Genomic DNA, 57,671 nt, shown 5'->3' with positions numbered 1-57,671 from the left:
CTGGGTCTCGTGCTGACGGTGCGGTGAGATGCCCTGCCCGGGGTCGGCGCGGAGCCAGGCGACGTTGTGCCCGTGCGGATTGAAGACGCGGGGCTCCTGGTGCGGGTCCTCGGTCATGCCGTAGCCGATGACGCAGCTCAGACGGGCGCCGCCGCCGGGGAGGGTGCTGTCGAGGAAGGGGTGCTCGGAGAACACCAGTTCGTCGGCGGCGGCGATGCGGCGCCTCATCTCCTCGGGGGTGTAGCGGCGCAGTCGGTCGATGTGCTCCTGGGCGAGGGGGCTGACGAGCTCGGTCTCCGGCGGCAGGGTGTCGCCGGCGACGGTGTCGACGAGCTCGTTGCCGGCGGTGAGGTACAGGCCGTGCTTCCGCGCCTCCCGCAGGACCGACGGGCCCCAGATGATGCCGCCGGTGTCGTCCATGCCCAGCACGGTGAACAGCCAGCCGTCGTCCGGGCCCGTGTTGGTGAATCCGCGGAAGATCCAGGTCGGGACGGAGGCGATGTCACCGGCCCTGAGCGTGAGCTCGCCCTCGGTGCCGTCGACACCCCAGCGCAGCAGGTACTCGCCCTCGGTGCAGATGAACACCTCGGCCGTGTAGTGGAGGTGCAGGTTGTTGGTGATGCCGTGCGGCATGGCGGCGGCGCCGATGTTGTAGCCGTGCGGCAGCCGGAGATTGACGTGCTGGCCGGCGGCCTGCGAGACGCCCGGCCCGATCATCGCGTAGTTCTCCTTGCGGTCCGAACCGGGCGTACGGCAGTCGATGAAGGCCTGGTTGCAGGAGACGAAGTCGCTGCGCCGCACCGTACGGCGGGCCAGCTCGCTGGGGGTGACGACGGCATCGGACATGACAGCTCCTTGCTCATGAATACGTATGTATTCCATGACAGGCTCCGGACGGCGGGATGTCAAGGGGGGCGGCCAAGCTCGTTATGGGCGAATCGGCTGCCGCAGTGGTGGAGCGGGCAGTGTGCGCGCGGTCGACGGCCCGCAATTCGGCATACGTATACTGCTGTGGGGTGCACCATCGGGTGGCGCCGCGGGGACGAGGAGAGAGCCGATGGGGATCACCAGTCACGACGTGGCCAGACTGGCCGGTGTGTCGCAGCCCACCGTCTCCCGCGCGCTGCGCGACGACCCCCGCGTGTCCCAGGCCACCCGCGAGAAGGTCAGGCGCGCCGCCCAGGCGCTGGACTACGTGCCGAGCGAGGCCGGACGCACCCTCTCGACACGTGCCACACGGCGGGTCGGCGTCATCGTCACCGACCTGACGAACCCGTTCTACCCGCACGTCGTCGCCCCGCTCCACGACGAGCTGAGCAGCCTCGGCTACCGCATGATGCTGATCACGGAGCGGTCCGACGAGGCGGTCGCCGAGGAGAGGCTGCTCGATCAGTCGATGGACGGCGTCGTCCTCGCGACCGCCACCACCGACTCCCGGCTGCCCGCCCAGCTCGAGCACCGCGGCATGCCCTACGTCTTCCTCAACCGCGACACGGGCCGGGCCGGCGACTTCGCCTCCGTCGTCGACAACGAGGGCGGCGGACGGCTCGTCGCCCGGGAACTCGTGGCCCTCGGGCACCGACGCGTCGCCGGAGTCTTCGGCGCGGCCAACACCACCACGGGGCGCGAGCGCGAAATGGGCTTCCGGCTGGCTCTCGCCGAAGCGGGCGTGGGGCTGCCGGAGGACCGGGTGGTGCGCGGACCGTTCGAGTACGACACCGGCTACCGGGCGCTTCCCGCCCTGCTCCGGACGGGCGAGGCACCCACGGCGGTGTTCTGCGGCAACGACGTCGTCGCCATCGGTGTCCTGAACGCGGCCGTCGCGGCCGGTGTCAAGGTCCCCGACGACCTCACCGTCATCGGCTTCGACGACCTCCCGATGGCCGCCTGGGAGGTGTTCCGGCTCACCACCGTCCGGCACGACCTGCGGGAGCTGTCGCGACAGGCCGCGCGCCTGCTGGTCCGGCGGATCGCCAAGGACGTCGACCCGGCCGGAGAACGCCTGGTCCTGCCGACCGAGTTCGTCCCCCGTGCCACCCACGCCCACGCCCGCTGACCCGTCACGGCCCGGGCGCCGTCGGCTCCGGCGTCCGCCACGTGTCCCGGGGCGGGAGAGCCGGTGCGGCCCCGGCCCGCCGGCCGCCGCCGCACGACCGGGGCGGCCGACGGCCCGCGCCGACGGAGGCACGGGCGGGGCGGACCGCCGGCGGGCCGGGGTGCCCGGAACGAGCCGACCGGAGGAGCGGTGTGCCGGGCGACCGGCGAACACGCGCCGCCGCCCGCGGCACTGCGGCACGCGGGGGATCAGAGCCGGTCGCGCAGAGCGGGCGGGATGTCGTCGAACGCGCCGGACGTCCGTCCGATCCGGTCGATGCGGAGCGTCGCCGTGACGCCGTGGGCCGCCAGCCCCTCGAACGCCGAGACGCGCTCGACGGCGGGTGCCAGGAACGCGGTCCCCTCCTTCGCCGCGCGCTGGTACGTCAGCGGCTTCAGGAACCGGGAGACGGAGAGCCCCGCGTTGTAGCGGGCGGTCTTGCCCGTGGGCAGCACGTGGTTGGTGCCGGCGATGCCCTTGTCGGAGTAGGCGACCGTCGACCACGACCCGATGAACAGCGAGCCGTAGTTGGAGAGGTTCTCCAGGTAGTAGTCGTCGTCCCCGGTCTGGATCTCCAGGTGCTCGGGAGCCATCACATCGGCCACGGCGACCGCGCCGGCCCGGTCGTCCACCACGACGACGGAACCGAAGTCGCGCCACGCCGGGCCCGCGATGTCCCGGGTGGCCAGGGACTGCAGCCGGCGCTCGATCTCCGCGATCACCTCGCGCCCCTGCCTCTCGGACGTGGTGATCAGGGCGGCGGGGGAGTTGGGCCCGTGCTCGGCCTGGCCCAGCAGGTCCGCCGCGACCCACACCGGGTCGGCGCTGTCGTCGGCGATGACGGCGACCTCGGAAGGACCGGCCAGCAGGTCGATGCCGACCCGGCCGAACAGCTGCCGCTTCGCCTCGGTGACGAACGCGTTGCCCGCGCCGACCAGCATGTCGACCGGGGCCTCGTCGAGCAGACCGAAGGCCATCGCTCCGAGCGCCTGGACACCGCCGAGCGCGAACACCCGGTCGGCCCGCGACAGGTGGGCGCCGTACAGCACGGCCGGGTGCGCGCCGTGCTCGCCCGACGGGGGAGTGCACGCCAGCACGGTCGGGACCCCGGCCGTCTTCGCCACGTTCACCGTCATGAAGGCGCTGGCGAGGAGGGGAAACCGCCCGGCGGGCAGATACGCGCCGACGCGGGAGACGGGAACGTAACGCTGGCCGGCGACGACGCCGGGGGCGACCTCGGTCTCGAAGTCCGTGAGGTGCTCGCGCTGCGCGGCGGCGAACCGGTGGGTGCGCTCGTAGCCCATCTCCAGCGCGGTGCGGACGTCCGGGGGCAGGGCGTCCCCCGACTTCTTCAGTTCGGCGGCCTCGATCTCCAGGGCGCCGGACCAGCCGTCCAGCTCCTGGGCGTAGGCCCGCACTGCGTCCATGCCCCCGCGTTCGATGCCCCGCAGCATCTGCGAGACGCGCTCCACCACCGCGGGGTCGCGCTGGGCGGGGGGACCGTCCACGACCGGCTTCTTGAGCCACTGGAACGGGGGGAGGGCGTGTGCTTCGACGGGTGTGATCTGCATGGAGAGGACGCTAGACGGCCCGCTGCCACAGGACTAGGGGGGCGATTCCTGACCGAACCACAGGGTTTCCCTGTCGCTCGCTCGGCGGACCGGCCGCGCGCACGCGCCGCCGGTCCGCGCGACGACGCGGTGGCCGAGTCCGGCGAGCCGGCGCCGGGCCTCCTCAGAGGCCGAGGTCGGTACGGAGTTCGCGCAAGGTGTCCTCGGCGATCCGGGCGAGCTCCCGCGTGGCCCGCGACAGCGGATGCCCACGCCGTCTGACCAGGGCGATCGTGTCGTAGAGGGGATCGGCGAACGGGGCGGTGCGCAGCCCCGCGGGAAAGGCAGGGCCGGCGACCACCGCCCGGCTGGCGATCGTGTCGCCCACCCCGGCGGCCACGAGGCCCAGCGCGGCCTCGACGTGTTCCAGTTCGATCAGCGGATCGATGCCGACCCCGGCGAACTGGGCCCGCTCCGCAAGCTGCCGCCGGGTGGGGTCCTGCCACCCGTAATGGGCGTCGTAGAGGACCAGGGGCGCCCGGGCGAACTCCTCGATCGTCACCGGGGTGCGGGTCCGTTCCTCGCTCGCGCTGACGAAGAACACCTCGTCACGCAGCAGCGGGGACACCACCAGCCCTTCGTCGTCGATCGGCAGGACGACCAGGCCCGCCTCGATCCGTCCCGCCGCCACGGCCGCCGCCGTCTCGGCCGAGTTCTGCCCCACGAGCCGGACCCGGACGGAGGGGTACCGGGTGTGGAACATCTGCACGAGGTCGGACAGCAGGTAGTAGTCCGCGTTGCGGAGCACCCCGAACGTGGCGGTCCCCCCGCCCAGCGAGCCGAGGGAGCGCACCGCCCGGGTACCGCTCTCGGCGGCCTCCAGGGCCTGCCGGGCGTACGGCAACAACTCGTGGCCCGCCGAGGTCAGGGTCAGCGTGCGGCTGCCGCGCACGAACAGCTCGGCGTCCAGCTCCGCCTCGAGACGGCGCACCAGCTCGGAGGCCGACGCCTGGGCGATGTCCATGGCCCGCGCCGCCGCGGTGAACGACCCGAGCCGCTCCGCCTCGACGAAGGCCCTCAGCTGGTTGAGGGTCATACGTTGTCCGTGTCCCATCGAGTCGGAGCATCCGTCGCGGACGCGATGATTGTCGTTCTACCACGGTGTTCCGGAAGCCGGGACCGGACCGGGCACCGGTGCGGCCCCGGGTTTTCCTGTGGATGCCGCTGGAGAAAGGGATCTTGTCCCCGTGGACGGCACGATGATTGGCTCGGCCGCGTCCCCGGCACGCCACCGAGCGCGGAAGGCCACCAGCGATGACGACCCCCCTGTCGATCGGCCTCGTCCAGACGGCCGCACGGCACCACGCCGCCGACGATCCCGACGCGTTCGCCGCGGACGTACGCCGTGTCACCGCGGCGCACCCCGGTGTCCGGCTGCTCGCGTACCCCGAACTGCACCTGTGCGGCCACCGGCCCGGAGAGGACCCCGAGACGGTGATGACCGAGGCGGCGCAGCCGCTGGACGGACCGCGCGGCACCCGGCTGGCCGCCCTCGCACGCGAGCTGGACATCTGGCTCGTGCCCGGCAGCGTCTACGAGCGGGGCGCGGACGGCCGGATCTACAACACGGCGCCCGTCTACTCCCCGGCGGGCGAACGGGTCGCGGAATACCGCAAGATCTTCCCCTGGCGGCCCTACGAGACCACGGCCGCCGGCAGCAGCTTCGTGGTCTTCGACATGGGGGACCACGGACGCGTGGGCCTGACGATCTGCTACGACGCATGGTTCCCCGAAACCACCCGCCACCTGGCGTGGCAGGGCGCCGACCTCGTACTGAACCTGGTGCGCACGCCCACGGTCGACCGCGCACAGGAGGTCGTACTGGCCCGGGCCAACGCGATCGTGAACCAGGTGTTCATGGCCAGCCTCAACGCCGCGGCGCCGGACGGTGTCGGGCGCAGCGTCGTCGTGGACCCCGAGGGGCACATGCGCGCCGAGGCCGGACCCGGCCCGGAAGAGGTCCTCACGGACGTGCTCGACCTCGCCGGGGCCCGGCGGGTGCGCACGCGGGGAACCGCGGGTCTCACCCGGGTGTGGGACCCGTTCGCGGACGACCGGCCGCCGCTCGAACTTCCCCTGTACGAGGGCCGCATCGACCCCGGGCGCTGGCGCCGCGGGGCCCGCCCGTGAGCGGGCGGGCCCCGCGGTGACCGCTCGGTCGACAGTCGCCGTCCGGCCGTCCGGCCCGCGGCGTCCGGCCGAACGGCACCACCGGCCCACCTCACGGTACGAGGGGCCGGACACCGTGCCTCAGCGGTCGGACGCGGAGCCGGTCCGCAGCCAGACGGTGGTCCACGGCGGCAGTTCGTCGCCGGTCAGCGGGCCCGAGGAGAGAAGCACCTCACCCCCCGGCAGCGGTACGGGCCCGTCGGAGAGGTTGCCGGCAGTGTGCCAGCCGCCGGAGCGGGCGAAGTGCAGCAGCCCCTGACGCGTCCCCTCCCGCGGGCCGGCCCATTCCAGCTCCTCGTCCGCGACCAGCGTGCGGCGCAGCCGCAGGGCCTCGCGGTACAGCTCCAGGAAGGACTCCGGGTCACCGCTCTGCGCGTCCACCGCGTACCGGCCCCAGCCGGCGGGCTGCGGCAGCCACGAGCCACCGGGGCCGAACCCGAAGCTCGGCCCGGCGCCGGTCCACGGCAGCGGCACCCGGCAGCCGTCGCGGCCCTTGACACGTCCGCCGCTGCGGACCCACATGGGATCCCGCAGGTCCGCGCGGTCCAGGTCGGCGACCTCGGGCAGCCCCAGCTCCTCGCCCTGGTAGAGGTACGCGGACCCGGGCAGCGCCAGCATCAGCAGCGCCGCGGCGCGCGCCTTGCACCCGCCCGTCGGCAGGTCCGGGGCCGGTTCCCGGCCGTCGGTGAGCAGCCATGCCTCGATGTCGTGCTTGGTGAAGTCACCGGGCAGGGCGTAGCGCGCGACATGACGCACCACGTCGTGGTTGGAGAGCACCCAGGTGCTGGTCGCCCCCGCGCGGCGGGCGTCGGCGAGCGCGCTGTCGATGGTGGCGTGCATCTCGGCGGCGTCGAGCCGCGCGCCGAGGAAATCGAAGTTGAACGCCTGCCCCAGCCCGGCCGCGGAGGCGTAGGCCGTACGCCGTGAGGAACGCACCCACGCCTCGGCGACGGCGAAGCGCGGCGGGTCGTACGCGTCGAAGACCTGCCGCCAGCCGCGGTAGATCTCGTGCACCGCGTCGCGGTCCCACAGCGGATGGCTGCCGTCGGCCGGCAGGGCGTCGGGCTGGTAACTGCGCTGCTCGCCGAGGTCGCGCAGCGGCGCGCCCAGGTCCTTGGCGAGGCCGTGGGCGACGTCGACGCGGAAACCGGCGACGCCCCGGTCCGACCAGAACCGCAGGGTGTCGTGGAAGTCCTCGCGGACCTCGGGGTTGTCCCAGTTGAAGTCGGGCTGCTGCGGGGCGTAGAGGTGCAGGTACCACTGGCCGTCCGGCACCCGGGTCCACGCCGGGCCGCCGAAGCTGGACGGCCAGTCGGTGGGCGGCAGTTCACCGTCCTCGCCCCGCCCGTCGCGGAAGACGTAGCGCTCGCGGGCGGCCGAGCCGGGCCCGGCCGCGAGCGCCTCCTGGAACCAGACGTGCTGGTCGGAGGAGTGATTGGGGACGATGTCGACCACGATCTTCAGACCGAGCCGGCTCGCCGCGCGGACCATCGCGTCGAAGTCGTCGAGGGTGCCGAGACGGGGGTCGACGTCGCGGTGGTCGGCGACGTCGTAGCCGCCGTCGGCGAGCTGCGAGGGATAGAACGGGCTCAGCCAGACGGCGTCCACACCGAGATCGGCGAGGTAGGGCAGACGGGAGGTGACACCGGGGATGTCACCGATGCCGTCGCCGTCGGAGTCGGCGAAGCTGCGGGGGTAGACCTGGTAGACGACGGCCTGCCGCCACCAGTCCGCGTCGTGCGGGGAGGGGGCGGGGGAGTCGTGGTGGGGCATCTGGGAACCTCTCGGGCGCGTGCCCAGGGTGGGGTACGGGTGTACGGACAGGCGGAGGGGACGGCCGGAGACGGCCGTCACCCGGGAACAGGGCTTCGTGCGGAACCGCTCAGCCCTTCACGGCGCCGGTGGTCATGCCGGAGACGACCGACCGGCGGAAGATCAGTACCAGGACCGCGATCGGCACGGTGGCCACCATCGCACCGGCGAAGATCACTCCGTACGGGACCTGGTACTGGCTGGTGAACAGCGCGATGCCGACGGAGACGGTGCGGCGGTCGTCCGAGCCGTTGAAGGTGAGCGCGAGCAGGAACTCCGACCAGGTCGCGGTGAAGGAGAACACGCCTGCGGTGAACAGCCCCGGCCGGGCCAGCGGCAGAATCACCGTCAGTGCGGTCCGCAGGGGGCCGGCGCCGTCCACGACGGCCGCCTCCTCCAGCTCACCGGGGATGCCGCTGAGGTAGTTGCGCATGATCCAGATCGCGAACGGCAGATTCAGCGCCACGTACGGGATGACCACGCCCGGATAGCTGTTGAGCAGCCCGGCCTGGCGCTCCATCAGGAACAGCGGTACGAGGAGGGCGATCGGCGGGAAGACCGACAGCATGAGCAGCGCCGTCATGACGGCCCCGCGCCCGCGCAGCGGCAGCCGGGCGAGGGCGTATCCGGCGAAGAACGCCAGGGAAAGGATCAGCACGGTGGACAGACAGGCCACGACGACGCTGTTGAGGAAGTAGTGGCCGATCCCGTTGCGGTCGAAGGCGGTCTCGTAGTTGCCGAGGGTGGGGTGCTCCGGCAGCAGGGTGGGAGGCGTCGCGCTGATCTCGCCGGGCCCCTTCAGGGAGGCGGACGCCATCCAGATCAGGGGCAGCGTGGCGCACACGGCGATCAGCAGTCCGCCGAGGTTGACGACGTTGACGTAACGGCGCGGGCCCGTGCGCGGGACGTGACGGCTCATGCCCGGCCCCCTTCGTCGACGTGGGCGCGGAAGACGCGCAGGAACAGCAGGCAGCAGCCGAGGACGATGGCAGCGGTGGTGACCGCGACGGCGGCGCCGCCCGCGAAGTCGAGGTTCTGGAAGAGGATCCGGTACCCGAGGATCGCCACCGACTGGGTGGCCGTGCCCGGGCCGCCCTGGGTCAGCACGAACGGCAGGTCGAAGATCCCGAACGCCTGGAGGATGCGGAACAGGACCGCGATGGCGACGATGGGCCGCAGTTGCGGCAGCGTGACTCTCCAGAAGGTGGTCCACGCGGTGGCACCGTCGATCTCGGCGGCCTCGTAGACGTCACCCGGGAGAAGCATCAGACCGGCGAGAACGACGATGGCGACGAACGGCGTCGTCTTCCACACGTCGACGGCGACCATCGCCGCCATCGCGGGCACCGGCTGTCCGAGAAGGTCGGGCTGGCTGCCGAACACCTGCCGGCACAGCCAACCCACCCCGCCGTAGGTCCCGTTGAACAGGTACGACCACAGCTGGGCGGCGATCACGTTGATCAGGGCCCAGGGCAGCAGGAGCAGGGAGAGGATCCAGCCGCGTCCGGCGCCGAGCCGCTCCAGGACGAGCGCCGTGAGCGTTCCGAGGACCAGCTCGAAGAAGACCGAGACGACGGTGAAGCCCAGCGTGAACGCCAGGGCCCGGTACCACTCGGGGTGCGTCAGGAGCGCCTCGTAGTGAGCGAGTGTCGGCGAGCCGAACCGCAGGCCGCCGTACTCGAGCCGGACCTCGCAGAACGACAGCACCAGCGAGAAGACGACGGGGAAGACCGTCACCGCGGCGATGACCAGGAGAGCGGGGGAGGCGAACAGCCACCCGGTGCGGGCGCGCCGGCGATCGGTGGAGCCCCGGGGCGCGTCGGGCGACTTCGGCGAGGCCCCGGCGCACGCGCCGCCGCCCTCGTCCTTCGACGGCGTCCCCGTCGTCTTCGTGTGCAGTACGGACCTCACAGCGCTTTCCCTTCCAGGGCCGTACGCAGCCCCTCCCGCGCGGCGCGGACGCCGTCCGCGGGGGAGAGGCTGCCGCGGACGACCGCGTTCCCCGGGGTGTACAGCGCCTTGCTGACCTGCGGGTAGTACGGGGTCTGCACCGGCCGGGCGACGAGCCGGAGGTCGGCGGCGCGCAACACGGTCGGGTCGCCGGCGGCGCGCGCCTCCGGGCCGTCGAGCACGGAGGTCATCGCGGGGATGACACCGGCTTCCCGGGCGAGCAGGCGCTGCACCTCCTCCCCGGCGCAGAACCGGGCGAACTCCATGGCGGCGCCCAGCTCCTGGGAACCGGGGTTGACGAAGTTGCTCCAGCCGCCGGCACAGGAGACGCCGGAGCGGCCGGTGCCCTCGAAGCCCGGACGCGGTGCGGCCCCTACCTTCCCGGCGACGCGGGAGACCGCGGGTGTGCTCGCGTTGACCCAGGCGTACGACCAGTTGCGCAGGAACAGCCCGCGCCCGTTGACGAAGGCGTCCTGCGCGTCCGATTCCTCGTACGTGGCCACGGTGCGGGGCGTGACCCCGCGGGCGGTGAACCCGGCCATCAGCGAGAAGGCACGTTCCGCCTCCGCGCCGCCCAGTACGGCCCTGCCCCGCCCGTCCAGCACGGCGGCGCCCGCGTCGGCGAGGAACTCGGTGACGTTGGCCGTCAGCGACTCGGTCACCGCCGCCTGCCACAGGAACCCGGCCTCGGCGTCACCGGCCCGCTGCACCGTGCGGGAGGTGTGCAGCAGCTCCTCCCAGCTGCGGGGAACGCGCAGCCCGTGCTTGGCGAGAAGGTCCTTGCGGTAGAAGAGGTAGGCGCTGTCGGTGAAGAACGGCACCGCGTAGGCCCTGCCCCGGTACGTGGAGCTGGTGCGCAGGGCCGCCGGGTAGGCGTCCCAGAAGCCGCCCGGGAGCAGCGTCTCCACGGGCAGCGCGAGCGCGGAGTGACCGAACTGCGCGGGCCACGTGGTGTCGCCCAGGTACACGTCGGGCTGGGGGGAGCCGCCGGCGAGCTGGGTGGCGATGGCGCTCCGGTTGCCGTCCGAGGTGGACAGCGCGTTGATTTTGGCGACCCGGATACGGGGATGCCGTCGCTCGAAGGCACGGATGACCAGGTCCGCGACGACGGCGCCGCGCCGTGAGGGGATCTCGGAGACCCACCAGGTCAGCCGGGCCGGCTTCCGGGGAACGGTCGCGGCCCGCGCGAGCAGGTCGTCGAGGTCCTTTCCTCCGCATCCGGCCAGCAGACCCGCCGCGGCGGCGCTCGAGGCGCCCCTCAGCAGTGTTCTGCGGTGCAGGGACATGGCGTACTCCTCCCCTCTCGGACTGCCGGATGACAGCGCTGTCACCGTAGGGACCGCCCGGATCGTGTGTCAACGGTCAGGGCAGTGTCCGGGCGGGTCCCGGCAGTCTTGACAGCGCTGTCAAACTGCCTGACCTGGAGAGGTGGCCTCTGTGCTAGCGTCCCGCACATGGTCGGTGAAGCCGTTGAGAAAGGGGCGACACTGGCCGATGTCGCCCAGCGCGCCGGAGTGTCTCCCTCGACCGTGTCACGCGCCCTGCGCGGTCTGCCAACGGTGTCCCCCGCGACCCGGGCACGCGTGGAAAAGGCCGCGCGCGAACTGTCCTTCGCGATCTCGCGCAGTGCCTCCAGCCTGGTCACGGGGCGCACGGGCCGGGTCGCCGTACTCGTGCCCAACCTCGATTCCTGGTTCCTGGGCGCGACACTCGCCGGAATGGCTCCCGCGCTCAACGCGGCCGGCCTGGACATGCTGGTCTACAGCGTCACCACCGCCGAGCAGCGCGCCCAGTTCTTCGACCGTCTGCCGGCCCGCCGCAACGCCGACGCCCTACTCGTCGTCAGTTTCGCGCTCTCCCCCGAGGAGCGGGCGCGCCTGGACGACCTGGGGATGCCCCTGGTCTTCGTCAGCCAGCACGAACAGGGCAGGGCCGGGGTGTACGTGGACGACGTGGAGGCCGCCGAGCGCGGCACCCGTTACCTGCTCAACCTCGGTCACCGGCGCATCGCCTACCTGGAGCCCGCGGACGCCTCGGGCTTTCGCTGGAGCAGCAGGGCCCGCCTCGACGGGTACCGTTCGGCCCTCGCGGATGCGGGCATCGACCGGGACGACGACCTCGTCTGCCAGGTCGCCCGCTGGCAGGGGCCGAGCCTCGAGGCGGCGATGGGGCGGCTGCTCAGTCTCGCGGAGCCCCCCACGGCGATCTTCGCGGAGACGGACGACATCGCCTTCAGGCTTCTCACGGTGCTGCGCGGTGTCAACGTCCCGGTCCCGCACCGGATGTCGATCCTCGGCTTCGACGGCCATGCGATGGCCGAGCCGTGGGACCTGTCCACGATGGCCCAGCCGGCCCGCCGGATGGGCGAGGAGGCGGCGAAGCTGGCCCACGGCGTGATCCATGACCCCGAGGCGCATCGGGAGCGCCACGTGGTCCTGCCGGTGGAACTCGTTCCGCGGGGCAGCACGGGCCCGGCGCCCGACCCGCCCCCGCAGCCCGGGGACGGGCGCGGGGGAAACGCCGAGGGTGTCCGGCCGTGAGACGGAGCTCGGCGCGGCAGGACGACATGCGCCACCGGCCGGGCAGGAGAGGCGGCATCAGGCGCCCTGCCCGAACTCCGAGTTGAGGTCTCTCGGCACGTGATGGCCGCGTCGTCGTTCCCGAGGTCACGGACGGTCACCCGAGGCCGCCCGGCCCGTGCGCGCCGGGTACCGCGACGCCGACACCGACGCCGTGCTGGCTCTCGGTCGCGGGGGCTTCCGGGCGGTGCGGCCACCCGGCCGTTGCGCCTGTTGCTTACGACCGGCTGATCCGGCGGTCGTGCGGCGGGACGGGGAGCGCGTCCCGCGTCGCTCGGACCGTACGTTCACCCGGACGGCCGGGCGGACCCCGTCCGTCCGCGCAGCACCCGTCGCCCCGTCGGACTGAGGGCCGGCAGACCGACGGCGTTCCCGCCCGGCCACCGGTTGCGTCACACCGGGCGCGGCGTGACGATGGGGCAAAGGGCCTGTTCCCAGCGGCAGTCCGCCGCTCACCCGTGTCGCACCGCGATCGCGGCGGGCCGTCTGCTCCGAGCTCCCCGAACCTTGGACACACAGGTCGGAGGACGACGGACATGACGGAAGAAGAGCGCTTCACCGTGCCGGTGAGCAAGAGAGAAGACCTCGGAGCTCCGAGCGACGAGACATCCCGGGGCCGCAGGACGAATGTCACGGTACGTCGGCCCTACCGGACGACTCAGGTCCCCGACGTGCTCCTCGAACGCGAGGGCCGCGAGGGCGTGCGTCCGGCTCCTGGACGAGCCACCGAGTCCGAGTGAGCCGGGGCCCGGAGGGAGACCACGATGCTGCAGTATCTGAACCGGTGCCCGTTCACGGTTTCGGTGGCCATCATGCGGTACACCCCTGGCTGTCCGGACGGTGGTGACTGGACGAAGGAAGGCTGGTGGAACGTCCCGCCGAACGGCTCGAAGATCCCGTACGGCGGTGATCTGGACGACGTGAGCGTCTGGTGGTGCGACTTCATCATGGGCGGTGGGCAGGTGTGGCCGGGCTCCGGGATCATCCGGGCCCTGCCGTTGCGGGAGTTCAGCTGGTGCGAATGGACGGCCAGCACCGATTCCTTCGATGCCGACATGTTCCTGTTCAACGTGGACAGCAACGAGGACCAGATTTTCGAGGTCCTTCCCTGAGCCTGAGCCTGAGCCTGAGCCTGAGCCTGAGCCTGACTGAGCCTGGGCCTGGGCCTGGGCGGGTGAGTCGCGCACCGCGTCGAGGGCCACGCCGGCCGGGCCGCCGCCAGCTGTGAGGGCGCGGAAGACCGGGACGTACACCCCAGCGGCGAGTCCGACCCGGTTCGAAGCGGGGCTCCGGCTCCGCCGTATCGACCGGCGGTCCGCCGGGCCCGAGCGGCACACCGGACCCTCGCCGGTCGACCGGGCCCGGCCCGGCAGCAGGCACACCGCAGCACCCCCTCGTCGCTGAGCCGTCGGAGTGGGTTCGCGTCCGCGGCAGGAATAGATAGTCATAAATGGTGACAAGTTATCCTGTATGGCGTGCATGTGGCGTGCCGTCGGCGGACAGTCCATATACGGGAGTGGAGCGCCATGCCCGACCACCCGCAGTCGCGCCGGGCGACCGCCTGGACGGGGACAAATGCCGTCGAGGAAGGCGACGCCACCTTCGCCTCGGCTGCCTTGGGTGACCCATCGGGCCACACCGTGTCGGAGCGCGACATCGCCGACGGCGGCTGCGGACCCGGCCGCATCCCGCTGGAGCCGGGACGGCTCCACCGCCGGATCAGCGGCCGGGACGACCGGGCGCGGCCCGTCAGTGCCGACGAGCTGGCGGCGCTGGGCGACCCCATGGCCGCCGGGTTCTTCCGCGCGGGCAGGTTTCCGACCACTGTGCAGGATCTGCTGTCCGCGCTGCCCGCGACGGCCACAGCCTCACGCAAGGTCTATCTGATCAGCGAGGCCGGACAGATCCCGCCGGATGCCATCGGTGAGCGCGACATGCGCTACGCGATCACGGTCGCCGTGAGAGACAGCCAGATCGACCTTCTGATCAGCACCCAGGCCGGCGGTGACCCCGAGTCGGCATTCCTGCAGGTCGCGGCATGGGATCCCGCAGTGAGGGTCTTCAACTTCTATACCCGATTCGATTCCAGCTGGGTGTGGGCGGGCAACTCCTGGGACGCGCTGGAGCCCGACTCCCGGGGCAAGGGCTGCTTCGACAGCCACATCAACGGCAGCGTCGTCATGAAGGAGCTGAGAATCCCCTGGATCAACTGGCAGTCCGAGCGGGCCACGATCCGGCTCGCCGAGGACGACCCGTTGCGCCACGACCCGCTGTACCAGGAAGTCATCGGAGCCCAGCGGCTGGAACTGACCGTCAGATCCCTCGTCACCCGATGGACGGCGGCCCGCCTGGCCGCGGTCACCGCGACCGGAGTCGTGGACCATCCCGACCGGCTGCTGCGCCACCTGTTCACCACTACCACGGTCAACCTCGCCGGCACCGACAGGCAAAGCAGCACCATCACGGCGGACAGCCAGGACCTGACGCTGCCCACGGGCTTCTGGCTGAACCAGGACCTCCTGTTCGACGACCTCGGCCTGTCCACGCAGGCCGCCCCGCCCAGGGCGCCGGCCGCCCGGTACGTCGCCGGTCTGACCCGGTTCGGCTTCCGGTTGGAGGAGAGGCACAGTTCGTTCTCCCAGCCGGGCGACACGTTCTTCGCCTTCGTGGTGCCGGAGGCCGCCCACGAGGACAACGAGGTGGTCCGGCAACTGGTCCGCACGGGGCTCGTCCCGGCCAGGTTCGCCGCCTGCGTGCTCATGGTGGACTTCCCCAACCCGGTCTTCAGCCCCGACCGCAGTCTCCTCATGCGGTACGTGCCCACCACGCCGACCAAGATGACGGAGTTGTGCGGCAAAGTCGCCGGGACCATCTCGGACGCCGCGCGAACCCTGCCCGAGGACAGCCCCGAGAGCCGCTTCGCCGCGCACTGGAAGGTGCCGGAGGACACCTGGCCGACGGCGTTCGGGCAGCGGGCGGACACCTATCTGCGCAAGGTCACCGAGCGACTCCGCACCGAGGACGGCTACGACGACTACGTCCGGCTGGCCGAGTCCCGCCGTCGGCAGTTCCGCCGCATGAGACTGAACGAGTTCGAGCTCACCCTGCCCGTCACCAGCATTCCCCCCGGCGCCCCGCCGCTGGCGATGCGCGAGAACGCCACCGTCGCGGAACTGACCTGACGCCGCCACCGCCACCCGCCCGGCACGACCTCAGCGCGTTGCCGGCCGCCCGGTTCCGCCTCTTCCGTCCGCATGAGCAAGGAGAACGCCATGGCCAGACTGGACACCTACGGGCCTCCCGGCAACCTCGACGACCTGGACGACTTCGGCCGCAAGGCCTGGAACGCCTTCATCTCCGACACGGTCGACGAGGCCGTCGCGGGCCCCGACCCCGGCCAGGTCCTGCACGACAGCCCGAGGCCGCAGTTCTACAACCTGACCGGCACGGACACGGCCGCGGACGTCCAGCGCGCCGTGATCGCATGGACCGCCTTCCCCCGCATCATCAAGATCACGTCCATCTCCGACCTCCAGCGATGGCAGCGCGCCGACGCCAGCCGTGACGTCCAGGACGAGTACTGCGAGTGGAGCGTCACCCGCGACGTCTCGGGAAAGATCACCGAGGTCACGTTCACCTGCGAAGGCCCCGAGTACTGGCAGATCCTGGCCCAGACGAACCCCGACAAGGTGCTCGCGCTCTACCGGGAGTTCATCAGTCCCGACGTGCGCAAGGAGGATCTGTTCTCGCCCAGCGGCCAGTACCAGCCGCGCAACAGATGGAACAACTCCACCAGCCACGGCGCCATGCACCTGATCCAGCCGAACAACACCCTGGGCGCCGAGATCGAACTGGCCGCGGCGGCCACCATCCGGCGGGTCATCGCCGGCCTGGCCACCGAGCAAGAGCTCATCGCCTGCAGCAAGTACGGCGCCGCCGAGCGGAACAGCGATCCGCACATCGGCGCGGGCGTCAACGCCCTGGCCCGCCAGAAGGCCGACATCAGCCTCGCCGACCCGGTGGGCCTGTACTTCGACGACCTGTCCACGGACGGCTGGGAGACCCCGGACGGGTCCGACCCCAAGAGCTACTGGACCTATGTGAGAGGCGACGCGGAGCACCGCGTCCGCGCCGTCTACGCGGTACCCCCGGGCAAGGGATTCGGCGTCGGGGACATCACCATCGGCGGGCGGCCCATCGAGTTCGGTGGCCAGATCGCGGACTTCATCACCATCAGGCTCACCGGAGTGGCCTGCCGGTTCGGCGGATCCACGGCCGAGCCGCAGACCGCCTGCAAGGAGTTCCCCGCAGTGGACATGCGGGAAGAGAGCTTCCGCGCAGCCGCGTTCTCCGCCTCCGGCAGCCTCCTGGATCCCCGCCCCACCCTCTCCCACCGCTCTTCCCGCGTCACCTGACCACGCGGCCCCGCCGCGCTCACGCTTCCCAGGGGCGCGCCTCGGCGCACGCGCAGCGTGTGAAGGGACCTGTGCGCCGGTCCATGAGCGAGCGACGACAGGTGCGGCCCGGAGGCGGCCCTACCCGGCCGGCCTCGGCAGGCTCCTGCGGTCCTGTGTCCCCGGGTTCGCGCGCGGGTACCGGCCCGGCCGACGTCGTTTCACTCGGTCCGTCACGGAAACCCGCCGCCGTAGGGCCGCGGTCGGACAGGATGCCTGTGGCGACCCGCATCCCTCCCGCTCGAGCAGACGTTCCAGGGAGCACGGCATGTTCACGTACGAGCCCGGTAGCGGTGTCCGTGTCGCCGTGCGGCCCGGGCCTCGGGGGGCCGCGTGATCGGCGAGCGGGCCGCTCACCGCGGGGCCGACCGTCTGGCCCGGTGGCGATCGGCACCGGCCCTGCACCCGTACGGGGTGCTGTGCTCGGGGACGCTGACGGTGACCGGCCCCACGGACGGCGGGTGGGGTGTGCCATGGCTGGACCGGCCCGGCCCCTACCGGGTGACGGTGCGCTGGTCCCGTGCGCTCGGCCTGCCCCGGCGGCTGCCGGACGGCCTGGGTCTGGCCGTCCGGGTCGAGGATGCCGACGGGCCGGGCAACGCCCTCGACGTGCTGTTCACGTCCAGCCGTCCCGGCCGGTTCGGCCGCCATCTGCCACTTGTGCGGCCCGATGCCCTGACGGGCCCGTACTCGACCCTGCTGTCCTACCGGGTGGGCGAGCGCGAACGGGTCCTGGCGGCCTTCCCCGTCCCCGGCCGGAGCGGCACCGCGGAACGCACCATGCCGACCCTGTGGCAGGAGGTCGCTCGCCGTCCCGTCCGCTTCGACCTGCGCGCGGCTGCCCCCGACGAACCCTGGCGCACCTTCGCCTCCCTGTCCCTGGAAGCCGTACACACCGCTCCGGCGGCCCACACCGTGTCCTACGACCCCTACGCCCACAGCCTGCCCGGACTGCACCCCACCGCTCGGCTGCGCCGGCTGCGCCACGCCGCGTACTCCGGCTCCCGCCACGGACGAACCTCCGACTGAGCCCCGGCGTCGTGGTCGCCCGCCTCTACCAGGAGACGTGGGTGAGGCCACTGTCGAGGAGTTGGCGCAGTCGGGCGGGTGTGGGGGCGATCGCGGTGATGAGGAGTGCGGGCGCATCGGCCAGGGGGGTGAGAAGGGCGTGGCCTTCGGCCGGGTCGTCTTCGATCAGGAGCCCCTGGTGGCCGGGGGCCAGGCGGGGGTGCACGGCGAGGACTTGGCCGACGGCGCGGTGGGAGCCCAGGACGGCGGGGCCGTCCCAGGCAGGGGCCGGTTCGCCGTAGACGGTGTGCTGGTCCAGCAGCGGGCGGTCGCCGCGTCGCACGGTCAGACGGGTGGAGAGCAGGCCGGGTGGCTCTGCCGTACGGCCCAGCTGCTGCTCCTCGCGCAGAAGCAGGCGGGCGCTCGGGGCGAGTTGAACGGTGCAGGTCTGGTACAGGGTGCTGCCGTGTGTGCTGATCAGAGGCCGCGGAAGCCAGTTCAGGGAGGCGTCCTCGCCGACGGTGAGACGGACGTCGTAGGTGGCGGGCGCGGGGGTGGCGCCGCGCAGGGCGATGGTGGCGGCGGCCGTCGTCACCTCCAGGCGGGCCCCTGGTTCGGCCACGACATCGAGTGCGAGGCGGTCTCCGCCCAGGGGTGCGCTCATGGCCGCGAGCACGGTGATGCGGGCCCGTTCGCCGCGGGGGCGCAGTCGCTTCAGGTGGAAGGGGCCGTCGTTGTGCAGGAGGGGAACGGTCGTGGTGCGCCCGTTGTGGGCGGCGCGGATGCGGGCGGTGGCGTGGACGTCGGCGGGGTGAGGGCTACGGGCGCCGTCCGCGCGGGGGCCGAACCCGCGCCTCGGGGTGGCGGGGCGGGTGTCGGCGAGGTCGGCCGAGGGTCCGGGCCCGGGCGGGGCGGTGACGGGACTTGGTGCGGTGCCGGTCATGCGGCGGCGCCGGCACGCCAGGCGGTGAGGCGTTCGGTGAGCCAGTCGGTGACGGGGCTGATGCCGTCGGTGGTGGTGAGGCTGGTGAAGGCGACGGGCAGGGTGCCGCGTTGCTTCTTCGCGTCGGTGGCCATGGTGTCCAGGTCGACTCCGACGTGGGGTGCGAGGTCGGTCTTGTTGATGACGAGGAGGTCGGCGGTGGTGATGCCGGGGCCGCCCTTGCGGGGGATGTCGTCGCCGCCGGCCACGTCGATCACGAACACCTGGGTGTCGACGAGTCCGCGGGAGAAGGTGGCGGTCAGGTTGTCGCCACCGGATTCGACGAGGATCAGGTCCAGCGGGTGCAGCGTCTGTTCCAGGTGTTCGACTGCTTCGAGGTTGGCGGAGATGTCGTCGCGGATCGCGGTGTGCGGGCAGGCCCCGGTCTCCACGGCGGTGATCCGCTCCGGGGGCAGGACGGCTTCGCGGCGCAGGAACTCGGCGTCCTCGCGGGTGTAGATGTCGTTGGTGACCACGGCGATGGACAGCCGGTCGCGCAGGGTGCGGCACAGTGCGGCGACGGTGGCGGTCTTGCCCGAGCCGACCGGCCCGCCCAGCCCGACCCGCAGGGCGCGGCGGCTGCCGTCGGGGCGCGCCGGCTCGGCGCTGTGGCTGTGGCGGTGGGGCACGGTGGGGGAGTGGTCGAGGTGCACGGTGGCTCCTGTGGGCGTGAAGGGGTTCAGGATGCGAACAGCCGGACGCTCCTGGCGGCGTGCTGCTCGCCGAGGATGTCCATGAGCGGTGCGGAGGCGGCGGGCAGTGTGCCGACGCCGTCGGTGGCGACGCGGGCTGCCGCGTCAGCGGCTGTCCGGGCGACGTCGTCGAGTTCCCCGGCGAGCCGGGCGAGGAGTGCGGTGGCATCGAGCGGGTTCAGGCTCAGCAGCCGTACTGCGGCGGTGGCCGGCCCGCCGATGCTCTCGTAGGCGGCGCACCGGGCGGCGTCCAGCGGTGTCAGCCCGGCGGCCCGGGCCGTGACGCCGAGGACGACAGGCTGGTGCACCCCGTGCGGCCGGTTGTGGGCGAGGTGGTCGAGGTGCGGCGAGGGCCAGGTGGCGCGGGCCGCCCGCAGCATCTGCCGGCCGAGCCTGCGGGCGGTGTGGCGCAGTGCCGGCGAGGGGGTGCGGGCGTCGGCCGCCTCGTCCAGCGCCAGGGGGTCGTGTCCGGTGGCCGCGGCGGCGGCGAGACCGGCCGCGGTCAGCCCGGCGGTGTGCAGACGGCCCCGGCAGAACGCCTCCAGGCTTGCCGTGTCGTACACGCTGTGGGAGGCCACCGCGGCCTCCATACCGCCCGAGTGGGCATGTCCGCCGGCCGGGAAGCGGCCGTCGGCCAGGACGAGCAGGGCGGCACGGGTCATGGAGCAGCGGCCCGCCTTTCTCCGAGGAGGGTGACCCGTACGGGGCCACGGACGACACAGACGAGGACGCAGCGCGCGGCAGAGGACACGGCGCTGCTCAGAAGAGGAAATAACGCTGGGCCATGGGCAGTTCGGTGGCGTAGTTCAGTCCGACCTGCTGGCCGTTCACCGTGGTGCGTACGTCCGATTCGACGGCGCCGCCGATGGTGACGTCGAAGGTGTCGGGCCCGACGACGACCTCCGGCATGCCGTCGTTGTGGACCATGTCGGCCTTGGTCACCCCGCGGGTGTCCTTGATGACGCGCAGTTCTTTGAGGAGGCCGCTGCGGGACAGTTCGCCGTCGGCGGCGAGTTCGGCCACGAAGTTGAAGGAGTTCGTGCCGGGGGAACGGCCGCTGGAGCCCCACACCGGGCGGGGCAGGAACGGCTGGGGGGTGGGGATGGAGGCGTTGGCGTCGCCGATCTGCGCGTAGGCGATCTGGCCGCCCTTGATGACCATGTGCGTCTTCACGCCGAAGAACTCGGGCTCCCACAGCACCAGGTCGGCCAGTTTGCCCACCTCGACCGATCCGACCTCATGGTCGATGCCGTGGGTGATGGCCGGGTTGATCGTGTACTTGGCGACGTAGCGGCGGGCGCGGAAGTTGTCCGCCAGGGCGTCGTCCTGGTGGAGGTGTCCGTAGCGGGTCTTCATGACGTGCGCGGTCTGCCAGGTCCGCATGATCATCTCGCCGATGCGGCCCATGGCCTGCGCGTCGGAGGACATCATCGAGATGGCGCCCATGTCGTGCAGGAGATCCTCGGCGGCCATGGTGGAGGGGCGGATCCGGGAGTCGGCGAACTTCATGTCCGCCTCGACCTCGGGGTTGAGGTGGTGGCACACGATCATCATGTCGACGTGCTCCTTGACGGTGTTGACCGTCAGAGGGCGGGTGGGGTTCGTCGACGCGGGCAGCACGTTCGGTTTGCCGACGAGACTGATCATGTCCGGTGCGTGGCCGCCACCGGCGCCTTCGACGTGGAAGACGTGGAGGCTGCGGTACCGGACCTCCTTGCTTCCGGGGTCCTTCGTCGCGGCGAAGGTATTCTGCACGAACCCGGACTCGTTCAGGGAGTCGGCGTGCAGGGCGATCTGGATGCCGGTCTCGTCGCACGTCCTCAGGGCCGCGTCGATCACCGCCGGTGTCGCACCCCAGTCCTCGTGGATCTTGAGGCCGAGGGCACCTGCGGCGACCTGGTCGCGCAGCGCCTTCTCGGACACCGTGCTGCCTTTGGCGAGCAGTCCGATGTTCACCGGGAACGCGTCGAGCGCCTCGAACATCCGCTGCAGGTGCCACTTGCCCGGCGTCACCGTGGTGGCCTTGCTGCCCTCGGCCGGCCCGGTGCCGCCGCCGATCAGCGTCGTCACACCCGAGGCGAGCGCCTCGTGGATCTGCCCGGGGCACAGGAAGTGCACGTGTGTGTCGACACCGCCCGCGGTCAGGATGCGCCCGTTGCCGGAGATCACCTCCGTCTCGGGCCCGACGGCGAAGTCCGACACACGCTGCAGCCCGGCCGGGCTCGGGGACATCGTCTCGGGGTTGTAGGCCCTGCCGATCGCGTGGATCCGCCCGTCGCGCAGCCCCACGTCGGCCTTCACCACACCCCAGTGGTCCAGGATCAGCGCACCGGTGATCACGGTGTCCACCGGTTCCCGGGGATCGTCGCGGGGGATGTGGGACTGTCCCATGGACTCGCGGATCACCTTGCCGCCGCCGAAGACCATCTCGTCACCGCTGCGGCCGGGACCGCCGCTGAAGTCCGCGTCGATCCGCAGCACGAGGTCCGTGTCGGCCAGCCGGACCCGGTCCCCGGCCGTGGGGCCGTAGAGGTCGGCGTATCTGGAGCGCGTCAGCGGGTCGTACGGCCGCTCGGTCTCACTGCCCATCGAGGTTCGCCTCCTGCTCGCTCTTGCCGGCCCGGAGGCCGCGGACGACGCGCTCACCCGCGATGGGCACCAGCCGTACGGTGCGCTCATCGCCGGGCTCGAACCGCTCCGAGGTGCCCGAGGGGATGTGCAGACGCATGCCGTGCGCGGCCGCGCGGTCGAAGACGAGTCCCTCGTTGGCCTCGGCGAAGTGGTAGTGGGAACCCACCTGGACCGGACGGTCGGAGGGGTTGCTCACGGCCAGGTCCACGGATTCCGCGCCTTCGTTGAAGGCGATCCGGTGTTCCTCGTCGTCCGGGAGGAGTTCCTGCTTGCCGGGATGGACGGTCACCTCCTTGTCCGCCTCGTCGAACGGGTCGTGGATCGTCACCAGCTTCGTCCCGTCCGGGAACGTCGCCTCGACCTGCACGTTGCTGATCATCTCCGGGACGCCGTCCATGACGTCGTTCCGGGTCAGCACCCGTCGGCCGGACTCCATGACCGCGTCGACCGTCGCCCCGGCCCGGGCCTCCTCGTACACGTGCGCCGTCAACAGCGCCACGACCTCCGGATAGTTCAGCGGCAGGCCCCGCTCACGGCGCCGCCGTGCCACGTCGGCCGCCACATGGACCAGCAGACGCTCCTGCTCGTGCGGAGTCAGATGCATACGCGCTCCCCCTCCCCCTCCTCCTGCTCGTCGGTCGATCGGCGCGGCCCGGGCCCGCCGGGAACAGCGTGCGGAACGCCGGTGAGCCGCCGCAGACCGATCTTCGGCCCCTCGGCCGGCAGGAGGGGCGAAAAGCCGGCTATCCCCACCAATCGAGTGAAAGAGATGCATGCGGGGCGCTGTGTGAAGCACGCCGGCTCGGTGTCGGGGACTCCGGCTGTCCGGATGCGGCGACGCAGCAGTACGGGTGCGGCCATGCGGGGAGGCGTGCACGGGCTGTGGGGATGGGTCCCCGGTGCTGCTCGCCTCTGGCCCGATGTGCGCGTACCGGCTTTCCGTCACCGAGGTCAGGCGCGACGGTCCGCGGTGACGGCCTTCGGCCCCGGCCCTGGGGCCCGGGCCGCGGCCGGGCTGCTCGACCCGGTGCGGGGTGCTGCCGCCCCGGGTGATGGTTGGTCCGTTGTGGGGGCGTTGGGGTGTGTTGGGTGTGTGGAGTGTGGTGTGAGTGGGGTGAACTGTCACGCTTGTTGTTTATGAATGTCAATCTTTTCTACGCGAATTTTTCTACGGCTTGTCTCGCTTTGGGTGGTTTGTGGTGGAATATTATTCATGGTCGTTCCGAGTGGATGCGTGATCCGGGCCGGCGTCGTCTCGTCGGCGGGATTTACCTGTCGTTCTTGCTGCCTGCGTTGATGAGCTTGTTCGCCCAGGTCGGGGGTACCGCCCAGCCGAAGATCTGGCGGACGGCCTTCATCGTTCTTTCCGTGGTCGGGTGTGGATGTGCCCTGCGGCTGCTGGGGCGGGCCCGGCGCGACCACTACGTCACCATGCAGCAGGCCGCTGCCGCACTGTTCTACGGTCTGATTGTGATCGTCGGTACTTTCCCCGGGCTCGCCCGTCACGTGGGGCTGCTTCCCATTCAGACCGGGGCGCTCCTGCTGATCGTTCTGGTTGCCCTGGCTCATGCCCTGGCCTGGCGGTACATGGCGGGTGAAGCCCGCGCCGAGGAGGCCTGACTGCCTGCGGTGTCGTGATGTGCCTGGCGCGACGGCTGCCGACGGGCCCGGAAGTGTCCGGGGCCGCGTCCGGTCGTAGGGGAGCGGAGGCGGGGCATTGCGGCTTACGGCCCGGGCGGGATGCCGAAGCCCGTTCCGGTAGACGGAGGGCCTCCCGGCCAGGCGTCCGGCCACATTCGGCCTCGCCGCAGTGCTCACCGTCGCGCGGAGGGATGTGCGGATCCGGCGGCGCCCCTCGGCAGGACGCCCTTTCGCCGCCTCCGACGCAAGGGGAATGACGGACCCGGGCCGACTGGGGCGGGTGGTGATGCACGCCGCGGGGGTGTGTGGCGTCAGGCGTGACGCGTGTGATGTGTCACCGTCGCGTGTGCGGACGCACGGACGCACGGATGTCCCCATGGTGTCGTTTCCGCCTCCGGCCACCGGGGGAAGCGCCGGCTCCGGACGGTGGTGCGGGGTGGTGATACATGTCGTGTATCACCGTTGCCCGTATTGATATTGGACGTGCCGGTTCCGCCTTCTTACGGTGATCCGAACATCCGATTTCGTCGAGGGGGCCGCCCATGGCCGACACCGTCTCCACGACCGGGAACGCGGACCGCACGGGACTGCGCCGGGTCCTGCTGTCCAGCTTCGCGGGCACGTCCATCGAATGGTACGACTTCTTCCTCTTCGGGTCGGCCGCCGCCCTGGTGTTCCCGCACGTCTTCTTCCCCGAGTCCGACCCCGCCACCGGCACCCTGCTCTCCTTCGCCACCTACGCCGTCGCGTTCCTCGCCCGCCCCCTCGGCGGAGTGGTCTTCGGACGCATGGGCGACACGGTGGGCCGTAAACAGGCCCTGATCGCCACGCTCTTCCTCGCCGGCGCGGGCACCTTCCTCATGGGCTGCCTGCCCAGCTACGACACCATCGGCGTGAGCGCCCCCGTCCTGCTGGTGGTACTGCGCCTGGTACAGGGACTGGGCCTGGGCGGCGAGTGGGCCGGCGCGGTCACCCTGTCCGCGGAACACGCAGAAGCCGGCGGCCGGCAGGCCCGCCGCGGTGTGCTCACCTCCTGGACACAGCTCGGGGTGCCCGCGGGCAACCTCATCGCGGTGGGCGCGCTCACCGCCGCCAGCAGCCTCCTGTCCGACGAGGCGTTCCTCTCCTGGGGCTGGCGGCTGCCGTTCCTGGCGAGCGCGGTACTCGTAGGCGCGGGCTGGTGGATGCGGATCAGGGTCGAGGAATCACCACTGTTCGAAGCGACTCGGCCCATCCGTGCTCCGCTGCGCGAGGTACTGACCCACCACTGGCGTGAAGTGCTGCTCACCGTGGGCATGCGCATCGCCTCCGACGTGTCCTACTACGTCTTCGCCGTCTTCGCGCTCTCCTACCTCTCCGGCACCATGGGCCTGCCACGCAACTGGGGCCTGTGGGGCGTGATCGCCGGCTCCGTACTCCAGCTCGCTCTCATCCCCGCTGCCGCTGCCGCCTCCGACACCTACGGCCGGCGTCCCGTATACATCGCCGGAGCCGTCGCCGTCGCCGTCGCCGCGGTCGTCGCCTGGCCGATGATCGCCACCGGGACCCTGACAGGCGTGATCGGCGCCATCACCATCGGCCTTGCCGCTCAGGCGGTGATGTACGGGCCGATGGCCGCATTCATCACCGAGTTGTACAGCACCCGCCTGCGCTGTTCCGGCTCCTCTTTCGGCTATCAGGTGGCCGGCATCGTCGGCGGCGCGCCCGCACCGCTCGTCGCCACCCTGCTCGTCGACCGCTTCCACACCACCACCGCGGTGAGCGTCTACGTCGTGCTGACCGCGGTGCTCGCCGCCGCCAGCGCCTACCTGGCCCGCGAAACGCGCTGGACGCGGCTCTCCGGCCCCCACTCCTGCCCCGTCCCCGCGCCCGTCGAAGGAAGCAAGTGAACCCCACCGCGATCAGCGCGATCCGCCGCCGCCTCACCGAACGAGGACTGTCCGGCTACGTCGCCGCCACCCCCTCCAACCTCTTCTACGCCACCGGCTTCAGGAGCTACTTCGTCTCCGAGTGGTGGCGGATGCACGGCACCGTCTTCACCCTGGTGCCCGCCGACCCCGCCGCACCCGTCGTGCTGGTGGTCAGCGACTTCGAGGAGAAAACCGCCCGCGCCGCGGCCCCCGGCACCGAACTGCGCACCTACCGCCTGTGGGTCGACCTGCACACCGCGCGCGAGATGGCCGCCGAACCCGGCCCCGGCCACCTCCCCGCACGCCCCGAGCAGTACGACCCCCAGGAACTCGACCGCGTACTGACCGACGCGCTGCGGCAGACCGGCATGGACCGCGGCACGGCCGCCACCGACCTGGAACACCTGCCCGTACCCGCGCTGCGGCGACTGGAACGCTGCGCGCCCCGAACCCGCTGGGACGACTTCACCGACGACATCTACAGGATCCGGCTCGTCAAGGAACCCTGGGAAATCGACCGCCTGGCACTGGGCGTCGAACTGTCCGAACACGGCATGACATCGGCCGTGAAAGAACTCGCCGACGGCATGACAGCACGCGACGTACGCCTGCTGTACCAGGCCGGCGTCACCGCGGCAGCCCTGAACAACCCACGCTTCGCCGACTACACCGACAACTGGGTACTGCCCGCCGTCGGCTCCCGCACCTCCGCCGGCTACGGCGCCCACGACAGCCGGCTCACCGCCGGCGACCTGGTGAAGTTCGACTGCGGTACCACCGTGGGCGGCTACCGCTGCGACGGCGGCCGAACCTTCGCCTACCGGCACCGCACCCCCGACGCGGAACGCCTCTACACCGTGCTCTCCCAGGCGCAGCGCCTGGCCCGGTCCATGATCCGGCCCGGCACCGTCGTCGGCGACATCTTCCGCACCGCCATGCACCACGTACACGACAACGGCTTCCCGTCCTACGCACGCGGCCACATCGGGCACTCGGTGGGCATCGACACCTTCCACGAGGAACCGCCCTACATCTCACCCACCTCCACCACAGTGATCGAACCGGGAATGGTCTTCGCCGTCGAAGTGCCCTCCTACACACCCGACGTCGGCGCCGTCATGATCGAGGACATGCTGGTCGTCACCGAAGACGGCTCACGCCTCTTGCACAGACTGCCGCACGAACTCACCGTGGTGTGATGGAGATCCGCCTGCTGGAGGCATTCCTCGCCGTCGCCGACGAACTGCACTTCGGCCGGGCCGCGCGGCGCCTCGGCATCGCCCAGCCACCACTGAGCCAACGCGTACAGCGACTGGAACGCGAACTGGACGTGCGGCTCTTCGACCGCAACCGGCACGGCGTGTCACTCACCCCCGCCGGCACGGAAATCCTGGACCACGCCCGCCGCGTCGTAGCCGGCGCGGACCACATCACCCGACTGGCCCACGGCATCCGCTCCGGAGACAGCGGCACCCTACGCATCGGCGCTGTCGGATCAGCCTTCTACCAGGCCCTTCCCCAACTGCTCGCCCCAAGCAGGGAGCAACTGCCGCACCTGACACTCACCGTCCGCGAAATGGAAACCCCACAACAGCTCGACGCGCTGCTCACCGCCGAACTCGACGTGGGACTGGTACGCCCACCGGCCCGGCGGGGACTGCGCTCCCGCACCGTATGGCAGGAACCACTGGTGGTGGCGCTGCCCTCACCACACCCACTCGCCTCCGCCACCGCCGTCACAGTGAACGACCTGGCCGGCGAGCCACTGGTGCTCTTCCCCCGGGCCAGTGGACCCGGCTACTGGGACCAGCTCGACGCCCTGCTGCGCCAAGCCGGCATCGCCCTGGAACCCGCGGCCGAGGCAGACCACGTCACCACCATGCTCGGACTGGTCGCACTCGGCGCAGGCCTCGGCCTCGTACCGGCCTCGGCACAGGTACTGCAGCTGGCCGGGGTGCGCTTCCGGCCGCTGACACCCCGCACCGAACTGCCCCTGGCCGCCGTGATCAACCCCGACACACTCACCCCGGCCGTCGACCGCTTCCTGTCCACCCTTCCCGCCGAACCCGTACGTCCCGAAGGACCCGCATGACGCACGCACCACCCGCACCCGCAGCCGCGGCCACCGGCGGTCCGGCCCACTGGATCGGCCTGGACGAGACCTGGACGACCCGCAACTACCACCCCCTGCCCGTGGTGGTGACGCAGGCCGAGGGCGCATGGCTGACCGACGTGACAGGCCGCCGCTACCTCGACCTGCTCGCCGGATACTCCGCCCTCAACTTCGGCCACCGCCACCCCGCCCTGATCACCGCCGCCGTCGAGCAGCTCGGCCGGGTGACACTCACCAGCCGCGCCTTCCACCACGACCGCCTCGGCCCGTTCTGCCGCGATCTGGCCGCCGCCACCGGCACCGACATGGTGCTGCCCATGAACACCGGCGCCGAGGCCGTCGAATCCGCGCTGAAAGTAGCCCGGCAATGGGCCTACCGGGTCAGGGAGTACCCACGGACCAGGCGGAGATCGTCACGGCCCGCGGCAACTTCCACGGCCGTACCCTGTCCATCGTGAGCTTCTCCACCGACGAGAACGCCACCACGGGCTTCGGCCCGTTCACACCCGGCTTCCCCTCCGTGCCCTACGGCGACGCCGACGCACTGGCAACAGCGCTGACCGACCGGACTGCGGCGGTTCTGCTCGAACCGGTGCAGGGCGAGGCGGGTGTCATCGTGCCGCCGGCCGGATACTTCAGGCGGGTAAGGGAGCTGTGTGATCAGCGTGGCGTTCTGCTGATCGCAGACGAGATCCAGTCCGGCCTGTGCCGGACCGGACCCGTACTCGCACTCGACCACGAAGGCGTGCGCGCCGACCTGTACACACTGGGCAAAGCACTCGGCGGTCGAGATGAGTGCCGCGTTGTTGAGCGTGTGCACCCAGGGATAGTCCCCGAGTGTCCTGTCCACCCAGTCGAGTGCTTCGACGTGGCCGGCACCCCGCTCGTGCAGTGAGAGCACACCAGCGAGCACGAAGTGGAGCCTCGACCGGGGCGGTACCACGGACAGCGCGAGACGAAAGGCCTGTTCGACGCTGTCGGCGGCGAGCGCCGCAGCGACGAGCGCCGCCGCCCACATCTCGCCGTATGCGCCGTTGGCCGTGTGGCTCAGCCGGGCGTCCACGAGCGCCATGCGGGCCGCACCCGAAGGATCACCGGGCGATACATAGCCGAAGGCGTCGCCCCGGATGAGCGCCCCGATCCACTCCCGGTACGGGTTGTCGGTGGTCGCCGTGGCGGGCGGGGGCAGACCTCCGATCAGGTTGCGGTACGCGGCCCGCTCGGCGGTGTAGGTCTGGGTGAACGGCACTCGGTCCAGCCATGTGGCCGCGATCTGCTCCGTCGTGAAGCCGGCGCCGTGCGTCTCCATGACGTGCAGGGTCAGGATCGTCCAGTCGATGTCGTCGCCGCGGGGCACGTCGGTGAAGCGGCCGGCCGTCGCGACCGGTGCGCAGGGGTGCAGCGCCCGGACCCCTTCGGGCAACGGGCTCAGCAGGGGAACGTATCCGGTCTGCGGCCACTGCCCCGAGGCCCGCAGATAGATCGCGACCTCCGCACGGGTCAGTCCCTCCACCGGCTTGCCGAGCGTGTTGCCCACCGCGCGGCCCAGCCAGGCCCCCCGGATGCGCTCCGGCAGGAGCTGCGGATCGGCCCGGACCGGTGTGACCGCGGCGGCGTGCTCCAGAAGTACCCGGTCCTCCCCCGGCTCCTCGAATGCCCAGCCGAGATCCCGTTCGAGCACCGCCAGCCGCGCCCGCACCTCGGCCAGTTCGGCAAGGTCGCCCTCGGCTGCCGCTTCACGGGCAGCGGCCCACAGGTCACCGACCGGGTACCCGCTGAGGGCGAGCTGCTCGGCCTCGTCGGGTACGAGGTCGCGCGGGTCAAGTACGTCGTGCAAATCGCGTCCCCACAGTTCGGAAGAAGAGGAGAAGTGCCGGGGTCATCCCTTGACAGCCCCGGAGAGGAAACCCTGGGTGACCTGCCTGTGCAGCGCGACGAAAAGCACTACGACGGGCAGAACGGTGATCAGCGTGCCCGCCGCCAGCGGCCCGATGTCGATGGAACGCCCCCCGAGGAAGAGGTACAGGCCCGTCGTGAGCGGCCGGTACTCACCGCTGGGGATGTACAGCAGCGGCACCAGGAAGTTGTTCCAGTTCTGCAAAAAGGTGAATACACCCAATGCGCCCATACCTGACGTGACCAGGGGCAGCATGATCTTCTGGAAGATCTGCCACTCGGTGGCTCCGTCGATGCGCGCGGCCTGCTCCACCTCGACGGGCAGGTCCGAGAAGAACGCGCGCATGAAGAACGTGCCGAACGACAGGCCCGTGCTGGCCAGCACCAGCCGACTGGAAGGTCTTCGACTTCGCCAGGGAACGCGTCACCTACGGCGGAAAGCTCTACGGGATACCCGGCGAGCTCGAGACCATCGGCCTCTTCTACAACAAGAAGATCTTCGCCGACCTCGACCTCGCCCCGCCGCGGAACCCGGCCGACCTCACGAAGGCCGCGGAAAAGATCCGCGGGTCCGGCAAGGTGCCGCTGGCCGTGGGCGACAAGGAGGGCTGGGAGGGCGGGCACCTCCTGAGCATGGCCTTGTCCAGTGCGATCGGCGAGGACGGGATGGAGGCCCTGTTCAGCGGCGAGAAATCTTGGGACTCCTCGCAGGTCACCGCGGCGCTGCAACTGTGGGCTGACTTAAACAGGGCAGGATATCTCCCCGAGTCACCCACTTCGGTGGACTACGACACCTCGACCTCGATGTTCTACTCCGGCAAGGCCGCCATGATCCCCACCGGCAGCTGGCTGGTCGGCGAGATCGACGACAACGCGGACTTCGATGCCGGCTACATCCCCTTCCCCGCACCCCGCGGTCCCGGCCTCTTCGCGGGCGGCCTGGGCTCGGGGCCATGGATTTCCGCGACCGCCTCGAAGAAGGAAGCCTCGGAGAAGTTCCTCGACTTCCTCCAGTCCGCGGAGCATGGTCGCTGGACGGGTCCCAGATCGCGAAGCGGATGCTCATCTCGGCTCGGTGGGTGGCAGCTGTCATCAGGTGTCGGCGGGGCCGGAAGTGGGGTGAGATGCCGCTGAACGCGGACAGGAACCGCTGGGCCCCGCCCACGGAGCGGAAGCCTTTCAGCGCCCGTTCGCGCTGTCTGACGGGCTGGTGGCTGTTCTCGGCCCGGTTGTTGAGGTATTTCGACTGCCGGTGCCCGACGCAGGGCATGACCTCGCGGTGGGCGGCGCCGTAGGAGCGGAGCTTGTCGGTGACGATCACCCTGGGCACCGTGCGGGTCTTCTTCATCAGCCTTCGGAAGAAACGCCTGGCCGCGGCCTTGTCCCGGCGGTCCTGCACGAGAATGTCCAGGACGTTGCCGTCCTGGTCGACCGCACCTCGACCGGGTATCGGTGCCCCCTGTACGACGGCGGCACGGCCCCCACGGACAGCCCCTCCAACACGATCAACCAGAAGATCATCCCACCCGATCAACCAACGTGACAGCCCCCAGGGTTCAGACCGGGACTGTAAATCGTTCGGTGTAACTCCCGATCATGGAAAATGCATCGATGACCAGTGAGAACGTGGCTGAGCAGGACGCTGTCGAGTTCGGCAGTGGCTGTGTCGGCGAAGGCCGTGGACGACCAGCTGATCGATGAGCTGGTGAGCCGGGCTCAGGCCGAGGGCCTGCGGCTGACCGGCGAGGGCGGGCTGCTGCAGCAGTTGACCAAGCGGCTGCTGGAGACCGCCCTGGAGGGCGAGATCACCGACCACCTCGGCTATGACAAGCACGATCCGGCGGGCAGGGATGGTGGCAATTCCCGCAACGGAAAGCGCTCCAAGACCGTGCTGACCGACGTTGGACCGGTGGAGATCGTCGTGCCCCGCGACCGGGACGGCTCCTTCGAACCGAGGATCGTCAAGAAACGACAGAAGCGTCTGACCGGTGTCGACGAGATGGTGATCTCGCTGGCCGCGAAGGGCCTGACCACCGGTGAGGTGCAGGCCCACCTGGCCGAGGTCTATGGCGCCGAGGTCTCCCGCCAGACCATCTCCACCATCACCGACAAGGTCCCCGAGGGCATGGCCGAATGGCAGAGCAGGCCTCTCGACGCCGTCTACCCGGTCGTCTTCATCGACGCCATCCACGTGAAGATCCGCGACGGCGCGGTCGCCAACCGGCCCGTCTACGTGGCCCTGGCCGTCACCACCGAGGGCCGACGCGAGATCCTCGGCCTGTGGGCCGGAGACGGCGGCGAGGGCGCCAAACACTGGCCGCACATCCTCACCGAGATCAAGAACCGCGGCGTGAACGATGTGCTGATGCTGGTCTGCGACGGGCTCAAGGGCCTGCCCGAGGCGGTGGAGACCGTCTGGCCCCGCACCATCGTGCAGACCTGCGTGGTCCATCTGCTGCGGAACTCTTTCCGCTATGCCGCCCGCCAGGACTGGGACAAGATCGCCCGCCTCCTCAAGCCCGTCTACACCGCGCCCACGGAGGAGGCCGCCCTGGAGCGGTTCGCCGAGTTCGCCGACGCCTGGGGCCGGAAGTATCCGGCGATCGTCAAACTGTGGGAGAACGCCTGGGAAGAGTTCACCCCCTTCCTGCGGTTCGACACCGAGATCCGCCGCATCGTCTGCACCACGAACGCGATCGAATCGGTGAATGCCCGCATCCGCCGGGCGGTCAAGGCCCGCGGACACTTCCCCAACGGCAGGCCGCGTTGAAGTGCGTCTACATGGCGATCATGTCGCTCGATCCCACCGGCAAGGGCCAGGCCCGCTGGACCATGCGCTGGAAGACCGCGCTGAACGCCTTCGACATCACCTTCGACGGCCGGCTCTCAGCCGCCCGCCAGTCACCCAACCACCCCAGTTACAGCGCTAGTTTGACAGACCCTCACCCGCGTCCCGGTCGGCGCCTTCCTCGTCTGACTCTGGCTCTTCCCCGGTCGGCGGGCGAGCCGGCCCATGAACCCCGCCACCCTGCGCGACGCGCTTCGCGCGAACTCGGGATCCCGGTCGAGAAGAAGAGCCGGACCTCCGCCATCCGCCACCGGTCACACCATCAACGACGTTTACCGATCCCAACCCCCCATCTGGCACGGACGTGAGGCTGCGGTCACACCGCGATGGTGCGACCGGGCAGGTGCGGCCCGCCGGGGTCAGTGGTAGGCGTGGACGACGGCGTGGCCCTTGCCGCGGCCGATCATCCACTTGTTCACCGGGGTCGTCAGCAGGAAGGCGATCACGAAGCCGCCCAGCAGGGACGTCCAGAACAGGGCTTCGCCCAGGTGGGCGTCCATCGCGCCGGCAACCAGGGCGATGATCCCGTTGTCGACGAGTTCCATCACGATGATGGAGACGGTGTCGGCGGCCAGCGCCACCTTGATCGCGGTGTTGAAGCCCAGGCCCGCCTTGCGGATCGCGAACAGGGTCAGCGAGTACCCGAACACACGAAGGCCAGCACGATCGCCAGGGCCGTGGTCTCCACGTTGCCCCACACCAGGGCCGTGCCGATCGCCATGCCGAGGATCTCACCGATCGCGCACCCGGTCAGGCAGTGCAGCGTCGCCTTCGCCGCGGCCCCCCACGTCACCCCGTCCATGGGGTGCCCGCCGTGACCCGCGTGTGCCTGGTGTTCGGCGTGGTCGTGCGCGGTGCCGGCAGGGTGTGCGCTGGGATCCATGACCGTCATCTCCCTGTCCGTCCAGCGTGGAACGTCCTGCTGTGGCCCACACCAGAACCATGTACCCCCTGGGGTATTCCGTGGAGGGTCGAACGCGGCGAAGCCGTGCACGCGTCGGCGTGCACGGCCCCTGGTGCCGGCGGGTCAGTTCCTGCCGAGCAGTACAACTCAGACAACCGTCATTCGAGCGGTTGTGCCAGTACCGGCGTGACCGCAGGACCGGCGTCTCCAGCCACCGGTCCCGCACCAGTTCCTGCCACCCCCTTGTCAGGTGCGGCGCCGGCCGGATGGCGCCGCCGGGCGTGACCGGCCAGGTACTCGGCTCCTGACTGACCCGGCTCGGATGCGTTGCGGCTTCGGCCGTCGTACCGCCGGCGGTTGCGTATCGCTTCCGCGCCTCGAACCTGCCAACTGCTACGGTCGGCGCAGAAGTGCGGTGGCCACACAGTCGCGGGTCAGCACATGTCGGCGGTTCGGCACACCCGCAGCGTTGTCAGCTCATAGGGCGCCATGGTCCAGTCGACGTGACCGGTCGCCGGAAGATCCCGCCGCTCTCCTGTCGGGGACTCGTCCAGGCGGCAGGCCTGGATTGAGCAGCCCGCGGGCAGCCGCAGCGAGGCAGGCCGTTCCTGGGCAGTGGGATTGGACACCCGGAGGATCAGCCCGTCGCCGTCCTCGGCAACCTTCAGGGCGGTGAGCAGCGCTCCTTCGGCCTGGAAACCGCCGGACCCGCTTGCGGGGACGGTCCCGGGGCGCGCTTGCCACGCGCGCAGCGGGACCCGCTCGACGGCAGCGAAGGCGGCCAGATCCAAGTCGTCGGCCACGGCGCCGCCGAAGGCCGCTGCCAGCGTGAAGCGCAGCTTGCCCGGGCACTGGGCCTGGGGGGTCGCCAGCATCGGGCCGGCTCCGGTGGTGCGGCTGGTCAGGTCGAAGCGGGAGAGCCAGCCGACCGCTCGCATGAGCGTGATCACCAGCTCGTCCGTGCCTGTCTCCGGTGTACACAGGCCACGCATCTCGGGCAGGCCCGGAGCAGCCACCGCCAGCCGGTGAAGGCCGGCACCGACAGCGCCGACACTCTGGACAGGGGCCGAGCCGCAGACGGCCTCGTGCCCGGGCAAGTCCGGCAGCGGGCCGAGGTCGGGGGACACGGGCCGTTCGAGCAGACTGAAGTGTCCGTCGCCGGTCCAGTACCCAGTGGCGGCCGCGCTGGGGAAGTGCATGCGCAGCCGGTGGTCCTGCGCCATGTTGTCGAAGGACACCGCCCAGCGCAGCGCGCCGGTCGGGTCGCCGTGCCAGGACGTCACCTCGATGCGTACCGGCACGTCCACCGTGTGTTCCGAGCGCGCCGACCGGTCCTCGGTGAGCGAGGCGGGAAGCTTCAGCCGCGCGTCCATCACCAGCGAGCTGCGCGCCGGCGAGGTGACGCGGCGAACCGACCGCAGCACCGGGGAGACCAGGGCGTCCTCGGTGGGCGGGTCGTAGGTGTAGGTGTCCCCGCGGTCACCACCGTCCACCAGACGTCCGACGCCCGGCAGTTCGGTGCCGTCGGGCAGCCGTACGGTCACGGAGGCGTCGGCGGCGGCCGTCACGGACAGTCCCTGACCGGTCGTCAGGTTCGCCCGGCCGTCTTCCGGACGCGGCACGGCCTGCGCGGACGGAGCCTCGCCGAGGCGGACCCGGAACACCACGCGGCCGAGCGGGGGGACGTCGTGGGCGAGGAGGGCGAGCCGGTGGCGAAGGGACGGGCGGGAGTCGGGCAGCAGGTCGAGGTCCGCCTCGAAGCCGGAGTCGTCCCCCAGAACCTCGGTCTCGAACGGCACGGACCGTCCATGCGCGTCGAGCACCTCCACGGGAAACCGGCACGGGGCGGTGAGCAGTTCGGCGACCACGGGGCCCGTGTGCGGGGAGCCGTGCGCATTCAGCACGGCCAGGTGCGTGTCGGTCTCGGGGCGGTCGCCGTAAAGCCTGACGTCGAGGCCAGACGCGCCGAGTGCACGGGCCAGGGCGTGCTCGCCGGTCTCCCCGACCCGGTCGAAGCGGACCTCGTTCTCGCGGTGGACCTCGTCCACGCTGCACCCGCAGATCGAGTCGTGCGGCGCGTTGCGCAGCAGCAGCTCCCAGGCGTGTCGCAGTTCGGCGGCCGCCGTGGCGTCTGCGGGCGCGTGCAGGGCGAGCAGGGGCTCCACCCACCGTTCGATGAGCGTCTGCGCGCGGGCGTTGGCGTGCTTCAGGTACGTACGGGCGGACAGCGTCCCGGGCAGGAGGAATGTCAGCCGGCCACCGGGGTGGCGCAGCTCACCCTGCACGACCGGCAGGGCTTCGGGTGAGTGCGCCGCAGCCCGGCGCGCGGCGGCGAAGAACTCCTTGAGCGTGCTCTCGCGCAGTTCGGTCCCGGCCGCCGCGGCCGGCCCGGTGGCGGCGGCGATCCGGGCCCGGGCATCGGCGGGGTACAGGTGGTCGCCGCCGTTCATCAGCAGCCACGGCCCGTCCGGCAGCCGCTCGCGCTCCCCGTCGAGGAAACCGGTGAGGCGCGTGCTGTCGTCGGTGCCGTCCTCCGGGACCGGCCAGAGCACCTCGGCCGCGTGGTACGCCTGGTTGACGGCGAATACTTCCGCCCCGTCGGGGGAGCGCCAGCGGAACCGCGCGTGGGCGGGTGGCGCTCCCCGCCACACGAGTGCGGTGTCCATGCCGAAGCCCGCGAGCACCCGTGGCAGGTCGGCGGGGTGCCCGAACGCGTCGGGGGAGTAGCCGATGCCCGACAGGGTCCCCGTGCCGGCCCAGCGGCGGGCGGTGAGCAGGTTGCGGATCAGGCTCTCGCCGGAGACCAGCTGGTTGTCGGCCAGGACGTGCCACGGGCCGACGGTCAGCCGGCCGGCCGCGGCGTGGGCGCGGAGCCGGTCGGCGAGGTCCGGGCGCAGCGCCGCGATGTCGGCGAGCACGATCGTCTGACCGTCCAGGTGGAAGGACGCCAGCCGGTCGGAGTCGATGTCGTCGCAGATACGCTCGGCCATTTCGACGAGGCGGGCGCGGAACGCCTCGAAGGGCCGGTACCACTCGCGGTCCCAGTGCACGTGGGTGACGACATGACAGGTCGGTGTGGCACCGGCCGGAGCGGACGCCGCGGAGGACGGGGCGGCAGAGGTCATGATGCGGTCCTTGTCTGAGGGGCGCCGGCCGGGGGGCCTGGCGGGCGCACGGGCCCCTGGTCGCCACCGGCGACGGGCCGCCGGGCGGGGCGGGGATGGGAAGAAGGAGGGACGCTGCCCAGCGGATCCCACCGCCCGGGCGCCGCGGCCTCGTGCCCCATTTCGCCCAGCGCGGCGGCGAACCGGGCGGTGATGTCGGACGGGCGGGTGATCGCGCCGCCCACCACCACGGCGTGCGCGCCCCGGGCCAGTGCGGCGGCAGCCTCCGCGGGTGTGCCGACACGGCCCTCGGCGATCACGGGTACCCCCACTGTGCCCGCCAGTCGTTCGACGAGTTCCAGGTCGGGGCCGTCCTGGACGCTGCTGGCGGGGGTGTACCCGGACAGGGTGGAGGCGACCAGGTCGGCGCCGGCCGCGACGGCGGCGAGGCCCTCCTCGTGGGTGGAGACATCGGCGAGGACTACGATGCCGGCGGCGTGCAGTTCCCGTACGGTGGTGGCAAGATCGAGGCCGTCGCCGCGCGGCCTGCCAGTGGCGTCGATCGCCACCACGTCCGCCCCTGCGGCGGCGACGGCGAGAGCGTGCCGCACGGTGGGCGTGATGTAGACGCCCTCGTGGCCGTCCTTCCACAGTCCGACCACGGGCACGTCGACGGCGGCGCGTACGGCGGCGACGTCCACCGGTCCGTTGATCCGGACTGCCCGCGCGCCGCCGAGTACGGCGGCACGGGCCATGGCCGCCATGAACTCCGGGCCGTGCAAAGGCTCTTTGGGTAGTGCCTGGCAGGACACCACGAGGCCGCCCGCCGTGGCCCGGACGAACCGCTGCAGGGTCTCCGTACGGTCACCCGCCGGCTGTTCCGATGAGCTGTGCTTCACCTGTTGCCTCTCGTGTGCGCCGGAGTGTGGCCCGGCGGCGTCGTGCGCTCTGTGGCGCGTCCGTGCTGCGGCATTCATGCGGGTGTCTCCAGAGCGCGATCCACGGCGGCCCCGACGGTGGTGACCTGTGCCGCCCAGGACAGCCCGTCGCCGTCCGGCTCGACCTGGGGCGGACGAGCCCGGCCGAGCAGGCGGGCGGCAGCCGCGAGCAGCGCATCTCGCTCCCGTTCCGTGACGCTGACGGCCGGGTCGGCTGTCAGCCGTTCGGCGCGCGGGCCGGCGAGTCCGCCCGCTGCCGCCAGCAGATGCGCCCCGACGGCGAGTGGGGCGCCGCCGGGCGGGACGTCCAGCAGCCAGGCCAGTGGGACACCGTCAAGCACCAGGCGGCGCTGAAGGCGTGTCAGCTCCGGCCGGTCGGCGAGCACCCGGGCGGGAGAGAAGGAACCGGCCACGCAGTGCGCGGCCAGCACGCCCGCCGCCTCCCCGACCGCCCACTCCCCGTGGTGCACCCGGTAGGCGGACGCGGCCACTTGGGTGGCGCCGAGGTTCTTGCAGGCCGCGAGCAGGTTGGCCGGGGCTTCGGCGACCAGTGCCGACAGCGGCACCTGGAACGGCGCGGTGGGCGCGTAGGCGCTCGCGGGCGCCCCGATCCGGGCATGCAGGTCCATGTGATACATGGCCAGTCCTCCCGCGTCGGCGACGGGGACGGCGCGGGTGCTGCCCCCGACGGGCTCCAAGTCCTGTTGGCGTACCGGACGCGCGGTGCGCAGCCGACGCGACTCGCGCAGATACGGCTCGGCGGCGAAGCCGTCCGGCGTGCCTGTGAGGTGCGGGGCGAGCCGCAGCCCCGGGTAGCCCCGGCCGCCGTCGTCGCGAGGGCACTCGGTGCGCAGCCAGTGCAGGAAGGCCCGGGACAGGTGCTTGGCCGCCGCGTACGCGCGGGAGGGGTCGTCGATCGCGGACGTCTCGGCGTAGTCGTTGCCGGCCCAGTTGATCAGCGTGGCGTCCGGGCCGCCCAGAGCGGCGCCGTCCCGCAGCCTGCGGTATGTCCAGAAGGGCAGGTGGCCGTCGGGCCCTTCGGTGAACATGCGGTACCGGTGGGTGCGGTCGTCCCAGCCGGAGATGTCGAGAGTGAACGGCTGGGTGTCGCGCCACCGCCCGTAGCCCTCCGGTTCGGGGCCCGTGTGGTTCTCCTGCGGGACGTGCTCGACGACAAATCCGACCGTGCAGGACTGGACGGCTCGCGGGTGCGGCCCGCCCGGCAGAGCGAGGGATTCCCCGAAGGCGTCACTGCCCTCCGAGCCGACGGCCCAGGGTGCTCCCGCCAGGGGCAGCAGGTCACCGGCCTCGGTGGCGTCCAGGAAGATCTCGGCTCGGACCTCCGTCACCGGCTTCCCGTCCGCTCCCGGCCGCGGCTCTGGGGAAGCGCAGCGTACGGCGGTGAGCAGGTCGCCGTCCCGCACGGCGTCGCGGGGCGCGAGCCCGCGCAGTAGCGTCAGCCGTCCGGCCGACAGGTGCGGTGCGAGGAGGGTGCCGATGGCGCGGTCGGCGGCGGCGGGTTCGAAGCACAAACGGCTCACCCAGCCTCCGCCGGGGTTCGCGATGCCGCCGAACTGTTCGCGGATCAGCGCACGGAACCTCTGGTAGGACGCGGACACGCCACCGGTCTCGACGTGCGGGTGCTCGTCCAGCGCGGGGACCAGCTGTGTCGTGACCTGGCCGCCCAGGCGCTCGGAGGGGGAGACCAGCACGACCTGGCGGCCCGCCCGTGCGGCGGCGAGGGCGGCGGCCACGGCTCCCAGCCCGCCGCCGATCACGGCGACGTCGGATTCGACGGTCCGGTTCGGTGAGGTCACGACAGTTCCCACGCGCCGGGCCCGGCGGAGCGGAGCCGCTGGGTCCCGGCGTCTCCGGTCAGGGCGAAATCGGCCTCGAACGTGCGGTTCCAGGGCAGGCGCACGGAGCCGCGGACGATCGCAAGTGAGTCGAAACCGGGCAACTGCGCCCGGCAGTCGTCGAGTTCGGCCGCGATGGTCTCCAGGACCGGATGCCCGTCGGGCACGGTGTCGTGACGGGTGGGGTCGCTGCCCAGCAGACGCCGTGCCGTGCCGCGGGCGCGCGTCATGTAGCCCCAGTCCTCCAGAAAACGGTGCAGCAGGAGGCGTTGATGCGCCTCCCGGTCGAAGCGGCCCGCCCGCCGGGCGGCCACCGCGGTCACGGCGTGCGCGGCCACCGAACCCAGGGTGTTCCCGGCCGTGTTCCACCCGGCGTAGCCGTGGAGGCGGTGCGTCAGGTTCCGTTCGGTGAGGGCTCGCACAAGGACGGGGTCGGCGCCGTTCGGCTGGGCGCAGTCGGCCACGGCGACCGCGGTAGCCGTGTCCAGCAACGACGCTGCCCGCTCGGCGAGCGCCTGGGCCCGTGCCACCGCATCCGCCGCGGGGGCGGCCGGCGGTGCCACGGCCCAGTCGTCGGCGCCGTACGGTGTGTGGACGAGCAGGCGCAGGTCGGCGGGTTCCCCGGCGGGAACCGGCAGCGCCCCGCACGCCTCTACCTGCCGCCGGGCGGTGACGCCGACCGGGACGTTCTCGTACGGCGCGACCGCTTCGAGTCCCGCCGGGTCCACGGCCTCGACGGCCACCCGCACCGGGGTGGAGTCCGGCCCGAGCAGCCGGCCGGCGGCGCGGGCTACGAGGGTGCTGCCCGCCTCGTCCGCGCCCGGGCGTACGGCCACCGAGCCACGCAGGCCGAGCCACTCCACCCAGCCGTCCAGCCAGCGCAGTTCCGCGGTGGCCAGGCCGTACGGGGCGGTGTCGTCCGCGCCGATGACGAGGGAGCGGAGCACGCCGCCGGCGACCAGGTCCAGCGCCGCGAGGTTGAGGGTGTGGTTGCGCAGTCGCCGGGTGAGGAAGTCGGCCAGGACCTCCGGGGGCAGCGGGGGATTCGCCGGGACGGCGGTGCCCTGCTCGGACGCGCGGTGCAGGTCGGCTGAGAGCCGGTGGAGGGCAGGGCCGTGCGGGTCCCAGTAGCCGGGTTCCTCCATGGCGTCCGCGGAGTCGGGGGTCCGGGTGATCAGGGTGACGGCGTGCACCGGCACCCCCGCCTCGGCCAGGGTGGTCATCGAGGCCCAGCGCCGGACGACCACGCCGGTGGTGGCGGGGACGGTGCGAGAGGCGATGAGGCCGCCGTACCCGAGCGTCTCCAGGCAGACCACGGCGGCGTCGGCGTTCGCCGTCTCGGTGGTGAGCCAGCGGGCGATGCCCTCCGGATCTCCCGGCCTGCGGATACGGGGGAGGAGCGCCGCGGGCGGTGTCTCCACCCGGATGCCGGCGACCGCGGCGATCATCCGCGGCAGGACGGCGCAGGCGGGCCGTTCGTCCAGCGGCACGAGCGCGATCCGGCCGCCCTGAGGGCTGTCGGTGCCACGCGCGGGTGGCGGTGAGGCTGTCATGGGTTCACCGAACCGTTCCGAGAGGGGTGCTCGGCCCGGCAGGCGCCGGCCGGCTGCCCCTCGTGGCCGGGTCCGGCGTACGTCCCGGCAACCGGCGGGCGGCGTCCGCCGCGCCGACGAGAACCGCGTCCGCGCCCAGGGCCGCCGGCGTGACACGGACGTCGGCCAGCGCGGGCAGGGCGGCCCCGGCGAGTGTGGTGGACAGCGCGGTCCCGTACCAGGGACCGGAATCCAGTACGCCGCCGGAGACCACGACCACGTCGGGGTCGAGAGTGCTGACGACGCCGCCGAGAGCGATGCCCAGCGCCCTGCCGCCGGTGGTCAGGACCTCACGGGCCACCGCGTCGCCGGCTGCGGCGAGCGCCGCGATGTCCCGGAGGTCCCGGACCCGGTCCTCGGGCCGGATCCGCTGGAAGCGGCGGGTCATGGCCGGTCCGGAGGCGACCGCCTCCACGTGGCCGGTCGCGCCGCAGGGGCAGCGCAGAGCCTCGGCGCCGGGGACGGACACGTGGCCGAGGTGTCCGGCGGCGCCGGTCGCGCCGCGGAGCACGCCGCCGCCGGCCCAGACCGCACCGCCGATGCCGGTTCCCGCCATGACGCCCACCGCGATGCGCGCGCCGGCGGCGGCGCCCGACAAGGCCTCACCGGCGAGGAAGGCCTGGACGTCGCCGAGGACGGTGGTCGGCAGGCCCAGGGCCTGCTCCAGCCGGTCGGCCAGCGGCATCCCCGCCCAGCCGGGCAGCGCGTCGGTGGCCGCGGTGACGGTGCGTCCGTCCCGGCCGACGACGCCGGCCGTGCCGACACCCACTGCCGCGACCGGTGCCGCGGCGTCGGCCAGGGCCGCGACCGCGAGGCGTACGGCGTCGGCGAGAACGGCCTCCGCGCCCCGCGCAGCGGGGGTGGGCGCGGTCCGGCGGGTCCTGATCCGGTGGCCGTTGTCCACGACGGCGGCCGTGGTGGTGGTGCCTCCGATGTCGATGCCGACGACGGGTTGCGTGGTGCCGTTCATGGGCGCCGCTCCCTCGTCACCGTCAGACGGAAGTCGTAGCGGTCCGCCCGGTAGAGGCTGACCGCGCGCTCCACGGCCCGTCCTCGCGGGTCGCGGGTGACCCGCTCGACCTGGAGGGCGGGGAAGTGCGGGGGCACCCCGAGGAGTTCGGCCTGCCGGGTTTCCAGCACGGTGGCCTTGATGGTCTGGTTGGCGGTCTCGGGCATGGCGCCGACCTGCTCCAGCCAGGCGTAGAGGGACTGCGGGTGGCCCTCCTCGAGCAGGCCGGGGACCAGGCTCCGGGGGAGCCAGACGTTCTCCAGGCACATCGGCTCGCCGTCGGCCGTCCGCAGCCGTTCCATGTGGATCAGCGCGGTGCCCGGTTCGACGAAGAGGTCGCGGGCGCACGTCAGGTCGGCCCCGGTCTGCTCCATCACGAGCAGCCGGCTGTCGGGCACCATGCGGCGGGCGCGGATGTCCTCGGAGAAGGATGTGAGGTGCAGGGACTTGCTGATGGTGGCTGCCTCGGCGACGAAGGTCCCGGCACCCTGGACGCGGTAGACGCGCCCCTCCTGGGCGAGCCGTTCGACGGCCCTGCGCACGGTCATCCGGCTGACGTTGAAGCGCTGCATCAGCTCCCGCTCGCTCGGCAGGACCTGGTGGGGGTCCATGCCTTCGTCGATCATCCGGGACAGCGCGCGCCGCAGCGACTCGTGCTTGGCCGTGCTGGTGCTCGTGGTCTCGCTCATCCCTTGACAGCTCCTTCGCCGACGCCACGGAAGAAGTACCGCTGCAGGCAGAAGAACAGCGCGAGCAGCGGGATCACCGCCATCATCGTCCCCGCGGCGATCACCCGCTGGTCGTTGGTGAAGGTCCCGGACAGGTACTGGATGCCCACGGTCAGGGTGTAGTTGCCGGGGTCGGACAGCACGATCAGCGGCCACAGGAAGTCGTCCCAGGCGAAGACGAAACTGAAGATGGCGACGACGCTCAGGGTTCCGCGGACCGAGGGGAGGGCGATGTGCCAGAACCGCTGCCATTCGCCGGCCCCGTCCAGGACGGCGGCCTCCTCGATCTCGGCCGGCAGCCCGCGGAACGCGTTGCGGAGGAGGAGGACGGACAGACCGGTCACCGCCAGGGGGACCATCACACCGAGGAGTGTGTCTCCCAGCCCGAGGGAGCGCACGATCAGGAACTCGGAGACCATGATCGATTCGAAGGGGATGATGATGGTGGCGAGGAAGACACCGAAGACGATCCGGCGGCCCGGGAACCGCATGCGGGCCAGCGCGTAGCCGGCCATCGAGCCGAAAAGACAGTTGGTGACAGCGCAACCGAGAGCCACGACGAGGGAGTTGGTCGCGTACCGCAGGACCGGAACGGTCTCCATGACGCCGCCGTAGTGCTGCAGCGTCGGGTTCTCCGGCAGAAGCTGCGGCGGGTAGCCGAAGACATTCTCGCCCGCGCCCTTCAGGGAGGTCGACAGCTGCCACAGGAACGGCCCGACCGTCAGTACCAGGACGGCGGTCAGCAGCGCGTACCGGACGGCGAGCCCCGTGGCGGAGCGCAGCCGCCTGCGCCGCCGGGCCGCGGTGCGCGGTGGCGGTACGGGGGCGTCCTGGGCGGGGGAGGTGCCGGTGGTCTCGTGGGCTGCGGTGGCGGTCATGCCCGGTCCTCCCGGGTGTTCAGGCGGGTGACGAAGACGGACAGGCCGAGGGTGGCGACGAAAAGCACGATGCTCATCGCCGAGGCGTAGCCCGCCTCTCCGCTCAGGCCCAGGCCGACTTCCCGGATGGTGAAGACGAGGGTGCGGGCCTCCCCGCCGGGGCCCCCGCTGCCGGCGCTGAGGGTGTAGACCTCGGCGAACACCTTGCCGGCGGCGATCGCGGCCAGGGTGCCGACGAGGACCATGGTGGGGCGGATGACGGGCACGGTGACGTACAGGAAGCGCCGGACGGGCCCGGCGCCGTCGAGGTCGGCGGCCTCCAGCAGCGACTGGGGGACGTTGGCCAGCGCGGCGAGGTAGATCACCATGTAGTAGCCCAGACCCTTCCAGACGGTCATGACCATCGCGCTGAACAGCAACAGACGGGAGTCTGTGAGGAAGGGCAGCGGCTCCGCGACGATCCGCAGACCGCGCAGAACCGAGTTGACGAGGCCGTCGCTGGACAGCAGCCAGGACCAGATCAGTCCGACGACGACCATCGAGGCGACGACGGGTGAGTAGAACACCGCCCGGAAGAAGCCGATACCGGCCACCTTCCGCTGGACGAGGACAGCGAGAAGGAGTGGAAGGACGACGAGGAGCGGGACGACCACCACGATGTAGAGGGCGGTGTTGCGCAGGGACAGCCAGAAAGCCGAGTCGTCCAGCAGCCGGGTGTAGTTCTCCAGTCCCGTGAAGACGCCTCCGCCGAGCGTCGACGCGTCGGTGAACGACAGCACGAGGGTGTTGGCGAACGGAAGAATGAAGAACGTCACGGCGAGTACCAGCGCCGGGGCGAGGAACAGCCACGGGGCGTACCAGCGGCGGCCGGTCATGGAATCTCCAGATGGTTCGGGCAGGTGGGACGGGCGGTCTGCGCCGGGCGGGGCGGCGCGGACCCCGTGCCTACTTGGCGGTGATCCTGTTGGCGGCCTCCACCGCCTGGTCCAGGGCTGCCTTGGGCGTCAGGTCCCCCTTGAGGGCCAGTTCCACCTTGCCGACGACCGCCTTGGTGACACGCTGGTCGTACTGGACGGGGACCAGGTTCCGGGCGTGGGCGATCTGCTCGGCTGAGACCCTCCGCGCCTGTGCCTCTACGGAGTCGTCGCCCTTGCCCGTGAAGTACGGGTCGTTCAGCGAGTCCTTGGTACTGGGCAGAATGGTCACGATCTTGCTGAAGGCCAACTGGTTCTCCGCGTCGGTGATGAACTTGGTGAACTCCAGAGCGGTGGCCTGGTTCTCGCTGCTCTTCGGGACGAGCAGGCCCATGACGGACATGTTGGTCACGCCGGCGCCGCCGGTGATCTGGGGGCCGACGCCGGTCTGCTCGGCGATCTCGGGCGCGTTCTCCTCGACGATCGTCAGGAAGTTCGGGCCGGACGGGAAGAGACCGATGCGGCCGGCCTGGTAGGCCTCGGTTTCCTTGGAGTGGTCCTGGGTCAGCGAGTCCTTCGGGAAGACACCGCCGCTGTAGGCGTCGACCAGCCTCTTCAGATGTGCCTCGGCCTCGGGGGTGTTGAAGGTCCAGGTCTTGCCGTCGTCGGCGACGATCGGCACGCCCTGCTTGGCGAGGTCGGTGATGAACCGGTTCTCCAGGGCGGGGTGAAGGCCGAAGAACTTCCCGTTGCCCGCCTCGCTGAGCTTCTTCCCGGCCGTGACGAGTTCGCCGAACGACGTCGGCGGCTTCTCCGGGTCCAGGCCGGCCTTCTCGAACAGGCCCTTGTTGTACATCGTGACCTCGCTGGTCAGGTACCACGGCATGCCGTAGGCGCCCTGCTCGCCGGGGACGGTGAAGGAGCTCCACGCGCCCTCGACGTAGTCCCCCCGCACGTCGGAGGCGGCCTTGTCCAGGTCCACGAACACGCCTTTGGCGACGAGTGCCTGGGCGAACTGCGGGTTGAGGTTGACGACGTCCGGGAGCGCCCGGGCCGCGGCGTCGGCGGTGATCTTCTCCTGGGCGCCCTGGAAGGGGATGTCTACCCACTTGACGTTCGTGCCGGGGTGCTTCTTCTCGAAGTCCTTGATCACGCCGTTGATGTAGTCGGTGAAGGTCGGCTTCAGCTGCAGCGTCTGGAAGGTGATGGTGCCTTTCACCTCTCCCGAGCCGGCGTTGCCGGCCGAGGTCTCCTCCGTCGGGCCGCCGCCGAGACCGCAGGCGCTGACGAGTGTGCCGAATGCGATGAGAGAAGCGAGGCGGATGCCTCTGCTGGAGGGCATGGCGCTCCTAAGGAGGGCGTGGATCCGGGAGTTGGGATGCGGAAGGACCGACAGCCGACATGCGATCAAGTGGTCCGTACCAGTGAGGTGTCCCAAGTCTCGGGTTCCGACCCAAGCTTGTCAACACTGCAGCGGAAACTCACGTTGCCTCGGTAGTAGGCGTTGACTTATACGGACCTCTTGCTGATAGTTCTCGCCATCCCCACCCGACCACGGAGGTCCTGTCATGCCCCTCAGACGTCCTGTGCCCGCGACCTTCATCGCCTCCGCCGCGCTGCTCGGCTCCGTGCTGGCGATGGCTCCGCCGCTGGCGGTGCTGCCCGCGAACGCGGCGGACTCCACCGCCACCGCATCGGCGACCACGGCCCCGTCCTCGGTCAGCCACCCCCTCGACGCCGTCGACCCGACCGCCGAGACCAATCCCGGCGGCACGGACCCCGCGTCGGGCAACTGCTTCCCGGGCTGCCGGGGTGTCGACCAGCTCATCGCCTACACCCCCGCCTACGGATCGCCCACCACGGGGACGAACCAGTACGGAACCGACGTCGTCGTGGAGAACGGCCGCATCACCTCCATCGGCGGCAGCGACCGCGCCATCCCCGCGAACGGATTCGTGCTCTCGGGGCACGGCGCGGCCGGCCAGTGGCTCAGCGAGCACTCGTCCCTCGGCGCGAAGGCAGAAACAACAGCCGATGCCGTCACCATCACGGTCGACGCGGAAGCCCGCGTCCGGCGTGCCGAACTCGCCCGGGACGACGCCCGGCTCCGCCTGGCGGCGTCCCGGAAGGGCTGTGTGGAGTTCCCGGAGCAGCAGGTCGACGAGGGCATCGCCACCGCCGACCGCCTCATCGCCGACGCCCGGGCCGCCCTCGCAGCCGGGGACGAGTCGCGCGCCACCGGCCTGGCGGGCCAGGCCTCCCAAACGGCCGCGGCCGCGGCCGACCGGACCCGCGAGTCCCGCCCCGTCGAGGGCCGCGGCCTGTGGGTGCGCCCGACCGAGACCACCCCCGAGGCCATCCGCGCGACACTGGACAGCATCGACCGCGCCGGCTTCAACATGGTCTTCCTCGAAACCGTCTGGCAGGGCTACACGATCTTCCCGTCGGACGCCGCCCGCGCTGCCGGCATCGACCCGCAGCGCCCCGAGATGAAGGGCTTCGACCCGCTCCAGGTGTGGGTCGACGAGGCGCACGAGCGCGGCATCGAACTGCACGCCTGGGTGCACACCTTTTTCGTCGGGGTCGACTCCGCAGGCGGCCCCGGCCCCGTCCTCACCGCGCACCCCGAGTGGGCCGCGGTCGAGCGCGAGGACGTTGGCTCGAACGGTCCGCGCCCCTCCCGGCAGGAGCCCGGGTACTACTTCGTCGACCCCGCCATGCCGCAGCCGCGAGCGTACATCCGGTCGGTCTTCGAGGAGGTGCTCGACGACTACGCCGTCGACGGCCTGCACCTGGACTACATCCGCTACCCGGTCTCCCAGCCGTACGACGCGAGCTTCTCCTACAGCGACTACAGCCGGCAGGCGTTCGAGAAGGAGTACGGCGTCGACCCGTACGCCCTGACACCCGACGACCCGCAGTGGGAGCAGTGGGACGCCTGGCGGGAGCGGAACATCACCACGTTCGTCGCCAGTGTCCGCGACATGCAGGAGCGGGTGAAGCCGAAGACGGCGCTGTCCGCCGCGGTGTTCGCCGACCCGGTCGACGGCCTCAAGAAGAAATTCCAGAACTGGGGCGCCTGGGTGGACGCCGGCTACATGGACTTCCTGACCGGCATGTCCTTCGGCTCCTCCCCGGAGTCGGTCGCCAAGGACACCAAGGTCATGCGGGAGCGCGTCGGCGACGTCCCCCTCTACACCGCGACCTACGGTCCCTTCAACGGCTCCCCGGCCCCGCTCATGAGCGACCAGCTACAGGCCGTGAAGGACGCGGACTCCGACGGCACGGCACTGTTCGCCTACAACCAGCTCAACCAGGAGCAGCGCACGGCCCTGGAGAACGGCGTCTACCGCAGCCCGGCAGTTGCCCCGCACGCCGATCCGGTCAAGGCCGCCCGGCTTGCCATCGCCTCGGCACGGGAGCAGATCGCCGGCGCGGCCGGCAGTTGCGCGCCGCGCGGCGGGGCAGCCGAGGCCGGCGGCCGGCTGAAGGTCGCCGGAAAGCTGTTGGCGAGCGGCGAGAACCAGATCGGGCCGGCGGTCCGTCAACTCGAGGACGTCCTGAACGAGGTCGAGAACTGGGAATCGGACGAGCAGGCCGCCTTCTCCGCGACCACCGCGAGGGACATCCGCATGATCACCCGCTGGCTCCGCCGCCACGCCGGCTGACGCATCGCGTTCTCGTCCGCCCGCACCTTCCTGCACGAGGAGAGCTCCAGACCTGTTCCGGCCGCCTGCGAGTGGTTGACGCACGTCACACGCCCTCGCGGGCCATCCGGTCCGGCGGGACGGGCCCGTGCACCCGGGGAGGGGATGCGGGTCCGAGCGGTGCCGCCGACCGGGCGGGCCCGGGTCACTGTCGGCCGCACCCCGGACGATGTGGATCGTTTCTGGCAGGCATTTCTCCGTCGCTTCGATCTGGAGCACACCTTCCGCTTCGCAGCCGGCTCCAGGACCGCGGTAAAGATGACCTGGTCTGTGCCTATAGTGCGCGGCGGCAGGTAGGCCCATACCAATTCCGACGACAGTCGCATTTGTGCGCTGCGCTGCAGGCGGGAGTAGGTGTCGCTGTATTGACTCTTGCCCACCACGGCAAAGCTCACCAGAGGGCGCTGTCACGTTGGCTGACCGGGTGGGATGATCTTCGGGTTGATCACGCTGGGAAGGATCGTCCGTGGACAGTGCGTCGCCGTCGTACAAGGGGCATCGCTACCCGGTCGAGGTCATCTCCCACTGCGTGTGGCTGTACTTCCGCTTTCCGCTGTCGTTCCGCGAGGTGGAGGAGCTGATGCTCCAGCGCGGCGTCATCGTCTCGTACGAGACCGTGCGCCGCTGGTGCGCCAAGTTTGGTCAGGCATATGCGAACGGGCTGCGCAGCCGCCGGCCCCGGCCCGGGGACAACTGGCATCTGGACGAGGTGTTCATCAAAGTCAACGGCGAGCTGAAATATCTGTGGCGGGCCGTCGACGCCGGCGGCACCGTCCTGGACATCCTCGTGCAGAACCGGCGGGACAAGGCCGCCGCCCGGCGGTTTTTCCGCCGCTTGATGAGGAGACGCGTGCGGTTCCGCGGGTGGTGGTCACCGACAAGCTGGGCTCCTACCGCGCCGCCCACCGCGAGGTCATGCCCTCCGTCGAGCACCGTGCCCATAAAGGATTGAACAACCGGGCCGAGAACAGCCACCAGCCCACCCGGCAGCGCGAACGCGCAATGAAGGGCTTCCGCTCCGTCGGCGGAGCCCAGCGGTTCCTGGCCGCGTTCAGCGGCATCTCACCTCACTTCCGGCCCCACCGCCACCTGATGACCGCACCCGACCACCGCGCCGAGATGACCGTCCGCTTCGCGATCTGGGAGCAGATCACCGGCACCGCCGGCCTACCCGCCACGGCCTGAGCACGGAGCCGGAACCCGGCCCCAGCACGCCCCGACACCCCACCAAGCACCCACACCCTCGACAACGTGACAACGCCTGGCCCGTCGCTGCCGTAGTGTCCCCAATCTCGGGGTGCCGGCCCACCTGGCCCGCTCCGGTATCCGGGAGCGCGCGACCGCTGCGTGATCCCCACACCGAAGACGAGGGGTAGACGGACAGTCGACGGCCCGGCGCCGGATGTCGTCCGGCGTCGGGCCACTGCCAGCGGGCGGGTGAACCGGAGAGTTCCGATGGATCCCGGCGGCATCCGGCCCTATCCCTCGCAGGGGCAGGATGCCAGACCCCATCAACAGTTGTTGGACCCTCGATGGCTGGCGATGTTGTCGTTCATCGACTGTCCCTGGCCCTCCTGGCCGTCCCACAGGAAATAGATGCCGGTGAGGTTGTCGAGGTACCTCCCGTTGGGCAGGCAGTTGTGGGCACCGGTGTGCCAGGGGTGGTAGAACAGGTCGATGTCCTCGCCCACGCCGGGGTAACGGCGGTTTTCCAGGGAGCTCGCCTTGTTACGCATGTCGAAGGTGTTGCAGGCCGACCAGTCCCCGGCGTCGTACTGCCAGGCACACTGGTGGCCACCTTTATAGGCCGCCTCCCAGGCGTAGAAGAGGCCGTTCGCGGCGGCCGCCGACTTGGCGGGCCCGGTTGCCGAGGCCGGCGGGGCGGCCTGGGCCGCGGTCGGAGTCGCTAACGCGGCTATGGCGGTAATTCCGAGCGCGGCCAGGGCAGTGCTGATCTTCTTCACGGTCTTCTCTTTCTTTTGGGCTTTTTTGGGTGTGCGTGTTCACTGCGAACGGACGATGGCACGGGCATGTGGCAGAGCTTCGTCCTCCAGCCGGATCCTGGCCCATACCGCGTCCGCGTACCTTTCGTTCAGTCGCTCACCGTAACGTTGCTCCAGGTGACGGACTGATTGGGACAACCCAGTGGCAGCCGCGCAGCGCGCCTCTGCAACAGCCGTAGGATTTTCCTCCTGCCGAGGGATGCCGCTGTCCGGATCAGCGAAGGCAACGCGGGCCTTCTCTGGGCTCGCATAGGAGAAGCCACGCTTGCGCATGCAGGTGGCCCAGTCCTTTACCGAACCCTTGAATTCAACATCCCCTAGGACCATTTGGTTCCGAATCCCGGCCAGGGCATCCGTCACAGTGGTCACGCGGAACCATGTCGCCAGGTCTCCGTAGAGCTCTTTCTGAGACTGTGCCACGCAGCCGCCATCCGTACGGCTGATACTCATGCCGTTCGGCGCCCTTACCGTGATTCGCTTCGTGGATTCGGCGCCGTGATAGGCGTCCAGCGCGCGTTTCTGTCGGGACGGCGTCAAGCCTGCGAAGTACAGCCGGTTGGGGTCGGACAGACGGAGCCTTTTGCGCCGCGCCGCGAGGTCGCTCCCGTAACCATGTTCGGAGGCCCATTGCACATCGTCGACGGCATATGGGAATTCACGGTCGTCGGCCAGCGGACGCCTGGGAACGACCCAGGTCTTGAAGCCATGTGCTGCCATGCAGGACTGTGTCAACAGTTCCTCGGCGTCGTGCAGCACATCCTTCTGGCGCTCGCTGAGCGGCTTGGGCCGTTCCCCGTGCGTATGTGGCTGCGACCGGGCCCCCGTCAGGCCCACCACACCGGCCACCACCAGCGCGACCGCGCCGGTGGCCATAGCGCCAGTACGTCGCTTCACATGTCCTCCCAAAGTTGATGGGCTGCCTCCCTCGCCCCGGCGACCCCCCTGCAGACGGCTGCGTGTGCGTAGCGCCCGAGGTGCGACGCGGGAGAGCACTGACGCACCCGTCAGACGTTCAAGATCATCCCGTGGCGGGTTTCTGGCGTATCTGGGTCGTGCCCCGACTGGGCCGACGGCACGATGAAGGACGCCAGGCTGTGGTGTCCTAACCGCAGCGCCCCCGACGCAGCGTCAGCCCGTCTCGATCAGGGCCAGACCAGGTAGTCACCGGCGACCCAGCCGGTGAGCTTGGTGCTGTCGTTGTAGCCGTAGCCGCACCCCCAGTAGTAGCCGCCGGCCGAAGTTCCCGAGGAACTGCTGAAGGTGAACGAGGCACCGCCGGGAAGCTGGCCGATGGACGAGTAGCTCACCGAAGGTCCGGTGCGCACCTTCAGCCAGTCCACGCTCGACTGGACATGCGTCCAGCTGTTGAAGGAGCCCGGGCAGCTGACCGCTGCGTTGCTGGCGGCGCCTGTCGAGGCAGGGTGGGCAGAGGAAGCAGCTACCGACGTGCTGGCAGTGACCCCAACCACGGCGCTGGCGGTCAGGGTGGCAGTGCCAGCGACGGCAGCTGCAGCCCTTCCCCATAGCATCGTGAAACGCACTCAAATCCCCCTTTGGATTGGTCCTGCTAGGGCCGTAAGCTCCCATAGAGGGCCATCCCGATTCCCCCTATGCTTTGGATGTATCAGCTAGATACATCACAAGTCGGCGATTTTCTCTTTTAAAGAGAACTTCGCTGACAACAAGCATTGCGTGGTGCATACCCAAAGGGAATGTCTTTCGCCAAAGCTGAGAATTTCGGGGATATGGCCGGTTACGACCTGCTGGGATGTCTGGGGTTCGGGGACATTCGGGGACATGACGAGATGGAAGCGATTACCCGAGGGGCTGCCTCCGGAGGTTGTTGATCTCATCGGGCAGCTCCGTGCTGTCAAAGACGTCAGCGAGCTGACTCTGGCCGCGCTGGCGTCCAGGACGGCTTACAGCAGGTCTACATGGGAGCGGTACCTCAACGGCAAGAGAATCCCGCCTCGGGAGGCCGTGCGTTCACTTGCTGCCTTGGCTGGCCCGGAAGAGGTCAAGTCCCTGCTTCTGGCGTGGGAGAAGGCCATGAGTGCCCAAGTGCGCATGAACTCCACACTGGACGGCGCCCTCCCCACCTCTGAAGGACAACTCCTGGTGGCAGAGGACCACCCTGCCGTGGAGGCGGGTGTCCGACTGCAGCCGGCGACCACGCCGCTGAGCAGACCCCTGAGAGTGGGGTGCATCGGCGGAGAGGCCGCCATGCCCTACACCCAGCAGGTCCTCACCGAGTACCAGTGTCGATACCCCGAAAGCGCTGTGGAAGTGCACAGTGTGGACTTTGCCGAGCAGGTTGACGCCCTGACCAGCGTAAGAGTGGACGCGGCGTTCCTGCGCCTTCCGTTGCCCTCCCACATCCACACCCTGCCCCTGGCGAGGGAGCCACGTGTGGTCTGCATGCCTGCTGACGATCCGCTCCTTGCTCGACAACCTCTCACCCTGAAAGACCTGGCCGGTCGCGTGTTCATCGACGTAGCCGGAGACGGCATGCGTGCCTGGTGGGACTACTGGCAGGTCGACCCCCGCCCTGATGGCAGCCGCGTTTCCTACGGCCCCGTCGTCACTGACATCGAGCCCCTCCTCCTGGCCGTTTCACAAGGCAGAGGAATAGCCTTCCTGCCAGCCGCAGCTCGCGACCTGTACCCCCGCCCGGGGGTCGCTTACGGCGATCTCACCGGCGTCCCGGTGACCACCGCCGCGCTCGCCTGGCTCCCGCACCACCAGCACCCCGACGTGGCCGCACTACGGGAGGCAGCCCAGATTGTCGCCGATCGCCACGTCAGAACGGTACGCGGACATATCCGCATCGGCTCTCTCGGCGCAGAGGGAGCCATGCCGTACGCGCAGGCCATCCTGGGGCAGCTACGTGGTCAACATCCCGAACTCGACATCGAAGTAAGAAACCTCAGCTTCGGCCACATGTTCAGCGCGCTCACCTCAGGGGAAGTCGATGCGGCCTTCCTCCGCGGACCGCTGCCCGCCGGGATCCAGTCGCTTCACCTGGCGACGGAAACCAGAGTGGTCTGCCTATCAGCCGATCACCCGCTCGCAGACCGAGAAGTGCTCACTCTTGCCGAACTCGCAAACTGCACTGTCGTCGACATGCCCCCAGAGGTACCCCGCTTCTGGTGGGACCACCTAACGATGAACCCCCGGCCAGACGGCAGCCGAGTCCGCTACGGCCCCGTGGTCAGAGACACAGAAGCCATGGTCCTCGCTGTGACACAGGCACAGGCGATCACCTTCCTGCCCTCCGCAGCCCGCCTCCTGTATCCACGCCCTGGCCTCGTATACATCAACGCGCCCGAGCTGGGCGTCTCCACAGCCGTGCTCGCATGGCTGCCGAGAAATTATGACCAGCCAGCAATCTCAGCCTTGCGCGCGGCAGCACACCACATCGTTCCACAGGAGGACCTCGGCAATCAGACCACTTACGACTGATGGCTTGGGGGTATACCAGGAGACCTACGCTGGACCGGATCTGGAGAGGCCCTTTCCGCCGCTGCTGTTCGTCTTCGTCCCCGCCCTGCGCCGTGCGGTCTCGGACACGAGAGAGGCCACTTTCCACGACCGTGTCCGCCGCCTGCCGAACGTGGGCTACTGGATGACCGTGGCGACAACGACCCTGCACCGGCTCACCTGCGGCGGGGCCGATGGGCCGGTGTGGCGGATCGCCGGCAACGGCCGCGGCGAGGACTGGCGGACGCTGGTCGCGCTGCCCAAGGCACGGTAAGCACAGCGGCCCGGTCTCCACCACGGTGCTTACTTCCCCTCTTCGAGCCCTCTGCACCGCCTGTCCGTCTTCTTCGGGTGAAGCTGCGGGGCCGGGTGAACCGGGTTGGTGCGCGGGACGTCATGCCGGGCATGAAGGCGATCAGGGACGAACACCTCGCGGAGCCGGGAGTTGTGGTGGTCGACGTCGCGGCCGCGGATGACGCTACCGCTTTCGCTTTCCAGGCGGAGCTTGTGCGGCGCTGGGCGACCGCGACCGCGACGGATGACCGGACGACCAGGACACCCGGCGAGCCGGGCGTCCGGCTGCGCTGCTACCTGGACCTGCGCCAAGAGGAGCGCCCGGCGGGCCAGCCCGACAACAGAAGTGTCATGACCTGCGCAGAGTGCATACGGTTCGGTCCAGGACGGTATGAGGACCGGCACTCACTGCCGGGCGCCCGGCTGTCGCGGCGCCGATCGTAAACGGGACAGACAGATGCAACTGGGTGTAGCTGGGCCGGGTGTTGAGGAGAGGGCCGCGGCGGTTGCGGACGCGGTGTGCGAGCTGCTCGACACGGTGACATCGGGGACCTGGAGCACGGGCGCCGCCGAGGACGCGGCCGACGCCATCGACCTGCTCGCCCAAGCCCTCGCCGCCATCGACCCCGACACCGCACGAGCCCTCGCTGCCGTGCCGACTGCCACCGCCGCACTGCGCCGCCGCCTGGCCCCAGCCCCCGCCGAGGACGTCGCCGGGGTGCCTGCGGCCCGCTCCGGCCGCGCCCGCCGGCGGGGGCTCGGGCCGGGCTGGAGGGGTGTAGGGGACTGACTGATCAACGCCTTACGGCCAGCGAGTTGGCCGACATGTCCCCAGGAGGAGCCTGAGGACGCCCCTGATCACTCGTCGTCACCCGACCTCTGGCTCCCCTGCGCGGTCTTCGTCTTATAATTGGGCCTGCCTCAACCGCGGATCGCCGATCCACTACCACCCGGCAGCAACCGGGCAGTCGGGGGCCGTCGTAACTGCAGAACCCGAAGATCGTTTAATATCGTTGATCTCCCCCGGTATGCCGCTCAAGACGACGACCCTTCCCGCCGAGACCACTCCGCCACCGGGCGAGGCACTTGTGCGAGGACATCATTGGCAGGGGTGCTGTCACGTTGGCTGAGCGGGTGGGATGATCTTCGTGTTGATCATGCTGGAGTGGGATCGCCGGTGTCGTGTGTGCTGCTGTCGTACAGGGGTCACCGGTATCCGGTGGAGGTGATCTCGCACTGCGTGTGGCTGTACTTTCGCTTCCCGCTGTCGTTTCGCGAGGTGGAGGAGCTGGCCTTCACCGCCATCGCCTGCAGCCTCATCTGCTACCGCAGACTCACCAAATGAGACGACGTCTAAGCAATGGCATTGCTCTTCACCAGCCGGGGGGGGCTTCGTCGTGTCACAGCACCGTCACCGAGCCTTCACTGCCAGCCTCACATGGCGGATGATTGCCCCTAAACAGGTCGAACCCTGGGGGGACCATGCGCACCCGCACCACGACCGCCGCCGCCTTAGCCGCCCTCACTCTTACGCTCACCGCGTGCGACAGCGACACCGAGGGCAAGAGCAGCGAAGTGCCGCCATACAAGATCGTCCAACAAGACACCAGCGGCGACAGCCGAGACCTCGTTGTGGAAGTCGAAAGCATCGACGGCGGCACGAACTCCGCCTTCGACGACCTGCATGCCGTCTTCAACAACGTCGCGGACCGACTCACCGATGAAGCCGACTACCGCGTGTCCATCAACTGCTCGACCGGCGGAGCGGCCAAGGCCGACAACAGGCTGGCGAACGGCACAGTGAGAGTCGACAGCACAGGCACTCTCAAAGAGGCGAATTTCGGCATTGCCCAGAGCCAGACCTGCCCCAAGGCCTGACCGACGAACAACCGGAGAGTCGACCGTAGCCAGCGCGATGCGTTCCCCGGGGAACGCATCGCGCTGGTCTGCTCGTCCGCGCGGTCTGGCCCGTACAGCACCGTCCGGTCCGGACGCCCACCCCACCCGCGACCGAGCCGCCGCCGTGTCACGACACGGACACACCGTCCCCCCCAGTCCCCACACAACACCGATGATGACCACGCCAGCACCAACCATCCCTGGGGGGACCGTGAGCCAGACACCGCCACCTGCCATTCCGCCACCCGCACCGACAGAGCCGGAAACGCTCACGTACCTGGGTGTCGAGGACATCGACCCGGAGGCCGTGTACGAGATCACGTACGAGATCCGGCATTGTCGTAGTCCAGGCCACGAGCGACGACGAAAACCCGCGACCGGGCCGTGACCGCCTCCAGCAAGAAACTCGGCCGTCTCGATGAGCGGCCCGCAGTCGTCACCCCTGACTTCACGGTCACCTTCGTACTCGACGACGCAGTGCTGATCGACGTGGGCCGTGGTGCGCAGCCCCCGCGGCAGATCACCGGAACGATCAACGCCTACGAAAATCTGACCGGCAGTGCTTCGGGTCGGCCGGCTGCACTGGGGACCAGCGTGCCGTCCACGATGAGCACGGTGTTCTTGCGGAACCGTCGCCGGGGCTGGAGGGCCAGAGCCGGTGCGAGGTGGTCGATGATCCGGTCGGCCGCGGACTTCGAGATGCCGAACAACGGGGCGAGCTGGCGCAGGGTGAGGTGGGTGCGCCAGTATGCGGCCACCAGCAGCACCCGGTCCTCCAACGGAAGCGACCACGGCCGGCCCTTGCGGACCGGATCGGCCCCTTCGCGCCGCAACGCGGTGACCAGCTTGTCGAACTGCCGCGGGCTCAGCCCGGTGAACGGACCTATCCACGAGGGCTCCGACGCCGTGATCACACCAGCCACAGCAAGATCATCTCACCTCTGACCAGCAGATACGGGACAACCTCTAGCAGGTCTTGGGGGCCAAGACGAGGCACCCCCCTGCCCGGAGTCGGGCATCCGGCCCACCGGCCACAACCCGAGAGGCACTCGGAGAGTGTGCGCACACCAGCACGTCGCCATGGAGGCCCCTCAGGCGTCACTGGTGACGCCTGCGGGACCTTGGGGTGCCTGTGCAGGTCACAGCACACGACTGTGCGACATCCCATGAGTTCCCCTGAGCCCTGCTGAGTCCTTGTGTCCATGCGGCGCTCGACGGGACGTCGTAAGGCGCGGGGAACTGCCTGACCGACATCGGCGTCGACACGTCCGCGCCGGTCAGGTCGGAGACCACCCCGGAGGAACGCGCGGCCGCGGGCTCCGCCACGGCGCCGGCCTGAGGCTGGTCGACGTCGTCCGGCTCCTCGTCGCTCCGGGTCGGCCTTTCTCGGTCGCGCCGCCGCCCTCTGCCGCTACAAGCGGCTCGTCCGCCTCACCGCGAAGGACACGGTCTCAGTCGCAGACTCGCCAGTCGGAGGGCCCCTTCGGGGGCTCGTCGGCCTTGATGCCGAGTCGCAGGGTCTCCGTGTGGCGGCCGTCGGCGCGCACGACCTGGGCCCGCAGGATGCCTGCGCTGGGTGCGTCGAGCTCCGCCCCGTAGATCGTGCGAGTCGCGTCACCGGCCTTGATGACGCGCACCCGTCTCACCACGAGGGCTTGTCACCACAGGACAGGGACCGGACGGTCTCCCTGTCGGCCATGAGGATGAGGCCGTAGACACTCCGGGCACTGGACGAAGTCCCTCCGTCGAGCCGGTCTAGCTTCGGCGTGGCGCTGATGCCCTGGATGGGCTTGATCGAACATGAGGACGTCGAGCCGCCCCCCCGCGTGACGCGAAACGGTGCAGTGGCGCTTGTCGGGCGTCGTCCAGAGGAACACGGTGCCTCTGCCGCTGCGGACCGTCGGCGCGGGCCCGGTGGCGGCGGTGGTCAGTGCCGTCCCCGCGCAGTTGCGTGCCCGGCGCCGTGACCTGCTGG

42 protein-coding genes and 10 pseudogenes (1 of these 52 running past the window's edge) are annotated in these 57,671 nt (G+C 70.6%); 22 read left to right on the top strand and 30 right to left on the bottom strand.

Annotated features, from left to right (window positions below):
- On the bottom strand, window positions 1–846 hold the 5' portion of the coding sequence (locus ABZ354_RS25985) for a cupin domain-containing protein (RefSeq protein WP_358660654.1). Its footprint begins 294 nt before the window's first position; the window shows 846 of its 1,140 coding nt (coding positions 1–846); the start codon lies at window positions 844–846; its stop codon lies beyond the left edge, outside the window.
- Window positions 847–1,057: 211 nt separating this feature from the next.
- Between ABZ354_RS25985 and ABZ354_RS25980 the strand changes: the two genes are divergently transcribed.
- The gene (locus tag ABZ354_RS25980; protein ID WP_358660652.1) at window positions 1,058–2,056 is read left to right on the top strand and encodes a LacI family DNA-binding transcriptional regulator; all 999 of its coding nucleotides are present in this window, start codon (window positions 1,058–1,060) and stop codon (window positions 2,054–2,056) included.
- 248 nt (window positions 2,057–2,304) lie between these two features.
- Here ABZ354_RS25980 and hisD read toward each other — a convergent pair whose 3' ends face one another.
- Window positions 2,305–3,666 carry a histidinol dehydrogenase gene (hisD, locus tag ABZ354_RS25975; RefSeq protein ID WP_358660651.1) on the bottom strand — a complete coding sequence of 454 codons (1,362 nt, stop codon included), beginning with the start codon at window positions 3,664–3,666 and terminating at the stop codon, window positions 2,305–2,307.
- 163 nt (window positions 3,667–3,829) lie between these two features.
- Window positions 3,830–4,741: a LysR family transcriptional regulator gene (locus tag ABZ354_RS25970; protein WP_358660649.1), complete on the bottom strand. Its 912-nt coding sequence runs from the start codon at window positions 4,739–4,741 to the stop codon at window positions 3,830–3,832.
- 218 nt (window positions 4,742–4,959) lie between these two features.
- Between ABZ354_RS25970 and ABZ354_RS25965 the strand changes: the two genes are divergently transcribed.
- Window positions 4,960–5,835, top strand: coding sequence for a carbon-nitrogen hydrolase family protein (locus tag ABZ354_RS25965; RefSeq protein ID WP_358660647.1), 876 nt, complete (start codon window positions 4,960–4,962; stop codon window positions 5,833–5,835).
- A 120-nt stretch (window positions 5,836–5,955) separates the two neighbouring features.
- Here ABZ354_RS25965 and ABZ354_RS25960 read toward each other — a convergent pair whose 3' ends face one another.
- From ABZ354_RS25960 to ABZ354_RS25945, 4 genes are all read right to left on the bottom strand, one after another.
- Window positions 5,956–7,647, bottom strand: a complete 1,692-nt coding sequence (locus tag ABZ354_RS25960; protein ID WP_358660645.1) for a glycoside hydrolase family 13 protein — start codon at window positions 7,645–7,647, stop codon at window positions 5,956–5,958.
- Between the two features lie 109 nt (window positions 7,648–7,756).
- Entirely contained in the window at window positions 7,757–8,605 is an 849-nt protein-coding gene (locus tag ABZ354_RS25955; protein ID WP_358660643.1) for a carbohydrate ABC transporter permease, read from the bottom strand.
- A complete protein-coding gene (locus tag ABZ354_RS25950) occupies window positions 8,602–9,597 on the bottom strand; it encodes a sugar ABC transporter permease (protein WP_358660641.1) in 996 nt (331 codons plus the stop codon). Before ABZ354_RS25950 ends, ABZ354_RS25955 begins: the two co-directional genes overlap by 4 nt.
- A complete protein-coding gene (locus ABZ354_RS25945; protein ID WP_358660640.1) occupies window positions 9,594–10,922 on the bottom strand; it encodes an extracellular solute-binding protein in 1,329 nt (442 codons plus the stop codon). Before ABZ354_RS25945 ends, ABZ354_RS25950 begins: the two co-directional genes overlap by 4 nt.
- Window positions 10,923–11,090: 168 nt before the next feature.
- Here ABZ354_RS25945 and ABZ354_RS25940 point away from each other — a divergent pair, with 168 nt between their 5' ends.
- From ABZ354_RS25940 to ABZ354_RS25920, 5 genes are all read left to right on the top strand, one after another.
- The gene (locus ABZ354_RS25940; RefSeq protein WP_358660638.1) at window positions 11,091–12,176 is read left to right on the top strand and encodes a LacI family DNA-binding transcriptional regulator; all 1,086 of its coding nucleotides are present in this window, start codon (window positions 11,091–11,093) and stop codon (window positions 12,174–12,176) included.
- Window positions 12,177–12,979: 803 nt separating this feature from the next.
- Window positions 12,980–13,327, top strand: coding sequence for a DUF1036 domain-containing protein (locus tag ABZ354_RS25935; RefSeq protein WP_358660636.1), 348 nt, complete (start codon window positions 12,980–12,982; stop codon window positions 13,325–13,327).
- A 414-nt stretch (window positions 13,328–13,741) separates the two neighbouring features.
- Complete coding sequence (locus ABZ354_RS25930) at window positions 13,742–15,397, top strand: hypothetical protein (protein ID WP_358660634.1); 1,656 nt, start codon at window positions 13,742–13,744, stop codon at window positions 15,395–15,397.
- A 90-nt stretch (window positions 15,398–15,487) separates the two neighbouring features.
- Window positions 15,488–16,630, top strand: a complete 1,143-nt coding sequence (locus tag ABZ354_RS25925; protein ID WP_358660632.1) for a hypothetical protein — start codon at window positions 15,488–15,490, stop codon at window positions 16,628–16,630.
- 372 nt (window positions 16,631–17,002) lie between these two features.
- On the top strand, window positions 17,003–17,698 hold the full coding sequence (locus ABZ354_RS25920) for a phosphodiesterase (RefSeq protein WP_358660630.1): 696 nt from the start codon (window positions 17,003–17,005) through the stop codon (window positions 17,696–17,698).
- Between the two features lie 25 nt (window positions 17,699–17,723).
- Here ABZ354_RS25920 and ABZ354_RS25915 read toward each other — a convergent pair whose 3' ends face one another.
- The 5 genes from ABZ354_RS25915 to ABZ354_RS25895 all read right to left on the bottom strand — a co-directional run bounded on the left by ABZ354_RS25915 (window position 17,724) and on the right by ABZ354_RS25895 (window position 22,586).
- Window positions 17,724–18,620: an urease accessory protein UreD gene (locus ABZ354_RS25915; protein WP_358660628.1), complete on the bottom strand. Its 897-nt coding sequence runs from the start codon at window positions 18,618–18,620 to the stop codon at window positions 17,724–17,726.
- Complete coding sequence (ureG, locus tag ABZ354_RS25910) at window positions 18,617–19,312, bottom strand: urease accessory protein UreG (protein WP_358660626.1); 696 nt, start codon at window positions 19,310–19,312, stop codon at window positions 18,617–18,619. The genes ABZ354_RS25915 and ureG overlap by 4 nt, the downstream gene beginning before the upstream one ends.
- Window positions 19,313–19,338: 26 nt before the next feature.
- Window positions 19,339–20,013 (bottom strand): urease accessory UreF family protein, encoded by a 675-nt coding sequence (locus tag ABZ354_RS25905; RefSeq protein ID WP_358660624.1) that lies wholly within the window; start codon window positions 20,011–20,013, stop codon window positions 19,339–19,341.
- A 97-nt stretch (window positions 20,014–20,110) separates the two neighbouring features.
- Window positions 20,111–21,940, bottom strand: coding sequence for an urease subunit alpha (locus ABZ354_RS25900; RefSeq protein WP_358660623.1), 1,830 nt, complete (start codon window positions 21,938–21,940; stop codon window positions 20,111–20,113).
- The gene (locus ABZ354_RS25895) at window positions 21,930–22,586 is read right to left on the bottom strand and encodes an urease subunit gamma (protein WP_358660621.1); all 657 of its coding nucleotides are present in this window, start codon (window positions 22,584–22,586) and stop codon (window positions 21,930–21,932) included. Before ABZ354_RS25895 ends, ABZ354_RS25900 begins: the two co-directional genes overlap by 11 nt.
- A 533-nt stretch (window positions 22,587–23,119) precedes the next feature.
- Between ABZ354_RS25895 and ABZ354_RS25890 the strand changes: the two genes are divergently transcribed.
- From ABZ354_RS25890 to ABZ354_RS25870, 5 genes and pseudogenes are all read left to right on the top strand, one after another.
- Entirely contained in the window at window positions 23,120–23,602 is a 483-nt protein-coding gene (locus ABZ354_RS25890; RefSeq protein WP_358660619.1) for a hypothetical protein, read from the top strand.
- Window positions 23,603–24,165: 563 nt separating this feature from the next.
- The gene (locus ABZ354_RS25885) at window positions 24,166–25,512 is read left to right on the top strand and encodes an MFS transporter (protein WP_358660617.1); all 1,347 of its coding nucleotides are present in this window, start codon (window positions 24,166–24,168) and stop codon (window positions 25,510–25,512) included.
- The gene (locus tag ABZ354_RS25880; RefSeq protein ID WP_358660615.1) at window positions 25,509–26,732 is read left to right on the top strand and encodes a Xaa-Pro peptidase family protein; all 1,224 of its coding nucleotides are present in this window, start codon (window positions 25,509–25,511) and stop codon (window positions 26,730–26,732) included. The genes ABZ354_RS25885 and ABZ354_RS25880 overlap by 4 nt, the downstream gene beginning before the upstream one ends.
- Window positions 26,732–27,625 carry a LysR family transcriptional regulator gene (locus tag ABZ354_RS25875; RefSeq protein ID WP_358660613.1) on the top strand — a complete coding sequence of 298 codons (894 nt, stop codon included), beginning with the start codon at window positions 26,732–26,734 and terminating at the stop codon, window positions 27,623–27,625. Before ABZ354_RS25880 ends, ABZ354_RS25875 begins: the two co-directional genes overlap by 1 nt.
- Window positions 27,622–28,433: pseudogene (locus tag ABZ354_RS25870) on the top strand (aminotransferase class III-fold pyridoxal phosphate-dependent enzyme); the annotation flags it as partial. The gene ABZ354_RS25875 and the pseudogene ABZ354_RS25870, both read left to right, overlap by 4 nt.
- 66 nt (window positions 28,434–28,499) lie before the next feature.
- Here ABZ354_RS25870 and ABZ354_RS25865 read toward each other — a convergent pair.
- Window positions 28,500–29,327, bottom strand: a pseudogene (locus ABZ354_RS25865) (ADP-ribosylglycohydrolase family protein); the annotation flags it as partial.
- Between the two features lie 198 nt (window positions 29,328–29,525).
- On the bottom strand, window positions 29,526–29,927 hold the full coding sequence (locus ABZ354_RS25860) for a carbohydrate ABC transporter permease (protein ID WP_358660611.1): 402 nt from the start codon (window positions 29,925–29,927) through the stop codon (window positions 29,526–29,528).
- Window positions 29,928–29,974: 47 nt separating this feature from the next.
- Between ABZ354_RS25860 and ABZ354_RS25855 the strand changes: the two are divergent.
- A pseudogene (locus tag ABZ354_RS25855) lies at window positions 29,975–30,676 on the top strand (extracellular solute-binding protein); the annotation flags it as partial.
- Here ABZ354_RS25855 and ABZ354_RS25850 read toward each other — a convergent pair.
- Window positions 30,666–30,977 (bottom strand): annotated as a pseudogene (locus ABZ354_RS25850) (DDE-type integrase/transposase/recombinase); the annotation flags it as partial. The pseudogenes ABZ354_RS25855 and ABZ354_RS25850 overlap by 11 nt on opposite strands.
- 222 nt (window positions 30,978–31,199) lie before the next feature.
- Here ABZ354_RS25850 and ABZ354_RS25845 point away from each other — a divergent pair.
- Window positions 31,200–32,416 (top strand): annotated as a pseudogene (locus ABZ354_RS25845) (IS256 family transposase); the annotation flags it as partial.
- Between the two features lie 333 nt (window positions 32,417–32,749).
- Here the strand turns inward: ABZ354_RS25845 and ABZ354_RS25840 are convergent.
- From ABZ354_RS25840 to ABZ354_RS25795, 10 genes and pseudogenes are all read right to left on the bottom strand, one after another.
- Window positions 32,750–33,273 (bottom strand): annotated as a pseudogene (locus ABZ354_RS25840) (DUF4396 domain-containing protein).
- A gap of 455 nt (window positions 33,274–33,728) precedes the next feature.
- Window positions 33,729–36,419, bottom strand: a complete 2,691-nt coding sequence (locus ABZ354_RS25835) for a glycosyl hydrolase-related protein (RefSeq protein ID WP_358660610.1) — start codon at window positions 36,417–36,419, stop codon at window positions 33,729–33,731.
- 167 nt (window positions 36,420–36,586) lie between these two features.
- A pseudogene (locus ABZ354_RS25830) lies at window positions 36,587–37,375 on the bottom strand (putative N-acetylmannosamine-6-phosphate 2-epimerase); the annotation flags it as partial.
- Window positions 37,372–39,153 (bottom strand): FAD-dependent oxidoreductase, encoded by a 1,782-nt coding sequence (locus tag ABZ354_RS25825; RefSeq protein ID WP_358660608.1) that lies wholly within the window; start codon window positions 39,151–39,153, stop codon window positions 37,372–37,374. The pseudogene ABZ354_RS25830 and the gene ABZ354_RS25825, both read right to left, overlap by 4 nt.
- A complete protein-coding gene (locus ABZ354_RS25820) occupies window positions 39,150–40,745 on the bottom strand; it encodes a DUF4127 family protein (RefSeq protein ID WP_358660606.1) in 1,596 nt (531 codons plus the stop codon). Before ABZ354_RS25820 ends, ABZ354_RS25825 begins: the two co-directional genes overlap by 4 nt.
- Window positions 40,746–40,749: 4 nt before the next feature.
- On the bottom strand, window positions 40,750–41,754 hold the full coding sequence (locus ABZ354_RS25815; protein WP_358660604.1) for an ROK family protein: 1,005 nt from the start codon (window positions 41,752–41,754) through the stop codon (window positions 40,750–40,752).
- Window positions 41,751–42,482 carry a GntR family transcriptional regulator gene (locus ABZ354_RS25810; RefSeq protein ID WP_358660602.1) on the bottom strand — a complete coding sequence of 244 codons (732 nt, stop codon included), beginning with the start codon at window positions 42,480–42,482 and terminating at the stop codon, window positions 41,751–41,753. Before ABZ354_RS25810 ends, ABZ354_RS25815 begins: the two co-directional genes overlap by 4 nt.
- Complete coding sequence (locus ABZ354_RS25805; protein ID WP_358660600.1) at window positions 42,479–43,399, bottom strand: carbohydrate ABC transporter permease; 921 nt, start codon at window positions 43,397–43,399, stop codon at window positions 42,479–42,481. Before ABZ354_RS25805 ends, ABZ354_RS25810 begins: the two co-directional genes overlap by 4 nt.
- Entirely contained in the window at window positions 43,396–44,274 is an 879-nt protein-coding gene (locus ABZ354_RS25800) for a sugar ABC transporter permease (protein ID WP_358660599.1), read from the bottom strand. Before ABZ354_RS25800 ends, ABZ354_RS25805 begins: the two co-directional genes overlap by 4 nt.
- A gap of 70 nt (window positions 44,275–44,344) precedes the next feature.
- Complete coding sequence (locus ABZ354_RS25795; protein ID WP_358660597.1) at window positions 44,345–45,655, bottom strand: sugar ABC transporter substrate-binding protein; 1,311 nt, start codon at window positions 45,653–45,655, stop codon at window positions 44,345–44,347.
- A 226-nt stretch (window positions 45,656–45,881) separates the two neighbouring features.
- Between ABZ354_RS25795 and ABZ354_RS25790 the strand changes: the two genes are divergently transcribed.
- Window positions 45,882–47,981, top strand: a complete 2,100-nt coding sequence (locus ABZ354_RS25790) for a family 10 glycosylhydrolase (protein WP_358660595.1) — start codon at window positions 45,882–45,884, stop codon at window positions 47,979–47,981.
- A 505-nt stretch (window positions 47,982–48,486) separates the two neighbouring features.
- Window positions 48,487–49,205, top strand: a pseudogene (locus ABZ354_RS25785) (IS6 family transposase).
- A gap of 326 nt (window positions 49,206–49,531) precedes the next feature.
- On the opposite strand, the gene ABZ354_RS25780 reads toward ABZ354_RS25785, so the two are convergent.
- From ABZ354_RS25780 to ABZ354_RS25770, 3 genes are all read right to left on the bottom strand, one after another.
- Entirely contained in the window at window positions 49,532–49,984 is a 453-nt protein-coding gene (locus ABZ354_RS25780) for a hypothetical protein (protein ID WP_358660593.1), read from the bottom strand.
- Between the two features lie 39 nt (window positions 49,985–50,023).
- Complete coding sequence (locus ABZ354_RS25775) at window positions 50,024–50,896, bottom strand: hypothetical protein (protein ID WP_358660591.1); 873 nt, start codon at window positions 50,894–50,896, stop codon at window positions 50,024–50,026.
- A 269-nt stretch (window positions 50,897–51,165) separates the two neighbouring features.
- The gene (locus ABZ354_RS25770) at window positions 51,166–51,363 is read right to left on the bottom strand and encodes an SH3 domain-containing protein (protein ID WP_358660589.1); all 198 of its coding nucleotides are present in this window, start codon (window positions 51,361–51,363) and stop codon (window positions 51,166–51,168) included.
- Window positions 51,364–51,820: 457 nt separating this feature from the next.
- Here ABZ354_RS25770 and ABZ354_RS25765 point away from each other — a divergent pair, with 457 nt between their 5' ends.
- From ABZ354_RS25765 to ABZ354_RS25740, 6 genes and pseudogenes are all read left to right on the top strand, one after another.
- Window positions 51,821–53,485, top strand: coding sequence for a LysR substrate-binding domain-containing protein (locus ABZ354_RS25765; protein WP_358660588.1), 1,665 nt, complete (start codon window positions 51,821–51,823; stop codon window positions 53,483–53,485).
- 4 nt (window positions 53,486–53,489) lie between these two features.
- On the top strand, window positions 53,490–53,777 hold the full coding sequence (locus ABZ354_RS25760; protein WP_358660586.1) for a hypothetical protein: 288 nt from the start codon (window positions 53,490–53,492) through the stop codon (window positions 53,775–53,777).
- A 122-nt stretch (window positions 53,778–53,899) separates the two neighbouring features.
- Window positions 53,900–54,241, top strand: a complete 342-nt coding sequence (locus ABZ354_RS25755) for a DUF6207 family protein (protein WP_358660584.1) — start codon at window positions 53,900–53,902, stop codon at window positions 54,239–54,241.
- Window positions 54,242–54,335: 94 nt separating this feature from the next.
- On the top strand, window positions 54,336–54,587 hold the full coding sequence (locus tag ABZ354_RS25750) for a hypothetical protein (RefSeq protein WP_358660582.1): 252 nt from the start codon (window positions 54,336–54,338) through the stop codon (window positions 54,585–54,587).
- Window positions 54,588–54,974: 387 nt separating this feature from the next.
- Window positions 54,975–55,088 (top strand): annotated as a pseudogene (locus tag ABZ354_RS25745) (IS6 family transposase); the annotation flags it as partial.
- Window positions 55,089–55,279: 191 nt separating this feature from the next.
- The gene (locus tag ABZ354_RS25740; RefSeq protein ID WP_358660580.1) at window positions 55,280–55,675 is read left to right on the top strand and encodes a hypothetical protein; all 396 of its coding nucleotides are present in this window, start codon (window positions 55,280–55,282) and stop codon (window positions 55,673–55,675) included.
- 605 nt (window positions 55,676–56,280) lie between these two features.
- Here ABZ354_RS25740 and ABZ354_RS25735 read toward each other — a convergent pair.
- Both ABZ354_RS25735 and ABZ354_RS25730 read right to left on the bottom strand, forming a co-directional pair.
- A pseudogene (locus ABZ354_RS25735) lies at window positions 56,281–56,619 on the bottom strand (transposase family protein); the annotation flags it as partial.
- 528 nt (window positions 56,620–57,147) lie between these two features.
- Complete coding sequence (locus ABZ354_RS25730; RefSeq protein WP_358660578.1) at window positions 57,148–57,333, bottom strand: hypothetical protein; 186 nt, start codon at window positions 57,331–57,333, stop codon at window positions 57,148–57,150.
- Window positions 57,334–57,671 lie beyond the last annotated feature (338 nt).

This window comes from Streptomyces sp. NPDC005925, assembly GCF_040638805.1.
Lineage (GTDB): Bacteria > Actinomycetota > Actinomycetes > Streptomycetales > Streptomycetaceae > Streptomyces.
Note: the sequence above shows the minus strand (reverse complement) of the source record. Positions and strands in the feature narration are given on the sequence as shown.

Excerpts from the sequence above, each read along its gene's own strand:
- ABZ354_RS25980 (WP_358660652.1), top strand. The coding sequence starts at position 1,058 with ATGGGGATCACCAGTCACGACGTGGCCAGACTGGCCGGTGTGTCGCAG.
- hisD (WP_358660651.1), bottom strand. The coding sequence starts at position 3,666 with ATGCAGATCACACCCGTCGAAGCACACGCCCTCCCCCCGTTCCAGTGG.
- ABZ354_RS25970 (WP_358660649.1), bottom strand. The coding sequence starts at position 4,741 with ATGACCCTCAACCAGCTGAGGGCCTTCGTCGAGGCGGAGCGGCTCGGG.
- ABZ354_RS25965 (WP_358660647.1), top strand. The coding sequence starts at position 4,960 with ATGACGACCCCCCTGTCGATCGGCCTCGTCCAGACGGCCGCACGGCAC.
- ABZ354_RS25960 (WP_358660645.1), bottom strand. The coding sequence starts at position 7,647 with ATGCCCCACCACGACTCCCCCGCCCCCTCCCCGCACGACGCGGACTGG.
- ABZ354_RS25955 (WP_358660643.1), bottom strand. The coding sequence starts at position 8,605 with ATGAGCCGTCACGTCCCGCGCACGGGCCCGCGCCGTTACGTCAACGTC.
- ABZ354_RS25945 (WP_358660640.1), bottom strand. The coding sequence starts at position 10,922 with ATGTCCCTGCACCGCAGAACACTGCTGAGGGGCGCCTCGAGCGCCGCC.
- ABZ354_RS25940 (WP_358660638.1), top strand. The coding sequence starts at position 11,091 with ATGGTCGGTGAAGCCGTTGAGAAAGGGGCGACACTGGCCGATGTCGCC.
- ABZ354_RS25935 (WP_358660636.1), top strand. The coding sequence starts at position 12,980 with ATGCTGCAGTATCTGAACCGGTGCCCGTTCACGGTTTCGGTGGCCATC.
- ABZ354_RS25930 (WP_358660634.1), top strand. The coding sequence starts at position 13,742 with ATGCCCGACCACCCGCAGTCGCGCCGGGCGACCGCCTGGACGGGGACA.
- ABZ354_RS25925 (WP_358660632.1), top strand. The coding sequence starts at position 15,488 with ATGGCCAGACTGGACACCTACGGGCCTCCCGGCAACCTCGACGACCTG.
- ABZ354_RS25915 (WP_358660628.1), bottom strand. The coding sequence starts at position 18,620 with ATGACCGGCACCGCACCAAGTCCCGTCACCGCCCCGCCCGGGCCCGGA.
- ABZ354_RS25905 (WP_358660624.1), bottom strand. The coding sequence starts at position 20,013 with ATGACCCGTGCCGCCCTGCTCGTCCTGGCCGACGGCCGCTTCCCGGCC.
- ABZ354_RS25900 (WP_358660623.1), bottom strand. The coding sequence starts at position 21,940 with ATGGGCAGTGAGACCGAGCGGCCGTACGACCCGCTGACGCGCTCCAGA.
- ABZ354_RS25895 (WP_358660621.1), bottom strand. The coding sequence starts at position 22,586 with ATGCATCTGACTCCGCACGAGCAGGAGCGTCTGCTGGTCCATGTGGCG.
- ABZ354_RS25890 (WP_358660619.1), top strand. The coding sequence starts at position 23,120 with ATGAATGTCAATCTTTTCTACGCGAATTTTTCTACGGCTTGTCTCGCT.
- ABZ354_RS25885 (WP_358660617.1), top strand. The coding sequence starts at position 24,166 with ATGGCCGACACCGTCTCCACGACCGGGAACGCGGACCGCACGGGACTG.
- ABZ354_RS25875 (WP_358660613.1), top strand. The coding sequence starts at position 26,732 with ATGGAGATCCGCCTGCTGGAGGCATTCCTCGCCGTCGCCGACGAACTG.
- ABZ354_RS25835 (WP_358660610.1), bottom strand. The coding sequence starts at position 36,419 with ATGACCTCTGCCGCCCCGTCCTCCGCGGCGTCCGCTCCGGCCGGTGCC.
- ABZ354_RS25820 (WP_358660606.1), bottom strand. The coding sequence starts at position 40,745 with ATGACAGCCTCACCGCCACCCGCGCGTGGCACCGACAGCCCTCAGGGC.
- ABZ354_RS25815 (WP_358660604.1), bottom strand. The coding sequence starts at position 41,754 with ATGAACGGCACCACGCAACCCGTCGTCGGCATCGACATCGGAGGCACC.
- ABZ354_RS25810 (WP_358660602.1), bottom strand. The coding sequence starts at position 42,482 with ATGAGCGAGACCACGAGCACCAGCACGGCCAAGCACGAGTCGCTGCGG.
- ABZ354_RS25805 (WP_358660600.1), bottom strand. The coding sequence starts at position 43,399 with ATGACCGCCACCGCAGCCCACGAGACCACCGGCACCTCCCCCGCCCAG.
- ABZ354_RS25800 (WP_358660599.1), bottom strand. The coding sequence starts at position 44,274 with ATGACCGGCCGCCGCTGGTACGCCCCGTGGCTGTTCCTCGCCCCGGCG.
- ABZ354_RS25795 (WP_358660597.1), bottom strand. The coding sequence starts at position 45,655 with ATGCCCTCCAGCAGAGGCATCCGCCTCGCTTCTCTCATCGCATTCGGC.
- ABZ354_RS25790 (WP_358660595.1), top strand. The coding sequence starts at position 45,882 with ATGCCCCTCAGACGTCCTGTGCCCGCGACCTTCATCGCCTCCGCCGCG.
- ABZ354_RS25775 (WP_358660591.1), bottom strand. The coding sequence starts at position 50,896 with ATGGCCACCGGCGCGGTCGCGCTGGTGGTGGCCGGTGTGGTGGGCCTG.
- ABZ354_RS25765 (WP_358660588.1), top strand. The coding sequence starts at position 51,821 with ATGACGAGATGGAAGCGATTACCCGAGGGGCTGCCTCCGGAGGTTGTT.
- ABZ354_RS25755 (WP_358660584.1), top strand. The coding sequence starts at position 53,900 with ATGCCGGGCATGAAGGCGATCAGGGACGAACACCTCGCGGAGCCGGGA.
- ABZ354_RS25740 (WP_358660580.1), top strand. The coding sequence starts at position 55,280 with ATGCGCACCCGCACCACGACCGCCGCCGCCTTAGCCGCCCTCACTCTT.